Genomic DNA, 57,671 nt, shown 5'->3' on the forward strand with positions numbered 1-57,671 from the left:
GGGCTGGCGTATTTGCAGGACCAACATTTTTTAGAATTTCCGATGATGGGGATTAGTCGACGGTATTGGCGATTCATCTAATTCTCCACCTAAAAGTTTGACGACTTGTTCCAAACCTTTTCCGGACTCACATTAAGGTTTGCCAAAATTCGGGCCGCAATTCCCTCCCCTTCCATAATTAATCCCAGGAGCAAATGTTCCGTCCCAATATAGTTGACATCTTGTCGATGTGCTTCCTCATTAGCCAACTCCAAGACCCTTTTTACTCGTGGAGTAAGTGCAACCTCACCGTTAGAGGGCTGACCCACTCCGGCAATTTGTTCCACCTGACTGCGAATTTTTTCAAGATCCAAGCCCATTCCTTTTAAAGCCTGAGCTGCAATTCCTTCCCCTTCTTGAATCAGCCCCAGCAAAATGTGTTCAGTCCCCACAACTTGATGTCCCATCCTCTTGGCTTCATCATGGGCTATCGTTAAAACTTTCTCTGCACGTTCCGTAAAACGTCCCTTCATAATTTCTTCATCCTTTCCGTTTATGCGTAATTCGTAGTTCGTGGTTGGAAGTTCAATGTTGAATGAAAGCAAAGCTTTCACGACAAGCAATAATGGCATTTCTTTGAAGAAAGGTGCAAATCGTACATCGCATCTCGAACTTCTAGTTTATCCCAACGCAGTCCGTTCTCGTATCAGTCTGGCCCTCTCCTCATCACGCTGACTTGGGTCGAGTTCCCGATCCAGGATATATTGCAAACATCCAGGACGAGTGTCTACAATCAAGGTAGCAAAACCATCGTTGATCTTAGGCAGTAAACCCATATCAGATCCTAACCGATCATGGGATAATAAATGCATAGCATCTTCTGACGAGATTATTCGGGCATTTTGCAAAGTCCCTCGAGCCCGCCAGACCCAATCTTCCAGTTGCAACGGCATTTGCCTTTTCAGGAGTTCCCGCGCCTGAAGTTCATGTTCGATAATTTGACCTGTCATCGCTTGCAAATGAGTTAAAATATCTTCTTCACTTTTCCCGAGTGTAATCTGATTGGAGACTTGAAAAATATGCCCAAAGGCTTGAGATCCTTCGCCATATAGCCCCCGTACAGCTATCCCCAAGGGTGCCAGAGCCCCAAGAACCTGTTGCACCTGCTTCATCATCACCAAACCCGGCAGATGAACCATGACCGAGGCTCGGAGCCCCGTTCCCACATTAGTTGGGCAAGCTGTAAGATACCCTTGGTTTTCCCGGTAGGCAAAATCAAGCTTTGCTTCTATGGCATCATCTAACTCTGTCGCCAAACGATGTGTCTCCAGAAGCTGATTTCCGGGTAAAAGCACTTGGACTCTGATATGATCTTCTTCATTAACCATGACCGCATAGCGGTGATCATCAGCCAACGCCACGCCACGAGCACCAGTTGACCCTCCTAAACTCGGACTGATTAAGTGTTTTTCAATCAGTACTTGATGTTCAATGTTGTTGAGTTCTGTTAAAGATATATAATGCAATTGCTCTTCTTTGATTTTTATATCCGTCAGAACTTGGGAAACCTTTTGTTCCACCTGAGCGGCCCCTTCTGGACTTAGAACATGTGGGAACGGAAAATCCTCAAGGTTGCGCGCTAAGCGCACTCGACTGCTAATTACAACAGGAGAATCAGTCTCCGTCATCCAAGCACTGTGTTTTAAGAGGAGTTCCTTACTCATCATGAATCCCCCCTCCCTGCGCTTGATCAATTTGGCGAAGCTGGTCTCTAACTACGGCAGCCTCCTCAAACGCTTCTTGCTGGATCAAACTTTGGAGTTTCTCCTTCAGTTTTCTTTGTTCCATGCGACCTTTTATGGCCCCCCCCAGTCTAGCAGGAACTTTACCCACATTCTGCCCTCCGCCATGTATGCGACGAAGTAATGGTTCCAACTGTGCTTCAAAGGTTTCGTAACACGTACTGCATCCCAACTTGCCCGCCTGAGTTATGCGAGAAAAGCTTATTCCACATTTAGGACAGGTCATCTCGGACGGCTGTTCTATGGACGCTGGATTAAACCCGAAAAGAGCCTGTAAAAATTCCGGTACAATGGCAGGATGAAAAACGAAACTGACTTCCTGAGTTTTTTCAGCACATGACTTGCAAAGATAAACCCCACGGGTCTGTTCGTTCTCAGTAATAGTCAAATGCACTATTGCCTCCCGCTGATGACAATGTTGACAGAGCATGTTAAATCCCCCTTTATAACAAATCATCCCGACTTAGCGTTGTCAAAATGGTTTTCATGAGACGGGCGCGTAAAACGTCCCACTCCCTAAATTCTCCTCCTAAAGCATCAGCCGAAAGGACACTCTTAATCATCGCCGCTTCTCGTACTGTCACTAGTTCCTCATCGACTAGCCGTTCTACTAAGGCATTGGCTCGGTCACAAGAAAGCTGTTTCCCAATCAATTGCCTCATAACCTGTTGGTATTGCCCCTCTATACCCCACCCTAAACGGATAATGCGCAGATACCCTCCACCCCCTCGGCGGCTTTCGACTAAGTAGCCTCGTTCAATCGTAAACCGAGTGTCCAGTACATAGTTGATTTGAGATGGAACACAGGAAAACTCCCCAGCAAGCTCGCTACGCTGTAATACGATACATCCTTCTGAAGCTTGTTCTAAAATTCGTTTTAAATATTCCTCAATGCGATCCGCAAGGTTTCCCATTGTTGATTTACTCCTTTATAATCTTCCTAAACTATCCTTCGAATAATCATTGACCTTTCCTGACCTTCTATTTATATGATACCCATTTTTCAGGATTTTGCAAAGGATTTATGAAAAAATTTTATTTAAAAAGGACCAGTCTTGTCGACTCGCCCCCAAATACTCTATTAACTAAAATCATCACAACCCTAATTTGCAAATATGACAAAATAAAACCAAGAGGACAGGGTTAAAAGCCCAACACTTCCGAGCAACCAAATCACCGGTTTTCCCTTAAGCGGCTTGGAATGTTCACTTTTTTCCATAGCTGGAGACCCAATAGGCTCAGTTTGCTTGGGTGCCAATTCCTTTTCCAAGACGGCATCCCCCAACTTACGGATCCCAGTTTTAGATGTCGTTATACGAGGGGCCACATCAAGCCATTGCAATGAGCCTTGCAGCATATGTTGAATTTCTTCAGGACTCAGCCAAAGATTATTCTCTTTCATGGTCGCCTCCACGACATAATTTTCGTTGTACAGGTAAACTATCCTCTTTATGATATTCGTGACTCATGAAAAAAATCCCTGCCACTAGTGCAGGGACATTAGTCCTAAAATGTCAACAAAATTCGTTCATTGCTGCTATGGATCTCTCTAAGTTCATAAATAATCCACGCTCATGACACATTGTACTACTTGATGATCAGCACGGGGCAAGTCGCACGCTGCAACACCCGTTGACTTACACTTCCTAGGACCGAACCTGTAATGGCTCCGTAACCGTGACTTCCCATGACAACTAAGTCGATATTTTCCTTCTTAATCTGTTCTAAAATAACGGTTACGGGATGCCCAGATTCCACTCTTCTATTTAGAACAACCTGTGAAGTATCCATTCCCATCAGGGTCGCCTCTAAAGCCAATTCTCCGTTCTGTTCAAGTTGTTCTTGCGTCACGGTGATACCATAAGAAACCGTATATCCCCAGTAGGCCTGCGGCGTATAACTAACATGGAGAAGTAACACGTCAGCGTGAATCGTTTGGGCTAGTTCTAAAGCCTTTTTTAAGGCGCGTCGCGAGTGTTCCGATGCGTCTGTAGGGACAAGAATCTTCTTAAACAATCCTATCACTCCCTTTGCTTTTCGTGAGTTTCCTTTGTGCTTGATCGATGAACTAATAATATCCTATTCAGATGATATCTTCAACGTCTCCTCTGCCCCCCTTAAAGAACGGTCAATTCTCGCGGGATCTCCGATAAATACCTCGCGCCCTTTTCCGTTTCGATGACAACAGTATCCTCAATCCCGACTACCCCAACACCCGGGAAAACCAATTTTGGTTCGATGGCTACCACCATCCCATATTTTAACACTTCTTTGGCTCCTTTGCTAATAGTTGGGAGTTCATCGAGGTCCAGTCCCACCCCATGTCCGACAAAACGAACCCGGCTTGCCCCGAAACCCATGAAATTTTCCTCATAAGGTGTATTCTCACGAACCCAAGCAAGAATTTCCTCATACACTTCGCCAGCTACCCTCCCTGGAATTAAGGCACAGCGAATCTTCTCTTCGACCTGCCTCGCTACCTCGTAAGCTTTTGTCAGCTCCTCCGATAATGGCCCGAGACTTAAAATTCGGGTTTGGTCAATCTGATAGCCATTTACCACTGTCACCATATCAACAACAATAGGTTCCCCTTTTTGAATCTGATCCATAGTTGCACCACACGGATGAGCAATAGAAATGCCTTGTCCTACGACTGGCCCATCAAAACAGCTAGCTACGTCAGCTCGTGCCCCTGAAGTGATTGCGCCGACATGAAATTCGGAGCCAAAACCGCGCATCCGAACATGACCACCGTGTCCGAGCGCCCGAGCTTTGCCTTCTAATAAACCCTCTAACTCTACCTCAGTCATTCCCACATGAAGGACATCCTTGGCAAATTCTAGAACCTTGGGGTAAATTAGGGCACTTTCTTCCAGACGAGCAATTTCCCAAGCCGACTTCACTGCGCGCTGCAAACGGATCTCGTTGGATACATCCACCCACAAAACGTCCGGAAATAGTTTGCGATAGCGTTCAAATTGATTAACCGGAAGAACATCGAGTTCTAGCCCCAGAATTTTCGGCAAAGGGAGTCCTGCTTCCTGAATGTATTCAGGAAGCTTGGACATGCCCTTGAGGGGAATAACCTCCCAAGAGCTTTCTTGCTTAGCCCTAGCAAAGTCGCGATAGGCAAGAACAATGGGCCTTCCTTCCCTGGGAATATAGGCATGAACATTTTGTGCTGTTCCTGTATAATACAAGGTATCCGCTCGTTGGACCAACAACGCTCCTTCAATTCCATTTTTCTGCAAACTCTCTTGGAAATTCAAAACTCGTTCTTGTAATTCTGTCCCCGGTACTCTCATCAGCTCTCCTCCGTTTTATGTAATATTCTGAATTTTACCCCTATAATTATTATGTTCATATTTCCTCTGCTTTGCAAGTCTTTTATCTAAATCAAATTTGATTTAAGGAGCATTCTGCAAGTCGGGTGCAAGTCGGGGACGGTTCTTGCACTTGCATATGCAAGCTAAGAACCGTCCCCGAACTTGCATTTTTGGAATTATAAAAGCCGAGTAGGATCTCTACTCGGCTTTTAGTCTTAATATTTTTCAGGCAGCTCTTCGAAGTAACCCTGTTCATGCGCGCAAGCCGGGCAGTTTTCAGGGGCTTCGGGGCCTTCATGGATGTAACCGCAGTTGGTACATTTCCATTTGGTCGGAGTATCCTTTTTGAAGATAGTCCCATTTTCAATCCCATCGGCATAGTGTTCGAAACGGTTCATATGGTGCTTTTCTACTTCGGCAATCGTCTTAAAGGCTTTGGCAATATCAGAGAATCCTTCTTTTTCGGCGGTATCGCCGAATTTTGAATAGAGTACAGACCATTCTTCTTTTTCCCCAGCTGCAGCCGCTCTTAGATTGGTCAGAGTGTCTTTATAAACTAACGGATAATCGGCATCAACATGAATAACGTTAGTTTCTTCCTGAGTGTGTGCAATCAGTAGTTTATAGAAGACTTGGGCGTGTTCCCTTTCATTCGCGGCTGTTTCCTCAAACACAGCTTGAATATGTTGATACCCTTCTTTCTTAGCAACCCCCCCAAAGAAAGAGTAACGATTTCGTGCCTGAGACTCCCCCGCAAAGGCTTTACTTAGATTTTTAAATGTTTCTGTCTCTTGAAATTTCATAATACACTCTCCTTTGTTTATAGCATTTTCTTTAGGCATATTATTTATGCTTTCGCGGACATTCTAAATATTCCTGCTTATTTAGTTCTAAAAAACTAGTTTTTCCATCTTTTAGAGGGTTTTTCATACGTATGTCGAACTAATTATGTTTAACACAAATGATATAAGATCTTAAGGTGGTTTTTGGTTTGAAGTTAAAACGCTTAGATATACCACGGGCTGTCATAGTTTTAATCATTGGAGGGTTTATTCAATCGGTCGGCAATTCTTTGATGTGGCCTTTAAATAGTCTCTTCATGCATGGTGTCTTAGGCCGTACGTTAACCGAAGCCGGTACCCTTCTTGCCCTACAGTCTACAGCTTCCCTACTAGGTCAGTTTATGAGCGGGTTTTTGGCCGATCGTTTCGGACCCAAAAAGGTTATGATTCTAGGCCTCGTTGGTGCAGTCCTTACTGTAGGATTTATTGGTGTTTTTCCGGTTTGGAGAGTTTATGCACCAGCATTTATCCTGTTTGGTTTAGCTCAAGCCTTTATCTTCGTTCCCCTTAACGCTTTGCTCCATGCCGTTTGGCCTGAAGGCGGACGGCGAGGGTTTAATTTGCTTTATGTCTCCAATAACGCCGGCGTGGCGATTGGCACAGCGATCGGTGGAATGATTGCTCAAGTTTCTTTCAGTCTCATCTTCTCTCTGAATGCCACTGCCTTCTTCATTTATTTACTGTTAGTGTTCACAGGGGTTTCTGAACAAAAAGTACCCATTCACATGACCCCACCGAAGCAACAAGCGGAGCGACTAACAAAAGACAGCGGCTTCAAGGTACTCTTGGCCTTAGGTGGAGGAATTTTCTTTGTCTGGGGAGCCTACATTCAACTCGTATCAATTTTACCCGTTGTCATGAATCAACTCGGCTTTTCCCTCTTCTCTTACAGTGTGCTTTGGACCTTAAACGGCGTCTTCATCGTCACGCTACAACCCCTCATCAATTGGGTGATTAAAGCTTGGGCAAAATCCTTCAAACGCCAATTTTACCTCGCTGCCATTCTTTTAACCATTGGATTTATTATTATTCTGGGCAAGCTACCGTACATATCCTACATTATTGCGATGCTCATTCTAACCCTAGGAGAAATGCTTATTTTGCCTGCGGTTCCCGCAGCCGCCGCTCAACTCGCCCCGCCTGGAAAAACAGGTGCTTATCAAGGGATGATTGGTGGTGCTTCGTCCGGGGGCCGAATGATTGGTCCCTTGCTCGGTGGCATGATGTATGACTATGGCGGAGGATCTAGTGTATGGGTACTTGCCATCACCTTTATGGGAGCGTCCTTTGTGATGTTTTCTATCTACGGTAAAATCGTTCGGCGATTTAATGTCCTCTCACGAGAATGATCATCCAATTACCAAAGAAAGGAAATGACAAGTATGTCTTACAAAGCCACTCCCTATAATTTTTGCCCCGTCTGTGGTTACCCTCTCCAAACATCAATCATTGACACCCTCCCTCGACGCACATGCCCGGAGTGTTCTTATGTCCACTGGGGAGATTTCTCTCTCGGTGTTGGGGGGCTTCTTTGGCACGACGGCAAAGTCCTTCTTGTACAACGCGGGCATAATCCCGGTAAGGGAATGTGGACCATACCCGGGGGATATGTGGATCAGGGAGAATCGATTGGGACTGCTATCGTCCGTGAAATTCAAGAAGAAACCGGAATTACAGCCAGGCCGCTCTCAATCATTGCCCTGCGCGATCGACCTACGGAAAAACATGACACCTATGTTATTTTCCTGATGGAATTCATGGGTGGGAACCTTCAAGCTCAACCTGAGGAAGTCAGCGATTTGGGCTTCTTTACCTTAGAAGAGTGCCACACCCTTCCCATCCCTGCACTAACTTTAAGTGCACTCCAAGCGTCTCACTCTGCATCCCAAGGGCTCGTATTAAATCCAGACGTTGACCTTATTGGCCCGTTGTCTACGCTCTACCAAATGCCCTAGGTTATTCCGAGATTTCTGCCCGGGCCTCCGGATCAAAGGGATTGGTTCTAGCGGCGAAGGAAAACAGAAAGGGATAATCTTCCTTAAGATGAATCATATACGTCAACCATTCCAAAATCAATAAACTATACGCACGTTTGATATCTCCCGAAAAGTGATAATAATCAGCCTCACTAAGATGGCTTAAATCTGCTCGACTAGCCAACTCCTCCGACAAATGGAAGACTGCCCATAAGAGTTCTGTAAAGGTTTCATGTTCGAGCAAATTAGGATTCTCTAGCATTCTTAGCAAGAAATCCCTCTTCTTCAAGAGAAGCATCTTTAACCCTTCGAGTTCACCAACCCGACTGTTAATTTGAAACCCATCTTTCCCTACCCATTTTTTCATCCTCTCGGACTTATGAGGCCAATCATCTCGTAAGATTATCCTAATCGTTTCTTCACTTGTCTTATCGAATTTAGAGAGCGCTTGAAGCAGTTCAAGCCCAGTCTCGCTGAAAAAAGCTCCAATCACCATATTCAATTTTCTTACTCTCTGCCCCTTCTCCCTTCGACTTAAAAGGCTATCGATCACGATGGTGGATAAAAAAATATAAATTGGTAGAAAAGCAATCTGTAACAAGAGGTCGCTTAAAATTATCTGTGCATCATGAAAAATAAGATCCTGAATAATATATATCGCGAGCGAGAATACACCCAATACTAGTCCCAAAACCATCTCCCACTTCTTCTGTTTCATAGCTTCCTCCCTAAATCTACTACTTTTGACAACCGCTCAGACAAATTCCAATATCTTCCATTCCTCTCGCAGACTTCATCAATGTTCAAATAACCCGAGAGATGATTTTTATCCCCCGGCTGAAAGGAAACGAAAGCGAAAAGCCCTAAGCATTTCCGGCCAGTCCTCCTCTTTAACCCGAAAGGTCACCAACGTTGCCGGAATTCGTATTGACCCTAAAGTACACGTCCACTCGTCACTCAGCCTAACTTCCCAATTCGGGCCACAATAGTTTCCGTGCCCAACCTGCTTTCCCCCAAGCGCTAGAAAATAATCTTCCAAGTCTCTGTGAGGCATTCCCCTCATTTCAAGGGAATGCTCTATTATTGCCATAATCTCACCCTCTCTTCTTAAATCCCTCCAACAGATGCCTTAACCTTATCATCGGATGGGCTAAAAGCATTTTAGGACCCGCATATCTCATGATTTCTTGAATTCGTTTGCGCATGTCTGGCTTATAACAATGCACTGTACATTTTCCACATGTAGGTTTATTCTCGCCAAATTTGCAATGAGCAAGGCGGTTCATGGCATAATCCGATAATTCTTGGCACTCTGAACACAATCCATCGACAGTGTGATGCTGATCTTTACAATAAAGCCTAAGCATTATTTGTACAGTCGTCTTTTCACGTTCTAACCTCTTGGAAATTTCGGTCCCCTCCATCCGGAAGCACGGAAGCAGAGGGACGGTTCTGTTGCTTCCGTCATCCCTTTGCTTCCTATTCGTTTGGCCCAATGCATCAATGCATATTATTTACTAATCAGAGAATCCTAACTGTAACGCTCTAAAGGAGGAAAATCGCACATGGCCAAAAAGACGAACAACAAGTCGCGCAAGCCAGATAACACAGAGAAGATTCCTTATCCTTTTGACGCTGATAAAATTGGGAAAGACGCATCAAAAGACCGGGTATAAACCCGGTTTTTTCAGTGGCACTATGGGGAAGCAAGAGAACTGTCCTTTTGCTTCCCCTTTGCCTCCGTTAAATTAAAGGAGCCTCCATACCGAACTGACTCCAATCTTCGCGCGCCGGCCCGTAAATTCCTGGTACTTTCAGACCTGCCTGCCTCATTAAGACGGTTATTTGCCCCCGGTGATGGATCTGGTGATCGACCAAAGCACTTAAGGCCGTACCAATTGCCCATGTCTCACCATACATTTCCCGCTCTTCTAGGAGAGTTTGATCCTTCCAGTGGTCCTTAATTCCCGCTTCCATGGTCTTGCTCACTTCTCCGAAATAATGCACGATCTCTTTAGCTGAATTCGGAACTGGAGCATCCTCACGAAACCCTTCAAAAACTAACCCAGTTCTGGACATCATCTCAGGAATTGTTGTCGCTAAGTGCCAGGCTATTCGACCCAAGGTACGATCGTCTTCTGTGATTTTTTGGTTGAGGGAATCGTCGGTTAAGGCATTTAGAATTCGCAAGGTTGATTCTGCTTCTTTCTCCCATGTCTTCAGGAATTCAGTGATCGAAGTGAACATACATAGTCCCTCCATACAACTTTAATTTTACCCATCTTACCAGTTACCCCGTACAAGGTCAATGAAGTGTCTTTCCTATTTCGACACATCCTATCTTCAAACCTAACCACCTGCATGAATTTTTCGGCAATACCAAAACGGGATGCATACTTACTTTCCAGCATGCATCCCGCTTATATCCTGATATCCGATTTTGCTAAAAAACTAAGTTCTAAATGGTTGCGGTCCAGCAGGAAGCAAGAGAACCGTCCCCGTGCTTCCCCCCCTAGCTGAACAAATTCAAAAACTCCTTAGGAATATCTGTCTCATAACGTACTTCCTCACCCGTCACCGGATGCCGAAATGCAAGAACCCTGGCATGAAGACCTAAGCGAGCAAGAGGGTGCTTAGTCGCCCCATACTTCTTATCCCCTATTACACTGTGTCCAATATCCTTCATGTGAACCCGAATCTGGTTCTTTCTCCCAGTTTCTAGTTTCACTTCCAAGAGAGAGTAGTGTTTATTCTTTTTTAGAACCTTATAGTGAGTCACTGCTTTTTGACCGTCGTTAGGGGTACGACTAGAGTACATCATAAAAGTCTTACTCTCCGTTAACCACGAGGTGATCGTCCCCTGCTCCTTAGTGACAGGTCCTTCCACAACCACGACATAGGTCCGTTCCAAAACTGCTTCCTTCCAAGAATTTTGCAGTAATTTCTTAATTTTCTCACTCTTAGCGAACATCATAACTCCGGACGTTTCCCTGTCCAGACGATGTAACACAAAGATTTTGTTCTTAGGGTCTCGATTCTTCACGTGCTCACTTAAAATACTATAGGCTGTCTGTTCTCTTTCTGTCGCCGTAGCAATGGAGAGCAGCCCGGCCTGTTTCTCAATGATGATAATATAGGGGTCTTCAAACACAATCTTTACCCCTTGAGGTTGTTTTTCCACCAGAACTTTAGACCAATTAACAACGACCTGTTGCCCGGTCTCTAATGAATAATTAAACCGAGTAATAACCTCCTGGTCTACTGAGATTTGATGATGTTCCAGCAGGGACTTAAGATCGTTGCGGCTTTTACTAGGGATCTCGGCCTGTAAAAACTTCAATAATTCGGAGGGCTCAGTCACCTCAAGGCAAGTTTGTTTACCCTTCCCTGTCTGAACTCTTAATTTACTGCTCGGTATCTGCATTTTATACCTCTTATCATTATTCAAAATATTTTTGTCTGCATTGCCTTCAATCGCGTAATCTATTAAGCATCTGCGTGGGATACTAATTCTTTGGCCATCTTAGATATTTCACTCAGTGACAATGTCAGATTCCCTATGTCCATTGCTTGATTCTCACTGACGATGGCTAACTGCCTGATGTCCTCAATTAAGTTGCTTACCGTGTCGTTGACTTCTACTATATCCTTGGAAATAGCTACCGCAGATTGTTTGGCTCCCTCAGATAGTTTTCTAACCTCTTCGGCAACCACAGCAAACCCTCTACCCTTATCCCCAGCCCTAGCAGCTTCAATCGATGCATTCAGCCCCAAGATACTAGTCTGTGCTGATATCCTACCAATATCTTGTGATATCCCATTTATTTTTTCAAGTCCGACTTTAGTAACAGAAGTGCTGCCCTCCATATTTCTAGCCGTGGCCGCCAGCTCCTCGCTCGAAGCAGAAAGTTCCTCAGACGCGGCATGACTACTTTTTACTAGTTCAGATAAATTTATACCAACCTTCCTCAAAGCGTCATACCGTTTGTCCGATATAATCACAGATATTGCGCCTTCCACCTCGCCATTATTCCACAGCGGATTAGCGATGGCTACATAGGACATGCCAAACTGAGATTTCTCGACTGGGACCCGCACCACGAGTCTCTTCTTCTCAAGGAAACTTCGCATCGTAACCGTTTTTTCATACTTTGACGAAGGCTCACCCTTCTGCACGTTCAAATTCAGATTTTTGTGGTTAATTCCTACCTCTACGATATCAGCACTGCAAACATAAACAGAAACATCTTCATCATAGAAATCTTTAATGAATGGAGCAATAGCGACTGCTTGTTCTAAATTCACTGGATAGCCCCTCCTCAAGTCAAAGCATTTTCTGCTGCTTCTTATTACTCTTCTAAACTTGTTTATCGTAATCTTTGATGTCTAAAACCAGGATTAAGACTTCACGGTTGTATGGGCTTAGGATTCTTAATAATTCCAATACTACCAGTTACCCCGAAGCAGGTCAATAAAACTTCTCGTCTTTCCCCGGGCTAGTCCCCTAAATCCAGCTCACTGTTCTTTCTCGTGGTTTTAACCATTCTTCAGTATTCTCCATGTTCATAGTTAAATGCCAAGAGTAATAACTAAGTTTATACTCTCGGCATCTTTATGTTGTATCGTTCTACGCCATCTCCAGCTTGACCTTACTCCCTGCTCCACCGGACTCGGCGGGAGTAACGACTAAACGGCGGGCGAGGCGATTTTTCAGTTCCGGTACGTGACTAATAATTCCGATCGTTAAGTTTTGAAGATGAAGTTTCTCCAGCGTGTTCATCACGGTTTCGAGAAGATGGGCATCTAGGGTTCCGAACCCTTCGTCCAAGAAGAAGAACTCCAGCGGGGATTCGCCCCGCAGCTGAATTTGGGTGGACAAGGCCAAGGCGAGGGCCAGTGCGGTGAGGAAGGTTTCTCCTCCGGATAAACTGTTGACGGGTCGGCGCACTCCCCCGTTGGCATCGTCACGCACGATAAACCCGCCCTCTGCATCCACTTCTAAAGCATACCGCTGGTTTGTCAACTGTTTCAATCGTTCGGAGGCATCTAGGGATACATTGGTTAACTGTTCTTGAGCAATAAACTCCACGAAAGCATTCCCTTTAAAGACGGTTTGCAAGGTTTTAAGTAAGCTTCGGCGATGACTTAACGTCTGTCTTTCACGTTCCAACCGCATCCACTCTTCGTGCTCCTCCTTCAGTTTTTCCACCCTTTGTTGAGCGGCACCACGGTGTTCAATCGCTTCATTATTGGAGTTTTCCATCTCCTTGAGTCGAACCGGCCAAGCAAGCCATTCCTCTGGACGAAGTCTTCGTCCCTTAAGCCGCTCTTCAACCTCTTCCCGTTTTTGCTTAATCATCAGAACATTTTGCCGAAAGGCCAAGATATCTTGGTCCATTTTCAGTTGTTCAGTAGGGTCACACAACGCACTCTTGGCCTCTACCACCATCAGAAATTGTGCTGTTTTAAGGCCCTGATCCAGTTTTTGCTGGGCAGTCTCATATCCCTCTCTGGCTAATTCCAGTGTTTTATGGTTCACAGCCTGGAGCTGTTCAGCCTGGTTCCATCCCTCTTTAGCCAGCTCATACCCTTTCTTCAGTTTTTCTTCCTGCCCTGTTACCAGCGCTAATTCCTGTTTTACCTGCTCAATTCGCTCTAAGGCTGGTTTACCTTCCGTTAAAGCATCATATTTGTTCTTGAGTTCTTCCTGAGAGCGAGCAGCTTCAGTTCCGACGGTCTTGAGATTCTGAAGTTCCAGCTCACATTCCGTCTTTTCAATAGTAAGGCGCTGCTGGTCCTCTTCCGCTTTCCGCACCTCTTCTTCAAGCCTGGATAACTCCTGATTGATAGTCCTTATCGTCTGATCCCAAGTTGAGTATTGTTTCTGTAGCAACGAAATTTCTGCCGGATCAATCTCGGCGCGTAAAGTGTCCAAGCGATCTTTGCGCTGAATCTGTTCTTGAAGGAGTTGGCTTAAGCGGTTGCGGATTTCCTTCCCTACGCCCTCAACGGAAGCAATTTGAGCTTCCGTGTGATGCTGCTTTTTTTCTTCTTCTGCCAGCTTTTGCTGAGCAATTTCTAACTGTCGGGTCAGCTGCTCTAGGTCTGTTTTCCATTGATTCAAGAATAGGCGGTTTTGCGCCAGATTGGATTCTCTCTCAACTCTCTGAGCATCTAAAGCCTGTATACCCTTATTACGATCTTGTTCCGGTAACTCACTGCGATAACTAGTGATGGCAAGTTCCTTGGTTTGGAAGAGGTAGGACTGGTTTTGTTCAAGTTCTTGTTGAGAAACTAACTGGGCCTTGGCCACGGCCAGAGTAGTTGTGCCGTCTCTCTGTTTACCTTCTAACTTCTGGAGTTCAATAGATGCCTGCTCCAGTTCTTTTCTCGCCTTATCTAAAATCTCATCATCCCAACTCGAAGCGGGTTGAGGGTGATGGGAAGAGCCACAGACCGGGCATGGTTCCCCCTCCACCAGATTTTCAACCAGTACCCCGGCAAGATTGCTTTGTTCCAATCTCTTGACCTCAGCCATTTTTTGATCCACTAAAGTCTTGGTCTCCTGAAATGCCAAGGAAATTCTGCTCTGTTCCTGCTCCCCTTTTTTCACGATGTCTTGTGATTTCTGGCGGTCCAGCGAGATGATTTGCAGGCGTTTTCGTTCGTTGCCCCCCTCACTCTCCGCCCGTTCAATATTGGCGATCCTATGTCGATAACGCTCCAGTTCTTGAGCCTGTTCACTCAGTAGCTCCTCACGCAGCGGTGGATCTTGTTGCTTCTCAACTAAGGTCTCTTTCAATTGTTCCACGATTATTTGAGAGGTTCGAATCTCATCTGATGATGTCTGCAGGGTTAATTGCCACTCTTTCAGTATGGACGCATTCTTCTCAAGATCTTTTTGCAAACCGTCCACTTGTTGAGAGACAATTTCGTAGGCCTCCAACGCTTGAGCCGAGGAGTTAACCCGAGCCCGTTGGGCAGGGTCTACCGTGATTTGAGTCAGTTGGGTTTTCAGATCCTGCTGTTGTTTTTGGATTTCTGCTTTTCGAACGACACCGACTTGGATCGTTTGCTCCAAGTCCTTGCGGGTTCGATCAAACTCGCCGTATTTAAAGCGCGCCTTGCCTAGCCGTTCTTGGTGCGCTTGGATTTCAGATTCTAATCCTTTGGCCTGTTCCAGTTGCTCCAACCGCCTCAGACAGCGAGGTTCAACCTCTAGTCGTTTCTGATTTTCCTCAGTCCATTTTTCTTCTGCGCTTTCCTTGGCTAGCCTAGCCGCTTTAAGCCGAGTGTTAGCATCTTCTACTTGAACTTTGGCTTCCTTAAATCGTGCTTCGGAGATGCTGATTTCTTCCAGAAGCGAGCGAATCGATTCTGCACGTTTCGCGAGACTCAAGCGCTCTACCATTCTATCTATCTGGGGCTGTTCGGCTGTCAGCTGCGCCTCTTTTTCTTGCAACCGATGTAGCTGTTCTTGCCAACCCCATAGTTCCTTGGCTTCATCATACTGTTGTTTTATGTTCTTAAGTTCCTTAGCAAGACTCGCAGACTTGGCGAGCGCAACCTTCAGGTCTGTTTCAGCTGCCTGAACCCGTTCGTGCGAAGCATCCCCTAAACCCTGTTGTCGTTGCTCCACACCGTTTAGGTTGAATTCAGCACTTCCCAGCTGCTCTGTCAGTCGAGCGGAAAGTTCTCTGCCATAGGCTTCCAGGGAAAACAACCGCTCCAGCATCAATCGCCGATCCTTAGGTTTAATAGTTAAAAACTCCGCGAATTTCCCTTGAGGAAGAACCACCGCTCGAGTAAAGTCTTCGACTGTAAGACCTAAAACTTCCTCTATTTTCTTCGTCATCTCATCGGCTTTGGAGGCTAAAACGGTTTCCACTCCATTCGCTATTTCTACAAAACGGCAAGTTGAAGCTTTGACTGTCCGCTCCCCCGTCCGTCGATACGCTCGTTCCGCACGGAAAGTTATCCGGCCACTTCCTGCTGCCAGCGAAAACGTATATTCCACTGTGAGCTGGTCTTCTGCATGGTTAAGAATCCCCTGCGTATTTATTGCAGCCCGTTCGACCGTCCCATAGAGAGCGAGCGTAATGGCATCGAGAATAGTAGATTTACCACTTCCAGTAGCCCCAAAAATCCCAAACACGCCTATTTCACACAGCTTCGAGAAATCAATATCCTGAACCTCACGGAAGCTGTTTAAGCCTGCTATTCTTAAGCGAATCGGTTTCATGCCGTCTCGACCTCCTCATCCCGAACCGTTTGACGTTGGAATTTCGAGTCAGGATATCCTAGTTCGACAGCGTCATCTTCTTCAGAATTCCCGCCTGCTTTATCCGGGTCAATTAAGGACAAAAACAAAGCGACTAATTCCTGTTCCGGCTCGGCTCCATTGGTTCTGTCCTGGTAAAATTTGCGGAAGAGCTCATCGATCGGCAACTTGGAGCGGCCCTCTGCAACGATCTGTTCCGTTTCTGGAAAAACTGGGCGAATGTTGATAAGGCGTTCCCGCTGGCGGCGCAAAGAGTGGATGTCTTGGGAATGAAGCGCGTTGGTTACATAGACTTCTAAATCGATCCAAGCGTGGAGGTCCTTCCCTTCATCAATCCAGTGCTGTACTTGAGCCAATCCCTCTTTGGCCTGCCATTTCACAAGGGGGTAACCGGCACTCAGGAAGATTTCCCGAGTCGTTACCGGTTGACCGGGAAACCCCTCGACCAAGATTACGGATTTGGCCTGCCCTGTCTCGGAAAAGCTATAAGCGAGCGGTGAACCGGAGTACCGTGTCGGAACAGGCGCCCCTTTGACAACCTGAGCACGGTGTAAATGTCCCAGGGCGACATATTGGGCGCCAGACGGCATCGCTTCAACTTCCACCGTCGGTGCGCTTCCCAGTTGGATTGGACGTTCAGACTCGGATTCCACCCCTCCGCGTACGAAAAGATGGCTTATCCCTAGGTTAACCGCATCCGGTCGAAAATGCTGGCCCAATGAGGAAAACAGTTCTTTAACGCGCTTGGAGTATTCCTGACGTAGGATCTCCTCATCTAAACTCTCGCTTAGTACCTCATTGAGTCGAGACTCAGATGGGTAAGGAAGCATGGCCACGATCGCCGGATCCGGGCAACTGGGAATATGTAACTCCACCCACCCCTGGCCAGCCGCAACCCTAACGACCCTTCCTTGATTCGGCTGCACCAAGGAACTAGGCACTAAAACTTCTTTAGGAAGACCATACAACGTAATTCCGTGCCTGACTGCCAGAGGACTTGACGCACAAAGCCGCTCGGGGTTATCGTGATTCCCTGCAATGGCCACGATCGCTCGCTTCCCTCCCACGGATAGGCGATTTAGAGCATCATAAAACAGTTCCTCTGCGATAGCGGGAGGATTTACTGTATCAAAAACGTCTCCCGCAATTAAAACCAGATCCACCGCTTCCTCTTCCACTATCGAGCAAAGTTCATCGATAAACCTCACTTGTTCCTCAATTCGGCTTCGCCCCTCGAGCATACGCCCGAGGTGCCAATCCGAGGTATGTAAGATCCGCATGGATAACACCGTCCCTTTCTAAACTTGACTCTTAAGTTACATCATATTATAAAACATGTCCTAGACAAAAAGTTGTGGGGAATTTTTAGGGTCAACTGGTCTTTAAGGTTTAGATGTTGAAATAATTCCCTATAAACTATAGAATGTCTAATTAAATAGATATCGCACATAATATGAACAATAATTAAGGAAAGAAGGCTTTTCGATGAGTGATTGGTTAGTGCCGTATCTTGCATTTAACGGGAATTGTGAAGAAGCAGTAAAATTCTATCAAACGGTTTTAGGCGGAGAGAGTCAAATATTACGTTTTGGCGATGCACCACCAAATCCAGCCTTTCCGGTCCCCGAAAATGTTAAACGTCTTGTTATGCATGCAGAATTGAGAAAGGATGGCCATGTCATTCGTTTTTCAGATACATTCCCTAATACACCCTATAATGCTGGCGATAACATTTCTTTTTCATTAGAATTTGAGACGAAAGAAGAAACTAAAGCAATCTTTGTAGCATTATCTGAAGGTGGTAACATTCAGATGGAACTGCAAGAAACCTTTTTTAGCCCCTTATTCAGTAAATTTACTGATAAATTCGGTGTAGTATGGATGGTTTCATGTAAGGCAAAATAAACCAGTGTTATTGATCGGGTAGGAGGCTACCCATTATTTGAGTAACCGACCTCCCACACCACCGTGCATACCGTTCGGTACACGGCGGTTCCTCAGTTCACGCTGTAACTTGTCGATAATACTCTGAAAAGAATAGGAACCCAAATCCGCTGATAACATTGTTCGTTAGGGATTTAGATAGTATAGGGCTATTGGATGTTCTCCAGTAGCTCTTTCTTGTGTTTGCGTATTCCCATGCTTTCTGCTCGCGGATGCCCAGTGATTTAAGCATTTTCAGCTTCGTTCTCACTCGTTTCCACTGTTTCCAGTAGATCATGCGAATACGCCTTCTCATCCATTCATCGGTTCCTGAAAGCAACGTCTTAATGTCAGCAATCTTGAAGTAGTTTACCCACCCCATGATATAGCGTCTAAGTTTTGTTGCCCTAAGCTCATTGCCCATTCCATTACTTCTGGCCGTAAGCTCTTTCACTTTGCACCGCATCTTTGCAACCGATTTTGGATGTATTCTAACCCTCGTTTTGCCTTTAGCTCGGTAAAACGAGAATCCAAGAAATTTCACCTTTCCTACGTAGTCGACCACTGTTTTCTCCTTATTCACTTTGAGCAATAGCTTCTTCTCAATGAAAGGGAGGATGTTGTTTAGTACACGTTGGGCGCTTCTTCTGCTTTTGCAGAAGATCATTAGGTCGTCCGCATAGCGGACGAACCTGTGCCCCCTTTTCTCAAGCTCCTTGTCCAGTTCATTTAACATAATGTTACTAAGAATCGGACTAAGGGGGCCACCTTGCGGTACGCCGACTTCTGTTTCTTCGAAGCTATTTCTGACGATCACGCCTGCTCTCAAGTATTTGTGGATGAGCGATATGACTCGACCATCTTTAATTGTTCTTGCTAGTACTTCGACCAATTTACTTTGATTCACGGTATCGAAATACTTCTCAAGGTCCATGTCTACAACATATTTATATCCTTCTTCTATGTTGTTCTGACATTTCCTGATGGCATCATGAGCGCTTCGTCCGGGCCTAAACCCATAGCTATTGTCCGAAAACTGCTTCTCAAAAATCGGCGTGAGCACTTGACCTATTGCCTGTTGTACCACTCGGTCAACTACGGTAGGAATTCCTAATTTTCTTGTCTTCTTTCCGTCTTCCTTGGGTATTTCCACCCTTCTGACGGGATTAGGACGGTGTTTACCGTCCAAAATTGACTGCCTGAGTTGGCCTCCGTTTTCTTTGAGATATTGCAGAAGTTCATCTACTTTCATCCCATCGACTCCATGAGCCCCTTTGTTGGATTTAACTCTCTTATATGCGTAGTTCATATTGTCTCTGTCCACAATTCTCTCAAGCAGTCTATCCTTCGACTTGTCTGCGTCGATGATGTTGTTTTCAGTTATCCTCCCAGAACTGTGCACTCCTGCATATCCTTCGTGTTCCGCACTATTCTTCTGCAGTGAGCCTTCCTTATGACTGCTGTCTGATGGAAGTTGGCTGCACTTCACTTCCGTTTTGGTAACATTCATTTACTACCACCTCCTAAGGTTCAGCCCTTCCCCGATGACGTCGACTTCCTCGGGTACAGTACTATGGCATCTGCTGACTTCTCATGGCAAATCTTGTTTCAACCGTGATTCAAACTTATCTCCTCACGTCCATGAGACCTCCCACGGTAAGACGATTCACTTTCATTCCATGTACCCACATCATCTACATTGGTATGTCTGTGTAGTTAATTGGACTTCGTTTTGTATAGCAAACTCGTCCCATATCCTATGCCTAATGATGTTCGTGTTCCTTGGGTCGGAATTTTGCCTCCAGCTTCCTTCAGATTCCACCTCACGGTGGACACCCTTGCTCTTGGCTAATGGTTGGCAACTACAGGCCCCCATAGTGGACTTTCACCACCTAGTTAATCGCCATGCGTGGCGCACTATGACTAGGCGCCCCTCAAGAAGGGGCGCCTACTTGGTGTTGAACCAGTTAAACAACATGTCATTGGACATGAATGCCAGCCGCGCAAGCATCAATAGATAACCGGATGCTAAAGCACTGCCCTATCTTTTCTCTGAGTTTGAAAAAGGCGGGCAAACTGAATTAAAGGTGCAGATTATGGAGAGATCATCTACAAAGGATGCGGCGCAAAATAGTTTAGAATGGATGCAACAAAACTATCCAAAAGGATCGCTGATATTATCTAATCATTCCATTTTTTTAGATGAGAACTAATAAATTCGATAATGAATTCATTTTCCTCTTTTCCCGAACCATCAACGGATAATGGTTCACCAAAGGCCATCTGAATTGGTTTACTGCGATTGATTGGTCCTAAATCCTTCAAGTATTTGTCATTTCCCCAAAAATCGGTCTTTATTGCAACAGGGATAACCTGAACCTTAGCGTTTCTTGCCAACTTTACTCCTAAAGAGTTGAATTCCTTCGGTATAAATTCAACTGTCCTTGTACTTTGAGGAAATATAATAATAGATGTTCCATCTGATAATAATTTATGTCCCATTTTCATAACTTTTTGAAAATCTTCTCTAGAATTTGATCTACTTACAACAATCGGATTTCGAGAACGCATTATCGGACCAAAGAACGGATGTTCAACAAGACTATCTTTAACAACAAAGGTTACCTTCATGAGTGGAGCGATGATACAAGGAAATACCATGGTCTCAAGGGTACTCATATGGTTACTAACAAATACTACAGGTCCTTGGCACTTATGTAAATTCTCAAGCCCCGTAATGTGAAACCTCCCCCCGCATCCCTCAATTAACTTGAAGACATTATACGAAGATAATGCCCAAGCCTCCGCTTCATATTGACCCTTCAGGGCTGCACTACGAGATTTAAGTACGATAGAACAGTATTTACTCATAAAATATAAACGCGTATTGAACACTAATCTATCTAAAAACAAACGGGGGGTATTTTCCTTAGTATGATATGAGTCTGTTGTAAAAAAGCCCTTCTTCAAAGGTCATTTCCTCCCTGCCTATTTAAAATATCCCGATTTAATCTTAGATCAATTATGGATAATTCTTTAGTTCGGCAAATTTATAGGATATCCTCCCCTCGAGACCAACATATTGCATCACTGCTATACTCATTAAGTTACAAGTAAAATTCCCATTTTATAAAAAATTTGGCGTTTTTTATTAAGATCTCTGAAATACTGAGCCAAAGAACGCCCTTAAACTCTAAGATATCCTTAGACATACACCAAAATTTGTGACAATATTAATTAACATAGAAGGTAGAGGAAAGGAGTTCTAACCCGTGGCAGTTCAAGCTGATTGGAAAAGACTACTTGATGACGAAATAAAAAAAGACTATTATATCAAATTACTAGAATGGGTCAAAAATGAATACAGACACAAACACATCTTCCCCAAAAGGGAAGATGTGTTTAACGCTCTAGTATTTACCTCCTACGAAAATACTAAGACCGTCATTTTAGGGCAAGATCCATATCCTAATATCGGACAAGGAATGGGGCTTAGTTTTTCAGTAAATGTTGGAGTACCCTTGCCAAAATCCCTCCAAAATATATTTAAAGAGCTCCAATCCGACCTAGGCTGTAAGATACCTAAACATGGTTCTCTTCGAAAATGGGCCGAACAAGGAGTTTTACTCCTCAATACGTCACTCACCGTTGAAGAAAGGAAGCCCAATTCTCATCAAAACAAGGGTTGGGAGATATTTACGGATAAGATTATTTCTTTAGTTAACGAGAAAACCGACCCCGTGGTCTTTATATTATGGGGTAATAATGCTCGTTCCAAGAAGAGACTCATTACCAATCCCCATCATTTGATCATCGAATCCGCTCACCCAAGTCCCTTATCCGCAAGTAGAGGGTTCTTTGGCAGTCAACCGTTTTCGCGAACCAATGCTTTCTTGATTTCCAAGAATAGGAAGCCGATTGACTGGCAAATCGAATAAGAACTTGTTAGATTTTCTTTAACCTTTGAGTCTCATCCACCAAAGCCTGCAATAGTTGGGTAATTGCATTACGACTATAGTCATCCGTCAACTTCCCATCTTGGTCAAACTTCGTGCTTGCATTCATTATGAAGACCTCGGGTTTGTTAAGTGGCAAGAGATTGAGCACAACACATACCTGGCGCAAGTGATACTGTGCTCGCGCTCCTCCAAACATTCCGATAGACGCACTCATGATCGCTAAGGGCTTGCCGTTCAATGGTTTTTCAGTACCCCGAGAAGCCCAATCCAAGGCATTTTTCAATACTGGAGGTATGGAATAATTGTACTCAGGAGTCGCTATTAGTATCGCATCGGCCGAGGCAATCTTCTCTTTGAAATCTGCTACCACTTGAGGAATCCCTTCGGCCTCCAAATCCTCATTAAAAAATGGAATAAGGGACAGATCCACAATATCAAGGCTTGCACCCTCAGGCAACAATTCACTCGCTGCGCGCAGAGCAGCCTTATTGTATGAATTATGGCGCAGGCTTCCGGTAAAACCAAGAATCTTAATATTTGTACCCATCAAAAATCACCCTTTCGCAAACTACTTTACAACATTCTTGCAATAACTTACCTCTTTTACCCGCTTATATGAATAATCCGGAGCGAATTTAGCCACTGCTCCGGATGGTGAGAGCCACAGCTCCGGAATTTCAGAGCCACGCTTCCGGATAGAGAGCCACTCTGGGGTCGACTTGACATGGGACCCTACGTCGGATGCTTCAATGGGTCGAGGGCTGTGGCTCATAAGGATGTATTCCTCTGGGGTAAGCCCCATCCCTTGATCTAGGGTAGCATCCGCCGCACCCATGTAAAGTCTTACTATGGGGTCAACGGAGGTTGACTGTCTGTTACTGAGACGGTCTTGTCCATGGGTGTAAACGAGTAGGTGACTCAAGCCTCCGGAGGGATGGCTCACTTTTACCGGAGAGGTGGCTCACCCACCTCCGGAACGCTGGCTCTGTCGAACCGTAATATTCACTTATAATACTCCTCATTAGCTCCAAACACCAAGCCATAATTCCGCATACTATTGTAACGAAATTAAGTTGTTAACTCTCATCTGCTAATCCTGCGGTTTGCAATTTTTACAAAAATTTATAAAGTTGTGAACTGGTTTTTTCTATTAAAAATTCCATAGAAAAAAGTTGTGAACTTTATTAGCTTGTGCAGTTTTTGAAAAATCATTTTCTGCTTCACCTTTATTTTGCAGTGCATGTTTTATCGCTTTCTATGGAAAGTGAGTTGAAAATTATTTTACTCATTAACACCAGAACATTATGGTTTAACAGAGACACCGGTAATGGTTGAGCCATCTCCAGTGAAAAATGAGACACCCTTACGGAGGGAGAGGTACAGAAGTTAAATTTGGTATTATATGGATAAATGCGAAGTTCAAAGAGTACTAATATCTTTAACTTCCTGAAACAGCATTTCTTCAATAGCGCTTTGTATTTTGTTCTTAATAGTTCGAGCGTTTTCGCCAGTTGCTTGAATAACTAGACTCACTCTTTTATACACATCAATCGCATTAATCTTCTCATTACACTCTTTAACATGTGATTCTATTTCACTCATAGTAATATCGTAGATGGTTTTTTCAGAGAAATCTTTAAAATGTATGAATTTATCAATTCGATAAAAAATGGGAAGTCCTAGACGATCTTTCATTTCATTCATATTGTTATAATTCGAGGTCAAAACAATTAATAAGCCAAATATATCCAATTCATAAGTTGCATCACTAAAAATCGCATTATCAAATAACGTATAAAAGGCTGAGTAAAAGTATTCGGGACATTTATCAAGTTCGTCAAGAAAAATAAGATTAGATTCTCTTTCCAAAAGATCAAATCCTAGACTTCTTCGGTTTGGACGATCTCCAAAAAAGTAATGGGAATATGCATCGTTTTTGAACATGGATAAATGTTTTTCAACAAATTTACCATTAAAGAATTTATCTGCAATTTCACGTACTAATTCTGACTTACCTAAACTACTTCCACCATAAAGCATAATAACATAAGGTTTCTTCCGGTTTGCAGTTGTTAGATACCACATACTTTTACTAATTTCAACTATAGCTTCGTCTTGTCCAAAAATGTTATGAGCGATTCTTTTCATGTTGCCCGAGAAGTTTTCGGGCTGTCGATTTATGCTATATTCTTCTTTATCGCGAGACAAATGAATTAATCCACGATAATGTAAACCTTCAAGATACGCTTCTAAAATTATTGGCGGATTATGAATATAAATGATAGCGTCATCTGTTGTTAATTCTTCAATAAGAGAACCTAATCTATCATGGGCTGATTCTACAATTCCATGATAATTATCATTCTTCAAAATCATTATAGAAGCTTTATCTTCGTCTAAAAAAGGATAACCTCTTTGCTTCCGTTCATCAGATAATCTAACTAGCTCCAAAAAAATTTTAATAACATTCTCTTCATATTCTTCATCTTGTTTTTCTTCAAGCTTTTTGACTTGAGCATCGAAAAAAGCCTTCGAGCCGATAACTATATGGTATGTTCTTTTATCAACCATTTGTGCCTCCTGCCGTAACACAAGCGTAAACTACATCGTATAATTGTATTTTTGGGGGCCTGTTATCGTCAGATGTCATTACGCTTCTTGCAGTATCTTCGGCATTAGATTGTCTTGTTGGATACGCTTCAGCAAGTGATTTGTGTTGATTTACACCTGAAAGTAGGGTTTCCATTTTAAATAGTTGCTTCATGAAGTCAAACTTTTCTTTATCAAACTCTCCGACGGAAATACAATATAATGTCATTTTGGTTGCTAATAAATCATTGCGCTTATAGTTGCTGACAAACGCTGAATTATTGAATCGCACATAACGGTGAGAATCTACTTTATATGTATCATAACCGTCGTAACCATCCATTACAGCCTTAAACTCACTTGTGTCAACACCTTCAACGCCGCCCTTTACAATACGCAAGTAGCCACCAGCTACCCTAAAAAAAGTCGAAGAATTTTCAATGTCATATATTAGGGTATCTTTAATTTCTGTAAGGTGCGTTTTCAATTCTTCAAACTCGGAAATTTCTGTTGAAGTAATAGTTGTTGAACTATCTCTCTTAATCATAAACGATGCGTTTATTTTTCCAGAAAATAAAAAAGAAAGCCTGTCCCAAAAAGGCACACTCAAATTGACCTTTGCTTCAACTCCAACTTCTATAGCAACTCCAGTTGAGGAAACAAAATCTGTTTGTGTTGTTTTTGACCCCTTGTTTTGTTCTTGCAAAATATTCCTTATTGTCTCTTTATCAAAATAAATTGTTTTATTAATACTTTTTATATTGCTCAATAAAATAACCCTCCCTGGTTTAAAAACAATTCAACACGGTTTCTAATTATCCAAAATCATCATAACTTCTTTAACACTTCCCATTATTAGGCTATTGTGAGTTACTCAACTTCGCAGACAAAATGGCTACAACCCAAATAGAGATTAGCGCAACTCGGTTTGGCAATCAGTTACGTTTTGTAAACCAAAACTGAAGATATGAAACAACTACAATTCTTTAGTGTCGAAATGCTTTCAACGTTCCAGATAATCTTACCTCTACATCTTCCACATTCTTCCTCGTTTTCCTCCTAAGATCGTGTAAGTATTCCAAGAAAAAACAAAAAGGGCAAGTCGTCTACAAATGACGACTGTCCTTTCTCATCAAAAACCTCTTCAATTACCAGTTACCCATCATATACTCCTATGACCCAGTTTGCTATGTTTTACCCCAGCGCGTGCTCGATCCTCGAAGCCAGTGACCCCGACGGTAGTATGTAATAGTTATATGGATGCGAAGCTCAATATTGCTTGCATATCCGCTGCACAGGATTTTAAGATTGTTAAAAATTTTTCAAACAGGTCAATCCCACCACTTTAATGTGAGAAGATAATTGAGGTCATGTCGTACAGGACGCTAAAAGTTGTGTTTTTGACGGTGACAAGAGCGGCAGTGTGATTGAACCACCGACCCGAATAAGAGAGCCGTTAAAATCTTTGGTTCATGGTATTGATATACTTTATATTTATTCGATTCTGTATCGACAGACATATTTAACTGAATTTCCCCAATCCCTTTGTGCTTAGAGAAATCTTTTTTTTGACTTCGTCGATAGCAATTATCTCTGCCGGACAAATTTCTCCGACTTCAAATTCGGCATATATATCTCCAACGTATCGATAGGCAATCTCAGAAATGTGTATCAGGCCCTGTATGGATTCATCAATGCCAGCAATGGCACCATAAGGCATGATATGAAGTATTTCTACATTGATGATGTCACCAACAAAGTGCCGACCGCTATTGCTCAGAAAACTGTCGATATCCTCGTCAGCATCTTCCGGTTCGGATATGGCTTCAGGCTGAAAAATGTCAAGCTCACTAATGTCTTTTGCGGGTTGTCGATCTTTTAAGGCTTTTTCAAGCTCATCCTGCCTTCGGTTTACTTGCGATACAAAAGGATCTTTTAACCCAGAGTTTCTTAACCACGCGCATATTTCCAATCCATATTCAACTTTATCCGATGATTTTTCGTATTTGCTTAAGTTATAACATAATTTTAACGTTTGTACCAAAGCAACCCTGACATTGTGGAAAAGGGCCGCTTTCCCTTTCAAGAAAGGGGTGCGTTTTTTATGAAGTCGAACAGTTCTTTCCCATATTCATTAAATGTCATGCGATATTGCTGCTTTCTGAGTTTTTCTTCTTCATATTTCCTATACAGAATATCGAAGTTGATACAGTAACCGGTACCGAGAGCAAAAAAAGTAAGATAATCGTTAGATGTTTTTTTATGGCTGCCTTTTGCGAAAAATTCCCTGATTGTATTTACAGCTTTTTCTTTTTCCAGCACCTCTTGAGACCATAACAAATAAACATAGAGAGTATAAATGTCGGAATCGTGAATAAAGAAATGTATATATTCTTCTATGACACTAATTGCAGCAACAGGATTTAGCCTTGAGTTTGATAGGTAATCAGATAATCGCTTGAGTGCGCTTTTACGAAGATTGTACGAACACTTAGAGTTATTTAAGACACGACGATATTTCTCGACAGTCTCTTTTTCGTTGCTAAACGCACGGCTTTTGTCAGCCTGAGTGAGCATGGCCTCTAATATATCACCCTCAATATCTTTCCCTCCGATGCTATTCAATAAATTTCTGACCGTATCCCGGAAATCTTGAGGATATTCGTTATATCTGGCCGTCATCATCTGGAGTAACTCTGCCGAGTAAACACGACCATAAACATCGTTGTTTCGTTCGATTACCTTTTGGTTGATGACTTCGTCAATGCTTGCCTCGAACTGATCTTTTTCCGGTATGACTTTTCCAAGAACATATTCCAATACGTCAAAATTGAACCGCAAATCGTTGTCTACCAGAATAGATATGGTTGCAAACAGATATTGTGCATTTGGACTTAGATAATTGAATATTCGCCCATATAAAAATTCCCGAGCGTCCTCGCTTGTTCTTATTCCTTCGATGAGGTCTTTTAAGAAATCCAATATAGAGCGTTTCTTCGCCGATTCGAATGTATAGTTAGCCTTCTGCTCAATCATCTTACGCTGCCTTGGTTTAACCATTAGTTCCTCGAAAACATGGTCGGGGGTTACGTTATAAAGGTAGCTCTCTAATATTATTGCGGCTACTCGCCAACCAATGGATACAACCGTTTTTTGTTCTTGTTTATTTCCTTCGGATTCTGATCCTGTTTGGGAATAAATCATGCCACAGCTAGGACAAGTAAACTCTCCAAAAAAATATTGAGTTTTTTTGTTAAAACTACTTTTATACCCTGTATAACAAATCTATTATAGTCAGGGCAGTAAGTATTTTTACACGACCAAGGACCCGCACCGAAAGGTGAGGTAGTAAATTCACTAGATATAAAACCTTTGACGGATTGGGATAGATACTCCATGCCCAAAATATGTAATAGTTGATTTTTTGGACGCCCATTGAAATTCAGCACTTTTAAAGCAGTCCTATTTGACAGATAAATGGAATCAAGGCCTACAGTCTGTAACATTTCCTCGCTAAATAAACCTAAAAATCCTTTTGAAAACTTTGTATTTATGAACATCCCTTGGGATGCCAGGTACCCTTTATGTGAATATAATCTGAGCATTTTTTCTTTAAATATTTCAACGTTTAATTTGTCCACATTGTCAATAACAAATTTAACATCCCTTGCCAGTTGCTCGTTAAACAATTGAATCTGCGTGGGCGATTCTACTTCTACTCTGCGACCATCTCCTAGATAGTGCCCACATGAACAAGTAGGTTCCATCAAAATAAATCGTCCAAAGCTATCTGACAATGGTGCACCACATTTGGGACAATGGGTTACTAGGTTAAAGCGATGAACTGGGCAAACAGTTACAAAATTGTACTGATGAACCCTATGTATATAACATTCCCTAAATCTTTCAAAGTCTTCTATTAAACAAGTTGGACAATAACGAACAAGGGTGGAGACTATTGGCGACAACAATCGAGTACCAATCTCCGATCTATCACTTGCACACCTAAATTCTACTAGGATCTTTTCGCGTTCATCGAGTGAAAGAAACGGAAGAAACAGCGCTAATAACGTGTGATTCGCTATGAAATAATCCGTAGTAAGAAAGAGTTTCTCAGGCAGCCTCTCAGCCAAATAATCTAAATTACGAGGGAAATGCGCTAATCTATGGGTCTTAATATTAAAAAGTTCCTCAATTGTTTTTGTAATATTTAAGTTACCCGAACGAATGTGGTAACGATACGTCAAACTCCTGAAGTCTTCATCTTCATAAGGGGTAGGGAAAAAACCTAGTTCATTTTTCATATTTATAGATTACCCATAATGATTTAGAACAATTCAGAGGGATTGGGAAATTCTAGTGGACACCCATCCATCAACATTCCCTCAAAGCCGCCGGGTTGTGCCAGTAATTAAACCTATACCTTTCAATTGATTACAATATGGAGAACAATCGGGTAAAGGAAGTAAGTCAGACCACCTTATACCTAATCAATAAAAAACATTGTTTGAAAGGGAACCTCGTAAACAACCCTCTTCCCTTCCATTCGGTATACATAAACACGTTCTCTAATCGTACGATAGTCCTGTTCAATCAAATCCTTAGTTAGCTCATCTTCATTAGTTGTTAAAATGACATATCTACTGACTCCCTCAGTATCTTCGCTTATAAAATCAATCAAACCATAGGCATCCATCATCTTTTGATAAAGCCTTCCATGGTGATCCTCATAATCCTTGATGATGCTTTCATAATCGTTTGGAATTAGACGACTATAGAGCGAATCCTCAGGAACTTGTACCTTAAATTGAGCCACTTTTTTCACGGGTCGTAATTGTATGCTGCGCTCTCGTTCGATTTCTTCAAGCCTTTCATTGCGACGCTCTTCGAGTTCTTCAACCTGACTGATTGTTTGGTTAATTAAAGCACTATTCCTATGATCGACATCCTCCGCTTGATATTTTTGCAAACGCTCGTAAAGTGTTGTCATCTGGGTATCAAAAGAACGTCTTAGGAATTGACTTTTCCGATTCAGTAACTCTTCTCGACCAAGACGCATCGAGATCAACTGTAGACGCGCTTGTTTAATAACTTCCCCCTTAAATGTTCCATCTTCCAAACCAACTATCTCTGCGCCCCCCATCGTATCACTAAACAACCAATAGGGAGACAAACGGATATAGTCACCATTGGCTCGTTTCGCTAGCAAGAGCAAGCTGCGTTCCAATTCTCGGCCTTGACCATTAACAAAACTAATTTCATTCAACTCTACAATAAGAGATTCGCTCGCTTTAAACCGTATACTACAGGCCGGAATCGATGTTCGCTGTACATCCTGCTCGGCATAGGCTAGGGCGAGCTTATAGAGAGGATGATCGTTTTGCAAAAGCAACAAATCTTTTGACTCTTTATCTTCCTTGACCGTAAACCGATAAGCTCCTTCGTCGTTAAAAATAATCTTATTTTTTCTTCCGAATTCTCGGACAGATTTTGGGATGCGATCCGTACGAATGATGGACCTATCCGCTGATATATTCAACTTCAGACGTGTGGACTGTAATTGTTCTAAGGCAAACTGTCCGTAAACACGTGCAGGCATACTTTCCAGGGATAACTCATTGTATGAACGCCTCACACCGGGGAAATCAAAACTTTGATCATCGAGCCGCTCTTCTCGAGCTTGTTCCAGTAGACGTCGATGCTCTTCTGATAAACGTTTTTCCATCTGAGCGATCAGATCATCCAGATTTTCACGACCTGAAATGGCCCCTTCCATGAGGCTTGCCAGATCAATTTCCTCTTCTTCCAGAACTTCGCCTATGAAATCATAGACAAGCTCCTGACCTAGATCCACGCGCATCTGCTCAAGCTTCTCGAGTAAGCATCTCATGACTTCCCCTTCGCGAGTGTTCACCGCTACAAGGTTAAAGACAAAGACTTCATTCCTTTGACCAATCCGATGAATACGCCCCATTCGTTGTTCAAGTCTGTTTGGATTCCAAGGGACATCATAATTAATCATCTGATTACAAAATTGCAGGTTGATTGATTCTCCACCAGCATCGGTTGCTAGCATGATCTGAACATCATTGCGGAACTTTTCAATCTCTTCTCGACGTCGATCCATAGAAAAGTCTCCGATAATTTTCGCCACCGTTGGTACCCGTTCAAGTAAGCGCTGTTCTAGATAATTCAGGGTATCTTTGGACTCCGAGAAAATGAGAATTTTTTCCCCTTTGGCCAAAAGGGCCTTTGGTCCAAACAAAGTGGATTCTAGCTCTAAATATTTTCGTTCGACTTCCAGTATCCGGACCCCATTGGCCTTCCGAATTAAACGCGTCAATTCATCAATTTCCAACTGCAATTCATGGAGGTCAAGTGCATCAGTTTGACCCTCTGCTGCGCCCTCCAGTTCATCTTGTTCTTCGGCTGTGGCATTTTCATAATCCTCGATGGAGAACGCCTGAACTTGCATTAATTCTTTTCCCAATGCCTCTTCGAGCCGTTCTTTCCTTCGTACTAAGGATAAGTAAATCGCCTCAATTGAAGAGCAAAGCCTGCGTTGCAAGAGCATCATCGCAAATACCGTACTATGATTGTTATTCTTTTTGGCCCGGTTAAAATGTTCACTGACATAAGCCGTGACATCGTTATATAACTCTAATTCATCCTTGGACAAATTAAAGGCTAAGGTTTGGGTGGTCCGTTTAGGAAATAAGGGGGTACCCTCAAAGGTGACCATGGACTCCTTCAATCGTCGGATGATAAAGGGATTGCTTTTCTCATATAATGAGTCGCTAGTGTTGAGGTTGGAAAAAAGGTCATGGTCTATGAGGTTCATTAAGTGGCGAAAGTTCTCCTTATCACCCTTGTGCGGGGTAGCCGTCAACAGCAAACAATGTTCTATATCTCGCAACAGCACTTCCCCTAGCTGATACATCTTGGTTCGTTGTATTTTCCTCCTTTTTACCCCATGGGTGTAGGCCGCCATCTTATGCGCTTCATCTACAATGATCAGGTCAAACTTAGAACGGATCAGATAGTTCTTGACATCCTCACGCATTGCCCAGTAAAGGGAGGCCAGACATTTATCGTGTTGATCAAACGGATTCAGCACTCCGGATTCACGCAGTGTTGTGCGAGAAATAATCTTGAACTCCTCGCCAAACTTCTCCTTTAACTCTTCTTGCCATTGAGGGAGCACCAGCGGTGGCACAAGAATCAGGATTCGCTCGACACTTTGCCTGGCCAATAATTCTCGAAGAAGCATCCCCGCCATAATTGTTTTCCCTGCGCCTGGATCATCCGCCAGCAAGAATCTCACTTGTGGGGTTTGCAACATGCGGCTATATACCGCTTCAATTTGATGGGGCAAGGGGATAATCCGTTGGTTCCCTCGCACCCTTGACTTAGAATAGCGTTCATCCACCTTGAGGACATGGTAGCGCAAGTAATGCACAATTCGATCCATGCTAAAAACACTATTAACGTTTTGTTGTAATGGCTCCAAGGACTCAATCTGTTGTAACTCCAAATAGGTTTCATAATACTCTCTCGTCTGGCGACCAATGGCTTCTACTAAAAAGAGGGTCTGATCTATGGATTCACATTTCTTGATTTCTACGATCTCCGCCCAGTAGGGGCCTTGGATGATATCTCCAACTTTAATCAACGATCCTTCCCCCTAGTCACCACTGCAATTAGATTAAACTGCACCCTATTATCACCCCGAAACTCAAAGAATGCATAATGTGCAACGAGCATCATAGCCTTCTTTTCACAAACGAATCTTTCATCCAGAGAGGATTATGCATTATCTGCCTTCATACTGGCAGTGTAATAGTTATGGCGGCGATGGCTTTCAATATTTTTAACAAAAACATTACAATTTAGCCAAGACAATTTCTTTTTAATTTTTTCACGCAAATTGGTCAAAATTGCCTTTTGAGGCCTTGTGTTTGATGCAAAATCTCCCTCTAAAAACAAAACAACTTTGATTTTGTTTGTTCCCAAAGATATATTATTCGTCATGATAAAATCAGAATACTTCTTCAATACCCCACTATGAGTTTGTAATTGTGGCTGAGAATGTGCACCACACAAACATGCCAATGTCATCGCGACTTTTTTAGGAATTTCAATATCGAGGCTATCTCTGTCCTCAGTATCAACCATTGTGGCGGTTCTATCACGTTTACTGTTGTCCGTTGAAATGCGCCATAGATTTTCACCTTCGTGTCCAGCACAATTTTTGACTTCTATTAGCATAAGAGTATCCTCCGATTTCAGAATGAAATCTACTCCCTTGCCGCCTGGCAAATTTTTAAAGTATTTTTTGTAATATCCAGTATCATCAAATTTATCTACGGTGAGATGATCGTCAAATTCAAAGACGATGCCGCTTTCATCAAACCTCATAGAATAACCTCTGTTCTCTATCATAAAGATGATCAAATTCTTGCATAATAGCATTATGTTCTAAATCCAACAATGTAGGACCGGATTCGAAAAGGATATTATCATTTTCCTTATAAAATGAAATGAATTTTACATCAATATTTTCTAGCATGGGCTGGTTTGGCTTATACTCAGAAATCATGGAAAAGCACTGCTGTAGGAAGTAATCATGAGTCGCAATAAAAACTTGAACGCCCATGTTTGCCAGTACTACTAAAGCTTGTACTATTGGTTCTATCATTTTGGGGTTCATATTTGTCTCAGGTTCATCCCAAAAAAGAACTGAGTTTTTGTTTAAACTTCCGGAGAGGATCAAATATATAATAGTTGATAGCTTACGATATCCTTCGGAAACTAACCCCATTTCAAACTCGCCTTGACCATCTACTCTAAGGTAAAATTTCTTGCCTTTTTGAATTATCGATCCATTGATTATATTATTAAAGCTCTCCAATACTTTGTTTTGCTCAGCCGTATTGGGTCCCCTCTTTAAAGGCCTATCAAGTAGAAGAGCCAAATCATAATAAGTTTCTTCAAAAGCAATACGGTATTCGTAGTATAGAGCAGTGAAATTCTCTGTAGCCGAGATTATTTCTTTAGGCGGAAGATATATTGGCTCAACAGATTTCACAAATCCTCTTAAGAGTTGATTGATATCCAGATGCTTTTCTTGATTTGAACTAAAACCAAACTCAAGTTTCGTATTTTCGTTGACTGTTATTGCTATATTAGTGCTTTTGCTTCCCTGAATGCGTCTTACTAAACGTCCAATTTTATCATCATCCGGTCTAAAAACACCTTGAAGCTTTGAAACTAGAAGCTCTTCATTCTGTTCCTTTGTTAACTCTGACTTAGCTTTGTTGGCATTGCTAATTGACTTAGTTGCCGAATACAACAGTTTTAACATGGCCGTCTTACCAGTGCTGTTTTCACCGCTAATAATATTAATATTCTTAGAAAAATCGATATTAAGGGAATTGAAAAGCATGAAATCATTAAGAACTAATTTGCTAATATACATTTCCCACACCTCTTCCTTATTCATAGATTATTCCCTAATTTTTCAGATTTGATAATGGAGCAAACATCCTGCATGAATTTCACCTTAACAGCACGCAGATATTACCATTATTATACAGATCATATTACAACCCTGCAATCGAATCTGATGAAAATCAAAATTTTACGGAGGACCTTCTTTATATTGAAAGCCAATATGCTTTCGCTTTCATTTAATTCAGATCTACAATCCGTCCCCCTATCCACTTTTAATATAGAGTTTGGTACATCCGCAGTGTGAACACTTCATCCCGATAAAGTTCCACCTTACCCGCCCGCATCGTCTCAATCCTCAAGTGGCATGTTTCCCCCAGTGCATAGTGGCTTTCCGCTAAGGTAAATACAACCGATACATTCCGTTCCATCGCCTCACCCGTCAAATCAAACGTATAAATCACTTCATTAGAAATTCTCTCGTCATCCTTATAGAAAGCCATCTTAACCTGACGAGGTAATACATCGCTGGTAATCCTTTGTTCTTGGTAGAAAGTTACTTGTTGCCGGTAGTTAGTAATAATCTTATCAGGAGTTGCTAGGTTAACGTTGACTAGTTCGGCATCGGCTGTGCGACGATAATCGATCAAGGGAATCACCACTTCCTGGGGCATGGCTCCACCATGAATGAATTGCAACCCGCCTGCTCCGATAAAACGATTTAGCCCTTTAGCGATCACTGCCTCACAATTAAGGGATACTGCTTCTACCGGAAGGCGAATGGCTCCTTCCGGAACGGTTAAGCCCTTTCCTAAAGCAAAACGCCGGTTTTTATCATAGATTTCGCCTGTGACCGCCTTGACCTTGGCGTCCGCTTCGACCTTGTTATATTGAAATAGGAAGCCGTGATCAGAGGTGATAAAGATTCGCTTAGCCTGAAGGCGTGAAAGTTTGTCGACGGCATCTTTTAAGACCACAATCGTTCGTTCGACCGCATCATAGGTCTCCCGTTCGGTTTTAGTTGTATCTCCCGTTGCGTCAATCACGTCATGGTACAAATAAACCAAGCGTTTTCGCTTGAACTTCTCATCGGCCACGCTGGTGGACCAATCCATGAAATCCCCCAAACGATAGCTTACCGACTCCGGACAATGCGCTTGCAAAACCATCTCGCGATTGGCCAAACCACGGGTGGACTTGCCATCGACATAGACCGTTCCACCTTCATCAATGCGCATTTCACGGTGGGGCAAGAGGCACGCCATACCCAATTGGGTATAACTTGGTAAACTAACCTGCATGGGTTGAATCGTTGCCTCGCCATTGATGCGTTGATTGAGCTGTTCTCTTAAATCTTGCCCCACTTCATACCGCAAGGCATCGGAGATGATCACGAAAATCTTCGTCTGTTCCTTATTTATAATAGGGCGGATTTGTTCGGTGTAAAATCGTTCTTGTTTCAATATTTTACCCTTATGTTCAATAGTCCCCTCACTTAACCAATCATTGGTTTGATTCGCCAGATGGAGAAGATAAACGTTTTCATACCAATTGGTCAGTTGTTCTATTAAAGGGTGCAACAACTCTCTTTGTTCTAGGTGCCAGTAGTTTTGCATCAAGTGTCGGTAAGCTTGGTCAATTTTGTACCATTCACTGGCGTAGAGGCTTAAGAAATTCCCCCACGATGCCGAATTAGAAGCATATTTTTTGAGCAGTGTTTTTAGCTCAGTAAGTTTTACTACGTCACTCAGCACATTATAATAACCGGCGAGTTTCTCTTTTTTTCCCCAGTGGGACTGCCTGTGATAATTAATCCGCTCACTCCAAGCACTTAGATCAGCCGTTTGATGCATGATCTGTTCGATCATTTGCTCGATCAGTAACCCCTCTATCGAGGGAAACGTCGTGGTGAGATCATACCCCTCGAGCGACTTTGCTCTGAGTTGCTCAGGGATCCTAAACTTGGATTCAAAATCTCTAATATATCCCTCTAACTGCTCTACCTTCTGCTTTTCTTCCCGAAACCAGTCGTCAATAAAGAGTGCACAGGTATTCGGTAAGATCGATTTCAAGCTTTCCATTAAAGGGGGATCAATGCGCGCTGCGCTGGCGAAATGTTGATAAATCAAGCTTTCCATCAATTCTAGTAAAGGACTACTATCCCCCTCGATCACAATTCCAAAGTGCGGTAGGATCAACTCCCACATGCGCTTTAAGGAGAAGAACTTGGCAACCTTTTTTAGGCCCTCATTGTAAGCAGAATCAAGCCCTAAATGTAAGAGCTGTTTGGTTAAGTCAGGAATGGTCATCGAGGGGGAGCCGCTAAGTACCGCGAGCATAGCGATTTCGACCGTCTTCTGATCTGAATGGGCCGGTAACATGCGTTTTAACTTGTGCTTACGTTCTTTACCTTTAAAGAAGGCCGCATAACGTTCAACCAGGGGGCGGATTTCCTGATCGTCTACCTGCAGTTCCGCGACTACCATGGCCACTTCATCCGACTTAAACTCTGCTCCGTAAAGCAGGATATCCAACAAGTAATTCTTTTCATCATGGGGTCGCGGAAAAGAGGCATAGAGAACAAACGAAGTTTGAGGATGTTTAATTTCGATGTCGTATTTCAGCCGAAAGAAATTATTTTGGGTTATGCGACGCACTTCAATTTCTTCTGGCGCAAATTCTTGTTCTAACTCAGTAAAGTCCATCTGTTCACTGGCATCATACCAGAATAGTATAGCCCGTTGTTTAGAGTCTTTCTCTTGGGTAATTTTTTCGCGCAAAGACTGTAGCAAATCCATTTTTCTCAACCCTTTCCCGAGTTCAACCTCTGTGCCAACTTAGATTCTGGCAAGTACCTTCTGCAGCTTCGCATAATTTACTTTCACCCCATCGTCTAACTCTAAAGCAATCTGAGCATTGGCATACTCCGCTAGGACCTTATCAAATTCCATTAGCTCCTCGATTCGCTTGCGAAAGAGTTCTTTCTTCTTCTCAAAGCCCCGCTTCTCTAGGGCACTTAAGGATGGGTTAGCTAAACGCATTTCCAAAGTATCAATCTCATTGCGATACTTAGCTTGGATTTCTTGCAATTGTTCGAAACGAATCGTGGCCAGGGTATCCGGTTGATAGCGGTGAAGGTAGATAAGCGTGCGTAAACCTTTCGCATTGCCGGAATCAACCAGCCAGTAAATGGGACGCTTCTGGTAGATTTGAGTATGGTCTCTAAAGAACTCGTCCAAGAAATAGCGTCGAATTCTCTCCTCAGGTGATTCATTATTTCTCTGGGTAAGTGATTCAGCGATCCAAGCCAGATTTTCCTCGACGGTGTCTTCACTGAAAGTGACAGAGAGAAATGTTTTTAGGCGGGAGATAATATCATTTTCAAAATAGGCGTCATCTGTTAAGAGGATCAGACCATACCTATTCGGAGTGAATTTGTGATAGTTTGACGCGTCCCATTCCCCGCCAACATAGGCCAGACCCTCGAGATCGAGTGAGTATCTACCCATGACGCAGCCGACAAAGTAGGATAAGAACGATTTAGTGTCACGCAGGCGATCAGCTTTGCGAACAGTTACTTCTTCGTCTAGGACTTCAGGGGTGAGTTCGTCTTGGAGACCGTATAGGTCGATGAAGATGCGGTTTAGGGATTCTTCGTTGGATTTGAGTTGGGAGAATCTGTTTTCTGCTTCGTTAACCCATTCCGAATAAGCATCCGAGAGTGTGGAAATTTTCTCTTGATAGCACAACCACGGATGATTTATAAAATCCCATGATGTTTCTGAGGAATTCCAATCATCACCAGAGATACTTATGGATGAAAGAGATAGTTTATTAATATCTTCTTTTTCTAGCGGATTTATAATAGGTATGGATGCTATATTACCCACTTGAAAGTTCAATGTTGGGTTAACCATAGACAAAAAATAATAAGATAATTTACTTGTGAGAAGAGCAAGATAAAATGGAAACTCACCATTCTGAAGGAAAATACTTGATCCTCCTACGTCGAATAAAAAGCCCATGGGCGAATAACGCACACCGAAATTAGAAGAACTTACAAAAGACCACGTAATACATTCTCTAAAATAAAACGAAATATTTTTTATTGTTCTGGTTGGGCTTTTGTAAAGCTTCGTTGCATATTTCATTACTTCCTGCCCATCATTTTCCCAATTTACAATGTACTCCTGATTTCCATACCATTTTCTAAATGACCCGCCCTTATTATAAGGGAACCACTTTCTCTCACTTCTAAGTGCCTCATTAGAATCTGAGAAGCCAAATCCTACTTTTCTTATATCTACTTCAAACCACAATCGCAAAAATCGCCCATTGTCAGACGTGGCCATTCCTTGTCTTGGCTTTGCAATTTCATCTAATTTCGGATTTTCTACAAATATTCTCCGTACTTTTTTAGATGCCCAATAAGCAATGGGTGAACCAGGAATGTCATGAAATTCCTTTTGTGTTGTTACATACTCATGTTTTCTTGCTATAAAAGCCTCTTCTTTGTCTTGGGCATTTGTATATTCTAGTAATCTAGAATACCTCGTTTCGGCTTCTCCTAAAACCACGCTGCGCAATACAAAGGTCGTACTCTGTACCACTTCACCACCAATTTCCTCAAATGCCCGCGGACCAAGGTGAATCATTGACAATATCGTTTCTTCTTTTAATATCTTTAAACGCAAATTCTCGTAACTACTTAAAAACATCCAAGAATGCTGATTAATCGCTGCATGAAATCCGTTTTGTTTCGTGAACTCAAGGCAGCGTTCCATAAATACAGCGAATAAATCAGCCTTGCTATCTTTATAATTCTCTTGCAGAAACTCTGACAACTTTGAGTTCATTCCTTTAGTACCCATATAGGGCGGGTTAGTAATGACAATTTCGTATTGGTCTTCAAGCGCCTTCGCTTGCCTTAATAGTTGTTCAAGTCTCAACAATAGCTTTCTATCGTCGCTCATAAATAAGCTCTGGTCAATCTGGGTCTTTAACCACTCCACTTTACCGAAATACTTATTGAAATCCATCTGACTGGGTCTCAAAATACTACCATAATTTTTGGCATCAATAAATACCCGTAATAACATCTTTAATTGCTCTGCTTCTACATCATTTTCCGCAATAAGAGAAACAACTTCCTTCGTTGATAAGCCATTCGATTCTTGAATCGAAATAATATTCATCATTGGAGGATTGCGGAAAATTCGTCTTGATTTCGCTCTCGCTTTCATGAAGAGCGCAAAAGATGCAAGTTGTGCCGCACGATCATCAATATCAATTCCGAATAAGTTCTTTTCCAAAATAAGAGTTGGGATATCACTCACGACATAGCCCCGCTCTTCATATATGGCATAGAGCAAATCAAATGCGTAAACAAGAATATGTCCTGATCCACAGGCAGGGTCTAGCAAGCGAATATTTTCAGGTGATAGGTTAGGATTTCTCAGCTCTTCTAGCTGTTTATTCACTCCTTCTGATTGTTCAACTGGTTCCACATAATAGCGCATTCCCGACTTTAGCGACGATCCAGGATGTGATTCTAACCAAAGGGTCCCCAGAGAATTCTCGACCATATAGCGTACAATCCAGTTGGGTGTGAAGAGTTGTGTTGCTGCAGGGATTTCTTCTTTTCTGATTTTGATGTTTTTCTTTAATCTGGCGAAAACATCATCCTTCTTCTCAGAAATATAGTACTGATACAACCACCCAATCACTTCGACTTCCCGAAAACTGGCAGTCAGCTCCTCATCCTTCACCAGCTTATTAATCACAGACTCACTGTCTAACAAGAAATCAGGCAAGAGCAATTCCGTAAAGTCGTCTATCCTCTCGAACATAAACGGTAAAATAGGTTGCAGAGCATTACATTGGGCAATAAATAACTTGCGATAAGCTTCTTCATGTTTACCCGCTTCAAGCAATTGGCTGATGGCGATTTTATCAACCTCTAACTCCATACCGGCATAGTGGAGTACAATGTCAGGCTCTACTTTCCCCGTACTGCTAGAGAGCACATTCACCCGCTCCGGGAGATACTCATGAATCTCCATATACCGGATGGCAATAATACGATTAAACCAAATATAGGCTGCTTCTTCTAGCAATTGTTCATATCCTTTTTGGGTATATTGATCCCGCAACACGTCGAATGTTCCTTCCACAGTGAGGGGATAAGCAAGCTTATTAACCATAAGTTTCTCACCTTGGCGCTCTGATTTCAAATTATTTTCGGCATCAATCCCGAAGAGCTGTGCTCTTAAAGACACTTTATGAATTAACTCTTTGCGCGCCGATACGGCAAACGATTTGAGTGCTGCTTTATTCATCACTTGTATTCCCTCCAAGCTCTCTACCTAATCACTCTTCTTAAGATTACTCACTTTCAATTGTTCCATTAAACTAGTGCGCAGGTGTTTAATAGCATCGTCTAGTTCATCTAACGTCGTGATCTGCTGTCTCGAATTAAAAAAGAGATTATAGAGGTCTTTCTCTCGCAAGGCCCTGGTGGGCTTTTCATAGACGCCTGTTGGCTGATAAGGGGCCTTTTCTTTAATCTCTAATTTCTGGAGAGCTTCCATCTTACTAGCCTTCTTAGCAAAATGTTTCACTTGTTCATTGCACTCCAGTTGAAGAGATCGGATGGTTAACATGCTTGTTTCCTTGACAATACGCTCTTTGAGTTGTTCTAGGGTCCTTTGTCCTTCACTGAGCATCACTAGAATCGGTTCATTGTCTACATAATAATCAATCAATTCCTGATTTTGAGCTAAGGTGCCCTCCACCTGCTCCCCAATTCTTTGGCGGGCGGTTTCCACATGCTCCGAGAGCTTAGTTTTGAGCTGTTCTTGAAGCAGCGGCAAATTTGGAATCTGTTGGTAAGGTTTAGGGCTCGTTAGAATTGTATCGATTTGCAGTTTTAGATAATTAATATCCCGATCATTAATCAGCGAGATATCCTGCTCGAATTTCTTAAGCAGTTCGACCGAACTATCAAAATATTCGATGGGCTTGCGCTCATAAAAGGAGTTTAGGGTATTAAGTTCCTCAAGCCACTCATCCACTTGGTCCTCTGCTTGGATAAATTGACTCACAAGGTCTTCATCATCACTAAGGCTCAGTAAAGGATTTGTCCCCATTTTTATGCGACTAATTTCCCCTTCACCTGGGTAGGCATACCCCGTGGCGCTCTTTCTACGTTCTTCAATTTTGCCCAGCGGTTTTATGAACTTATCGTTTAAGGCCTCTTTGATAGCACTGCCCATTTCCTCGTAAGAATCTCCAATGGCATCGTTACCAAAATACTCGCGGAAAATTGCAAAGAGTTTTCTACGCGCTTCTGAACCAGGCACTTTTACAGCGCTCACCAAGATGCGGTCCCGTTCCTGTTGCTTACTTAATCGATCATAAAAGTTGGGATGGGTTGGTGTGAATGAGTCACCTGCATACGTTAACTTGACTTTGACATCATGATACAAGGCCAAGACTAGGGCAATCGTGTCATATTCGTTCCAGCCAAATGGAACGGCACTGAATTTATCGATGATGCCTTTTAAGGCGACCTTTTCGTGAGAATGTCCCTTCCCTTCCATGTACAGTTTTACTTCTTCATAAGCATTTCCATTTTCCATGCCTTCAATCGTGGCCTGTAATCCGCCGGTTACCATGGAAATCCAGGCCTGCTTATAATCTTTATAGGTAATCGACTGATCAAGATAAGTCAGCTTTGTGTACGTGTTACGCACTAACATGTCCAAAGCACCCGTCAGCTTGTTCTCAAAGGTGCCGTTAAAATTCCGTTCTTGGCTTTGGATAAAAAACCGAGATTTCTCGCAAGCTCGTCCCATCAGGTGCTCTGCTTTCTTCTCAAACCCCTCAATTTGATTGATCTTGGCATCATAAATTCGTTGCTGACTGGGAGTGGTACTTGAGGATTTTTTGCGTGTTGTATAGCTAAGGATCTGTTTGACATATTTTAGGGCACCCTCAGCTTCGGCAATCCGCTCAGGATCCAAACAAACGGCTAAGACCCCTTCATTAGATTTTAAAGCCGCTTCACTATCACTGATCTGCCCACCATAAACCTGTACAGTTAGAGAATGGGTCATTGTAGTACGCACATAATTATCAAATCGTTTATTATAGTCAAATTCCTTTTTGTCATAGCTAATCTTCACCTTGGTATAGATCTTATCGAAAAACATCTTCCCTAGGAGCTCTTTGAGCATCCCGGGATCGACGGGTTCATTATGTATCTCACGATTGATTTCCTGCTCTTCATCGGATAGGAAGGAGTAAGTCTGATCAGCATGTTGCTCAATATACCTCGTCTGTTCTAAGCGAGACAACGCTTCCTTGACCCCGTTTTCCAGAGGTAAACGTTCGTAGTGAAGGTTGGGCATCAGCAGAGTTGCTACATTGTTCGCCGTTGCTTTGATATCCTCAATACCCTTGATCATATAAAGAACGATTAACACTTCCACATCAAAATCCTGCAAACCTTCGTGATTGTGCGCCAGATCCTCGGCTCGAACAATCGTACTAGTAATGGAGGAATCTAAGAAATTGCGGATTGATGGATAGAAATCGGCCATCGTGACTAAGTGCGTGGTATCTTGCTCGGCCTTCAGGAGGCAGGCTTCTTGGAAGGCTTTGAGCAGGGAACGTTCCCCATGCGCAAGATGCGCCCCACCTTCTCCTTGGGTTCGAATCTTATGAAAGACCTCTTTGAGCAACTCTACCTGATAGGGAACGAAAGGATAGAGTTCCACGAACTCCAGATTCGTTCGATAAGCCATCCGCAATTGAGTGGTACCCGGCTCAAAGGATAAGCGATTGCGGATCATTTGCTCTTCTTGGTCATAGCGAAGGGTCAAACTTGCGGCAGCCGTTTCAGTTTTTTCAAGCAAGCGGCGTTTAAGAACCTCATCCGTATTGGCACTCGATAAATTGATACGCGTGACAAAGCGTCCCTGAATCTTGGAAAAATCATCCGTACTTTTTAAATTAATGGCAGATTCAATTTTTTCTTGGGAGGTGACGATCACCCAAGCTTGTCCCATGGTCGCATTGCCAATTCTTTCGACCACAGTTTGTAAGTTAAGCATTAAGTCCGAATCTGTTCCGATATACTGACCAACTTCATCTGCTAGGAAGACCAGACGGTAATCGGGACCCCGATTTTGACAATAGTTTGCTATTAAATCCGCCAGCTTATCTGCTGTCATCTCCAAGGAATCCTTAGCTGACGTAAGAAATTGTTTCGCTGATTCTTCGTCAACTCCCAGATTGACTAAGGCCCGGATAATTTCTTTTCGTTTAAGGCGGATTTTTAAGCGAATCTCTTCCCAAGGGGATCCTGTGACCCGAAAGATTTCGTCTTCAAAGGACGAATAAATTCCTTCACTCTCTAGTTGACGTTCGATATCAGCGACCCAGATCGTATCCGAGTAGCCCAGGTGGATATTAAAAACTCGCAGGAACACTTCAACGATCCGTTCTTTATTACTGGCGCTGGAAGACGATTTGGCATCGATGTTAAAGAGCACAGCATCACTCGGTTTGCCGGCCACTTTTTGCATCATGTCCAGTAATTCATGATCGTCGGTCTTGTCTAGAAAATAATCAACCGGTCTCTTTCCAGCCACTTCTTGGTTATCTAGGAGGTAAGAGAGGATTTTTAAAAAATGGGATTTACCAGAACCAAAGAAACCCGAAATCCAGACACCCATATCTGTGCTGGGTCGCTGATAGAGCGCGAGATAATATTTATAGAAGGCTTTGATGTAACGTGTGCCTTCATCAGTCATGACGTATTCTTCAAGTTCTATTTTCATGGTTTCCAGGTCTACTTGCCCTGCTTGCACAACGCCGTTAATATTGCGCTTAATGTTTTTCTTAAAGATCTGTTCGATGAGCAACGTTTCCATGAATTCATCTCCAGTTTTAGTTAGATTCTCGATAATTGGTATTGGTCTTCGTTATTGAGTTTATGAAATAAGCACAGATTAAGGCCCGTAAATTGCCCTGGGTAAAATAAAATGATCGTCCTTCGATAGGCGTAGGTTGATAATATCTTCAACAGTTTACTCGATCGCATCAAGGGGAAAGCATTCCCCACTCCAGTGATCAAGATGAGCTCAGCATCCCCCGCAGCCTTGATAAAGGATTCGACTAACGTCTGTTCATTAACTAAGACCGTTTCCGTGGACTCGACTAAGCCCGTAAGTCCCTCTTCATCACTAATCTCTAGGAGATCCTCTATGTCCCCCTCAAAGAGATTCAGAAAGAACTCAAAGAGATTAATAGTCTGAATCTTCATCGGCGATTGCTCAACAAGCACTTTTAAATATGTACGTACTTTAAGCTCATCCTCAGCAGGGTAATCAAATACATAATGGGGAATTTCGCTTCCTATTCCCTTGGGGGTGGTAAAACCCTGCTCGTGTATTCGAATTTTAACGTGGTTTAAGCGTTCATAAGTATCCGCAATCAATTCATGCACCTACCTTAATGTCGTTAACAAGGCCAAGAGTGGAAAGTGAACGTGAGCGTATTCTTTTAACTGCTGGTTGATATGTAATGGAGTAATCCGGTAGACCTCTTTCTCCACCTTGGTCAGCAAGCCGCACTCACGAAAAAACATCAGCATAGAACTTATTAACCGCTGTTTTGTCCTTGGACTCCAGCGTGCAATCTCCTCAACTTCAGATTCTTTTCTTTCGAAAAATAAATCTAATTCGACCTTGCGCAAAAGCCCTTGATGATGGAGATAGTCATAAAGAACGATCTCCCTGAAGAACTCATATGGCAGACGATACGAATGAAGATAACTATATAAGATCAACGCATTCTCCTCAAAACGAGTCCCTTCTATATAAGACTCCAGGAGGGTTTCGTCAAAGCTATTGATTCTTTGGAAAACCTTTTGTAGTTTGTCTCGGATTCCAGCTTCACTTCTCATCTGAAACAAATTATGGTCTAATACTGCCTGTTCTATCTCTTTTCTCGATAAGCCTTTTTTTCTGAGGCGAAGTACCTCACGGATTTCTTGTTTGAATAGTCCCGCACTGGTAAACCCAGCAGAATAATTTTTCATAATGAACCATCCTCTATGAGATATGTACTATAAATCGGCCACTTTACCTATGGACTATTTACACTCATACTTATGGCTACGCACCCTTCCTTCTAGAACGAAGTATAACAAATACTACAGACATAAGTTTGTGCTATACTGTACTATTTACGTTAAATCTCCCATTATACAAGTTTGCAGAAAATCAATTGTTATTGACTAAACTTATAAAATGTTCAAATCCCCCAGGCAATCACTTCTAAATACTTTCAACAGTATTTCTACATTTCCTCCTAAGATCAGTAAAAATAATCCAAGATAAAACAAAAAGGCCAGACCGTCAATAATAACGTTCCGGCTATCACCTATGCACGCCAAAATCGTGTTACATTTCGCGTGCAGTCATACCCGCGCGATGCTGCTCATCTAACGACACATCCGCTAAGACATGTAAATAACGGATTGGGCTATTACCCTGTGAAGTTGTGTGCTCTGACTCGAAGTGAGGAATAATACCCACATATGGAACAAGATTCAATGTTTCAGCTGAGCGGATAGTAACAAGAGGTAATGCGCCATCATTCCAATCGTTCATATTCCGAACCATGGTCGTATAGTCGTTCCAGACTGTTTTCCAGTTGGAAGCCCCACACCAAATCAGTTGAAAGTACAGAAGACAATCCGTTGGATCATACCCGCGCACTTTCAGGATATGGGATTTGGTGTATTGACGATTAATACCTTCCAATCGAATAGCTTCACACACTGCTAAACGACGACTATTCTCGGATATGACAACATCAGGCTCGCCATGTCCTCTCTCACCTTTTCTCTGGACTCCTCCGGTCACGCCTAAATAAGATTGAAATTCCGTATTCCACCCAAGTCCACCGCAAAACAACTTAGTATATGAGAATCCTCATTTGCAATTTGGTCATTACGGATCAAATATGGAGCATATTCTCGCACCTGTTGACACGATTTGAGCACAAGAATCTGAATCAGCCTTTCATACGTAAAATCCTCCGAACGGAAATAAGCTCGAGCTTTTGCATTAGGATCTGGAAGTGTCGCCAACCGTGCAAGTGCATCAGCGATATCCTGCCACATCCACGGGGAATGCGTCACTTCCCCCGGTAACACATCGGAGTTGGTATGTTCTTCAATTTGCATTTGGTACCTTACAAGTTCCGGATTACTCTCGTGCCGAACCTGGAATTCTTCTATCAAATGTATCGCTTCTTGCCAATGCTGTTTACGAAACAAGACCTCTAATCGAGTTAGACTCACCGAGAATTGTTGTTGTAATAGCTCTGGCAAGCTACGGAATGTGGACCAATATTCCTCCCAGTTCTTGAGCACAATGAAAAGATACAGAACGTTAACCGTGGCAAGAATATTATGAGGCGTAACCGCTTCGGTGACACGACCTATTAATTTAGTTGCAAAGGATTTTGCTTCTAATATACTTTGGCTCTCTATAACTTCAGATTCATCGAACTGGCCAAAATACCGTACATAGGCGGCAACCAGGTTAATGAGATAACTATATTCACCGGGATAATGACTGTGTAGATGACGAAAATCATTAATTGCCTGCGTTAACTCGTGACGCCCGCCCCGTTCGAAATGGACCAACGCCTTATAAAACTGTCTCGTAACCTCGAAATTCTCACGGCTACTGATTCTGTCTGGGGGAAGAGTTTGTTCGACAGTGTCAAAATTTCTCTCCGCAAACGCGAGGTGAAGACGAATGCGATAAGACCATTCAACCCACCCAGGTATACAACGCTCCCTACCTACTGGCTCATAATGATTATAGAGGCTGCTTGCTCTCTCCACAAAGGCAGGTACGCGAGTAGCCAGTAGCTCAGAAATTGTACTTTGCACCTCTGACAGACTATGATGCGAGGATGACTCGTCGGATGTCACACGCAATAATCGATGCTGTATAGTCTCTCTGTCAATCGGATTAGCCAAATGATTAAAAATCACAGCTAAACGTCTGGCATCAGTTGTAGATTCAGCAAAAGCTTCGAGTGTGCGACTTCGTTCATCTGCGGGGAGTCGGTTGATTGCGTCGGTAAGTACCACTAATAAAGGCTCTACATCTGTAGGAACACTCTGAAAAGCATTCGCTTCAATCATCCATGAGAAGGCGTCAACGGTGGACTCCTCCAAGAAGTCATCCTGTTGAAATGCTCGGAAACACTGCACCAGGGCATCCGAAACATCACGTAACACTACGGGGTCTGAAATATTGCGCGCCATATAGGCTAGCCAACGTAAGTGGATTCGAATTTTTTGCCTCCTGACATAAACCGACGACGGATCATCTATAAGTGTTCCGTTAGCAATGGATAGTGTGCTCGCCCATTCGGACACGTGACGATCTCGCATGTATAGCCCAGCTGCAATCCACCCTTCATGCGCAACGTATGATTCGGTATCTGAAGAGAGGTGTGCCAGTTCAGTTCGAATGACGTTACGATAAGCGGCAAAGAGGTACCTATAAAGTCTGTCTGAAATAGCAGGATATTCGTATGTAACCTTTGAACATAACCATAGAATAATGTCCCAGTAAGGGGATTCAAGCTTTGACTCAATAGGATCTAACGCTAACTTAACCATATCAAAAATGGATGGAAAGACTGCGCTGATAAACGATTCCTGTGTGTTACTGTATCGTTGCATCACTTGTAGTAGTTCGCAAAAGCTCTGATATTGCATTGTCTGTCTTTGAAGTTGGACTCCAGATCTCGTTACGCGATGTGTGAATGTTCGATGCTGTTTTACGAGCCACCCGATAACATCAACAATGAACCTGCTCTCCTCATTAACATCATTCATGCCCTTGAGAATTACTCCGATGAATGCCAGACCTTCGTTCCATAGAATTTCCATTGAATCGATTGATTCAGATAGAGTGAACTTGGAAAGCAACAATGTGCCGATCAAGGCTGTTTGGGTTCTGGATAAAAGATGAGCGATGAGCTCAGGTATAGACTCTCTGCACGCCATAGACAGTGCTCGATAAATAAATGGACGCTCTGGCATCCCCTGCATCAATTTCCAAAAACATTCCCGTTTTAAACTATCTCCGGAACCAATACCTTCACCAACAAATAGACACAATATCAGAAAATGATAAGAACCCCGTGCATCGTCCACAAACATGGATGGGTCCAATCGAGGATTTTCGTATTGGTACAGACGTTCTTCTTCTGAATTCAAATTTGGCAGCCAGGACATGACCTCTTCGTCCAACAAAAGTCGTCCGTTCATTGTCGCTAACTCCGCGCCAAACTTACGTTTTTCCCATTCCCAATCCTGTAAATCCCTTTCGTCAAGTATTTGAATAAGGCAAGCATCAAGAAAATTCGATCGGGGAAAGGCAGACATATAATTGAGGAAGTCGAAGGAAGGTCTCAAAAACTCCGTACGATCATACCACCATGAAAGTCTATCCATTTTTTCTGATGGACCTGCATTGTAATCCTCCCAAAGCTGAGAGCAAAGGCGTGAAGCGTACATTTGGAGATGTTTAGAGTGGCGATTCAGGGTAAACACCGATCTCCCAGCGATATGAACACTGTCAACAAGTGCGTTACGAATGAACCAGTCTTCGTTTGGGGCACTGGGATACCGTAAACGATGGCTATTCAGAATATCTTTGAAACTCGAAATTTCAAATTTGCGTTCATCTGGATAGGGAGTATTTTTCATCATCTGTAGAAATCCACGCATAGAGTCGTTCCCTTAAAATTCCCTATGAGGAGACAGCGTAAGTGGTGAGGAAAGTACCACTGATTCCAAACAATCCGGATCAAGCCGTCTCGAACCATTTCATCAAAATTGATATTAGCACCGTCGTACTTGGCATTGTACACCTGCAATGCGTCCACAAAATTTTGAGCAGAACGAGGATCTGGAGAAGGGTTTAGCTTTTGGAGAAATGTTAAAAGTAATACATCCAAGCCCCAACCGACTATCTCAGATCCATCTAATTCATCGAAGAGGTTGGCGCTATGCATCGGCTGTGAATATCTTCTGAGCCGCACGGCAAACTCGCCGACCGCCTGGTTGCGGGAGAGTGAGATGTGTTGAATTTTATGTTCCAAATCGTAGCGATTCAAGAGTTCCACCCCATTCCAATCTACTTACAGCCCAAATTTTATATAATCTGGAGGGAGATTCACTAAATCCATCAATACCGTCCTATCACCGGCCGCAGGGAAAGGCGATGGTGAGATCAACTATCCATAATTATATAACACAAGTAGAACTGTGTGATCCAGCTATTTCCGGTAGACATGCTATTTCACATAATTGGGGCACGGCAAAGAAAGCAGCTTACGGCTGTTTGAAGCCTGTTACAACAAACCGATTTCGAAGAGCCTACCGTCATCTCGGGTACAGCATCGTGCTCACCGAGCACATTCTGGCACAAGTCACCCATACGCCGGAGGGTAGCTTTCGTGCATATCTTCCTATAGCATTATAATTATGACAATTACTCTATTATGTGTCCCCCATCTAATTTGAACAACGTCTGTAATATTCCCTTAATCTCTGCTTGCACCAATATCTACTCCCGAGCCATTTGAAAAGCTATCTTTTTAGTATCACGGACCTCATGATACGCTTTAACTCCGTGTATTCCGCCAATTATAGCCCGATCTTTTGAATTATCAAGTGCCATTTTTGGGTCTGAGAATACTCTTCTAAATTAAATTACGCGATATTATATAAACCATGATACGGAGAAAACGGGGATGCCTCTTCTTCAAAAAATATTTTAATCGAAGAGATAGTATCACGTGCATATTCACTCCCCATGCCCCTTAACGAACTCATTTCCTCAATTGAATCTAAGGCAAACTTACCGTTCGCGACAGTCGGATTGTAGCGAAATATATTTTCTTTACCAATAAGTAATTGAGCTGTCCCTAGGGAATGGGAAGATTGGGCTGACATAAAGACATCGCTAATTTTCTTAGCCCAATACAATTGCCCTAATGCGAAGTGACGGCCGAATCTAACATTTAGTGCTTCTGATGTACAACCTAAGCTAAACACTTTTATATCCGTAGCCATCCATCCTAAGATCCCTATAGCTTCTACAACTGATAATCCCACAGGATTATTTGCCCATAATCCACCGTCAACGAGGGGGACTCCAGAGGTTGCTCTGAATGCAGGGAAATAGGTAGGTGCCGCACTTGTAGCTAACGCTACGTCAACGACCTTTTCTTTGTAGTCTGTAACTAGCTTTGGGTGATGTGATGTTTTGTAGACATGGACCTGACCGGTTTCTAAATTAAGACTCGGTATAACGACACGTGTTAAACATTCTCCCAATAGCTTGTTACCAAATTTCTGTTCTAAAGCATTCCTTAGCGGTTCTTGCTTGTATCTTGTTGCAGCCAAACCAGAGATAAAATTGATGACAGGCAGCCGCCAAACCCAACGGGAACGGAAGATTGTCGCCCCATATTCCTCATAAAATGCCAATAGTTCTTTGGCGGTAAATCCTAGACCTAGACCTAGCGCCAGAATTCCGCCAGTTGAAGTTCCGACAATGAGATCAAAGTATTTGCCGATACGGTCCCCCACAATATCCTCGATGGAGGCAAGGAAGGCGGCGGGGAAGACCCCTTTGATCCCCCCACCATCAATTGTTAATATCTTTTTCATAATTAATCCTCTTCCGATCGCAAGATTGGGTGAATACCTCCGCCAAGCCATTCTCCTGTTGTTTGCCATATCTCGTAGTGGTAAAGCCAGACGGAGGTCCATGGAATAATCGTACGAGCAATATATTTTTCTGCGGTCCATTCACCAGTACGTGGCTGCCACAAACAAAGGTTACGATCACGGTAAATATGTGGAGGCCGGGTTCCACCGGCATTATCCTCAATTGGGGGAGAAACTACCCATACCTTAGGGGTTGAGTTAAAAGAATAAGTTATTTTTATTTTATAGCTTTTACAAGCAGGAGTAGGCTGAATTACCCCTTCCCAAGTTGCAACTACTTTATCTATATTTCCTTGGAACGAAGGGAACAGGCTTTTTATTGCAACGTCCTGTTGTACCAATGATAGCTTTTTAGGACGAAAATACTGCTTAGTCCTCGCCATAAAACGTATTCCGCCTAACCGGAGTGGAGCTTGTTTTTAAAACAGTTAAACTTCCCAGGCTCCAAGAACTCCTTAACCTACTGCTTTTCCTAGCCTCTTCGATCGCCATTGCTTGTTCCATTAATACTGCGTTAGTAACCTTCTCTCCGAAAAGTGACTTAATTAGGGCATTAAGTTCAGTACCTCGTGCATATTTTAACTGTTGCCACTGTTTCAAGAAGTCTTCGATATAACGTTTAAACATACCGTACAGTAACGGTTCACTGTCCCATCGTTCACTTAGATCTTCCTTCTTATTGGTTGGATTAAGGACTATTAACCGCCCGCGACCAGGAATCAGACTGATTATTCCAGAAAGAACCGATTCAATAGTTTGATAGACCGAATCTTGCTTATTGTAAATCGTCCCTGCCAAAGTCGTGAGTACTATGCTTATCGGGGCATTGTTAGGGTAATCCAAAAAACATATATCCCTATGCCGCTTTATAAGTTGAACGGCTCTTTTTAAAGGCGGTTTGAACTCCACAGGTTCCTCGTCCGGTAGTGGATGGATCGAAGCCCTTTTCTCTAGAAAAGTTTCATATTGCTTCGCCCTATCGTCGAGCCACTTCGCATATCCACTGGGATTACTGTCCTTCCAATCTTTAGCTTCACGATCAGGCACTTTAAGGCACCCCGAATCGTTACTATCGCTGGGACAAGCCGGTAAAAGGTCCATGTGAAATTCATTGGCGTAATTCAACCGAATACACCGATTCTTTCTCTGTACCATCGGAGCGTAGGTTTTGTGCAGTCGTAGTCTTTGCTCCATTGCATTAAGCAACTCAAGAGGATTTTTGCCTTGCCAGGACCGATTGATCTCGCACACTAGATCTAGGTCAAATTCTTGATGTGCTAACGGTTTAACTGTAGTACCAATTCTGAGTGAACCTTGTGGGTAAATATCGAGATCTTTACCCCAAAAGGTACTTTCGTCTGCAGCAAGCCATTCAGTAACAGATTTATACCTTGATTCGGCCAACTCTCTCTGGGTAGCGGTTATCTGTAGTCTTACGCATAAACGGTGAAGCATGTCCTCTAAGTGATTATCAAAGGATTGTAGAAACTCCATAAACATTATCTCCTTCTAATCGAAAATCCCAAGCAGTGTGTAACGCCAAAGATAATATTCTTTGGCTAAAGGCCCGGTCAGGGAGGAATTTTCCCTTTCACCTCGAATAGAAGATAATAGAAAGGTAAGCCTAGTATCTGGTGTGGTACCCAGAATAGGCGTTCCATCTGACTGCGTGTTTAAGGGATCAGCTTAAACCCGCTATGCAAATTTAAAATGAGTCTTGAGAAAAAGGAACTTGCCGTGCAAAGGTTTTAGTTCCTTTTTTCTTTGTATGTAAAACCACAGCCTCACCTCCAACTATTAATACCAAGCTATTCATATCCAGAATCCTCCTCACCCTCTTTGGGAGGCAAGTGGCTGTGTTTTTCTGGGAACACATTAGGGCGGTAATATCTTTGATGTGGTAGGCATTATAGTCAGACTATTTAGTGAGGAACGAACTTTCCGCTAACCTGCATTGTTCTTTCCGCTCTTGATGCTGTTGACGCAGTACAACTGCCTATACTGTATATTTCTTTGCCTAGGTATTTTTTTGCTAGTGCCCTCATCTGGAAAAGTTTAAAGTAGTAAAGACACAGCAAAGCATACCCCCAACATGATGAAGTATGCCTTGCTGCTCTGGGGCCCAAATTAACGGAAATTCAGGCGGGTACTTTATAGGATTAATAATGGAATGTCAATATTGAAGTGAAAAAGGATAAAATCCTTATAATCTTTAGATACCAAATTCCTTCTATGAATAAAATATCAAAGATACGAGGTTGCTGAGGAAACAATAACGTTGTTCCTTAGTGACTCACTTTATTATCAAGTGGCTGACTTTATTGTTCAGTAACAGACTTTATTATCGAGTGGCAGACTCTATTATCAGTAAACATCTACATTAACATCAGTTCAGAACTTTATTAGCCAGTTCACAACTTTATCAACGAGTTCACAACTTAATTTCTTTTGAACATTTCTTTATCCACACTTCGAGTAGCCACAATGTGTACAAACAACACAACCACTTTCATGGTTAATCGGCATGCCACACTCTGGGCAAGCATTCGCTGGTGCAAGGCCCGTGCGGGCTTTCTTGCCTGCAACCTTTTCTATAGAGGGCTCCCCTCGCCCGACTACGTTTGACCGTTCAGCCGTAGGAGCGGTTTCCTGCGTGCCGAATTGAACCTTAGAAACATTAATCCCGACCTCATTATATTTCTTAATTACTCGGGCAATCGCATCCGGACAGGATGTAACGCTGACTCCTTCACGACGCATACAAGCCGGACAGCGAATTCCTTTGACTTGCTCAGTGATTGCATCGACGGACAAACCAGAACGCAGCGCGATAGAAATCAAACGGGCAGTGGCCTCAGATTGGGAGGAACATCCTCCAGCCCGACCGGTATTCGTAAAGACTTCACAAATTCCTTTTTCATCCGCATTGACACTGACATAAAGGTTGCCGCAACCGATCTTAATCTTTTCTGTAACCCCGATGGTAGTCGTCGGTCTTGGACGAGGAACGACGGTGTTCACTTCTGGAATAAACGGCATTTTGGGAACTATCACCTGATCGGATGCCAGTTGGCCATTAACTTCAACTCGCTTTTCAGCCAGACTTTGTGCCATCGAAGTTCCTGTAGAAAGCACCTGCTCTTCCCGGCTGCCATCACGATAAACTGTCAAGCCTTTACAATTCAGTTCATCCGCCAACCGATATGCTTCCGCTATTTCTTCGCGTGTCGCAGTATTGGCAAAGTTGATTGTCTTAGATACTGCATTATCCGTATAGTTCTGAAAGGCTGCCTGAATCCGAATATGCCATTCTGGTGCAATCTCTTGGGCTGTGGTAAAAACCTCCTGTACCCAATTAGGTACTTCCTGTAACCCCAAGACAGTCCCCTGTTCAGCAATTTTTTGTATAAGTTCTGGGGAATAAAATCCATATTCGTTGGAAAACGCTTCGAACAGTGGATTGACTTCAACTAAAGCTGTTCCGTCCATCACGGTTTTAGTATAGGCAACTGCAAAGAGTGGTTCTACCCCACTCGACGCGCCGCAAATCATAGATATGGTTCCGGTCGGAGCAATCGTCGTCAGGGTGGCATTGCGCAGTTTCATGACTCCGTCATAAATAGAGCCTTCATAATTTGGGAAGGTTCCCCGTTCTTCTGCTAAGCGCTGAGACTCGATACGGGCTTCCGTCTGGATGAATTTCATGATTTTTTCCGCGTACTCAACCGCCTCTACCGTAGCATAAGAGGTTTGCAGCAAAATAAGCATATCCGCAAAGCCCATCACACCAAGACCAATTTTACGATTCCCTTTAACCACCTCGTCAATAACCTGAAGCGGATACTGATTCGCATCAATCACGTTGTCCAGGAAACGCACGGACAACCGGGTCACATAACTCAAGCGTTCCCAGTTAATTACCATTTTCCCCTCTTTTTCGGTCACCATCAGTTTGAGATTAATGGAGCCTAAGTTGCACGCTTCATTAGGTAGCAAGGGTTGCTCACCACAATTATGCACATAGATCCCGTTAGCATCAAAGGCATTTACCCCAGGAACTTGAGCATCATACACCTCATATTCCCCTGCAGGAAGGCATTCGGTCACACTGGCCAGAAAGCGTTCTCTATTTAAAGAACGTTGATACCCCCCAAACAGATCTTTAAGGATTTGCGTTTTTTTCTGGTTACCAAATCCAATAACGTCTGCATAAATCGCCAAATTATCTTGGGATATCGCAAGCTCATGTCCAGCCTGAACTTTGTAGTCCTGATAACCGCCCTTGCCATCAGGCATGGACTTATAACCTGAAGCTTTACGATCCCTATAAATAGTAGACGCTACTCCCAAACGGTGTAACATCCGCTGAACACATTGAAGCCCAATGAGATCTTTTTGCCATAACCTTACAGTTACACCCTTCTCCTGAGATCCCCCAACCGTTCCATCCGTATCAAAGAGACCTCTCAGCAGTCCTCTGTGAAATTCTGAGCTTGTCCCTTCCAGTTCCTCCGTTAGCCGTTTCTCCTTTGGGAAAATACCATACTCGGCGGCTAAATCTCGTAAGGTAGCTAACTTCATACGATGTTCATTTCTCTCACTAATAATCTTCTGGAAACCTTGAAAATCACTGCGGTGTCGCAGGGAAGAGGCAGCCTTTTCTGCGGCTTCAATCATGGACTGAGCTTCTTCGTTGTCTCCCCAAACGGAGATGATCCCACCGTCTTCTTTTAACGTTCCATCCCCTAAAAGCAGTCCTAAAAGATATCCTTCGTCGAAGCTCCCCTTGCCAGACCAGTTCAGACCCCGATTATTTGAAAGGATAAGTTGGTCGCCAGGTTTCAGCTCACCGGCCGGTTTCCACGTCTCAGTAATCTGCTCTCGAGTCACCTTCTCTGCAACGCGGACAAGGTGATCACTGGTCACTTTAAGCTCATATCCCCGTTCTGTCTTAATGGTCAAGACTGGCTTGGTCCCTGTTGAAAAGAACCCTTCTGAGCTTGTGCGATGATACTCACCATTTAAAACCAACTCTAGCCCCTGACCTAAAACCGCTTTGACTTGTGCCGGGCCATGGTCTGTTAGAATCCAAGTATCTCCGGTGACACACGGATTCGTCGCTTCGATCTCACCCTGCAGAGGCGTGGGATTACCTTGATTTAAGCGGTCAAGAAAAACGATTCCCGGCTCCCCATTCTGCCAGGCATGCTCTACAATTTTATTAAAAACTTCCGGCGCAGATAATTGACCGGCTGGGGAGCTCGTATGTGGGTCAATGAGATCATAGTTACGCCCCTCACGGACGGCCAGCATAAACTCCTCTGTAACCCCGACGGAAATATTAAAGTTCGTAATCTCCTTGTTATCCTCTTTGCACTGAATGAAATCTAAAATATCCGGATGGTCCACCCGAAGAATTCCCATATTCGCGCCACGACGTGTTCCGCCTTGCTTCACCGCTTCTGTGGCGGAATTAAACACCTTCATAAAAGAAATTGGGCCGGATGCCACTCCACCCGTTGAACGAACCATGCTGTTTTTTGGGCGCAAGCGAGAAAAGCTGAAGCCCGTCCCTCCACCCGATTTATGAATAATCGCCGCGTTTTTAATTGCGTCAAAAATTTCTTCCATGCTATCTTCAATGGGCAAGACAAAACAAGCACTCAATTGTCCAAGATCTCGACCAGCATTCATTAACGTCGGTGAGTTAGGCATAAACTCAAGGTTGGCCATTATAGTATAGAATTCTTTGGCCAGTGCTTGAGTTTCCCTTTTACCCTTGCCGTAACGTTCCTCTTCTACCTCCGCAATCACACTGGCTACGCGATACATCATGTCTTCCGCAGATTCTGCCACTTGCCCATTTTCTTGTTTTAAATATCGTTTTTCCAAAACCACACGCGCATTAGGCGTCAGATTAGCCTTAGACCAGGTCTTTGGTGCTTGTCCCTCGAAACTCAACTCGAATCCCCAACTTTCCTTCATACTATTCCAATTTGAATTTATTCTTTCATACTTCCACGCTTTTCAATAAGCCCCTGTAATTCTTCCATAAAACGCTGTATGTCCCCAAATTGACGATAAACCGACGCAAACCGTATGTAGGCTACTTCGTCTAAATCAAACAGTTGTTCTAAGACCGCTTCTCCCACTTCGGAACTGGACACCTCACGTTCAAGCCTGTTGCGCAGCCTCTTTTCAATCGCATAAGCTGCTTCTTCGATTTCTTCCGAGGAAATTGGCCGCTTTTCGCAAGCCCTGAGCATACCGGCCATCATTTTAGAACGGGAAAATTCCTCGCGTCGCCCTTCTTTTTTCACAACAATGAGCGGCGAATCTTCGAACTTCTCAAACGTGGTAAACCGCCGCAAACAACGATCGCATTCTCTTCTTCTACGGACCGCTGTACCTTCTTCAACCTGGCGTGAATCAAGAACTTTCGTGTCCACATTTCCGCAGAATGGACAGCGCACAACTTCACCCCCCACATGTAGTGTATTTTAAATTTAATCATACTATATGTTGTGTGTCAACTCACCCTTTGACCCTAATTCGGCTCATCCTTCTATTCCTCGTCTGTTTTCTGTTCACTATCTCCTACTTACTTATTTTTTGCTAAAAGTATGAGAAAATCCAACTTATCCCTCAAAGTAAAAGCTATAGTAGTATACCTCTGGCAAAAAGGGCAAAATAACCTTTGT

The 57,671-nt window shown here is 43.1% G+C and carries 45 protein-coding genes and 1 pseudogene; 5 read left to right on the forward strand and 41 right to left on the reverse strand.

Annotation, left to right across the window (positions count from 1 at the left end; all coding sequences use genetic code 11):
• From DSOL_RS14845 to rbr, 8 genes and pseudogenes are all read right to left on the reverse strand, one after another.
• Positions 1-512: pseudogene (locus DSOL_RS14845) on the reverse strand (Clp protease N-terminal domain-containing protein); the annotation flags it as partial.
• A 147-nt stretch (positions 513-659) separates the two neighbouring features.
• Complete coding sequence (locus tag DSOL_RS14850) at positions 660-1,706, reverse strand: protein arginine kinase (protein ID WP_075365613.1); 1,047 nt, start codon at positions 1,704-1,706, stop codon at positions 660-662.
• The gene (locus DSOL_RS14855; RefSeq protein WP_075365614.1) at positions 1,696-2,211 is read right to left on the reverse strand and encodes a UvrB/UvrC motif-containing protein; all 516 of its coding nucleotides are present in this window, start codon (positions 2,209-2,211) and stop codon (positions 1,696-1,698) included. The genes DSOL_RS14850 and DSOL_RS14855 overlap by 11 nt, the downstream gene beginning before the upstream one ends.
• Before the next feature lie 13 nt (positions 2,212-2,224).
• Positions 2,225-2,695, reverse strand: a complete 471-nt coding sequence (locus DSOL_RS14860; RefSeq protein WP_075365615.1) for a CtsR family transcriptional regulator — start codon at positions 2,693-2,695, stop codon at positions 2,225-2,227.
• A 188-nt stretch (positions 2,696-2,883) separates the two neighbouring features.
• Positions 2,884-3,183, reverse strand: coding sequence for a hypothetical protein (locus DSOL_RS14865; protein WP_075365616.1), 300 nt, complete (start codon positions 3,181-3,183; stop codon positions 2,884-2,886).
• A gap of 185 nt (positions 3,184-3,368) precedes the next feature.
• On the reverse strand, positions 3,369-3,797 hold the full coding sequence (locus DSOL_RS14870; RefSeq protein ID WP_075365617.1) for a universal stress protein: 429 nt from the start codon (positions 3,795-3,797) through the stop codon (positions 3,369-3,371).
• 101 nt (positions 3,798-3,898) lie between these two features.
• Positions 3,899-5,086, reverse strand: a complete 1,188-nt coding sequence (locus tag DSOL_RS14875) for a M24 family metallopeptidase (protein ID WP_075365618.1) — start codon at positions 5,084-5,086, stop codon at positions 3,899-3,901.
• Positions 5,087-5,322: 236 nt separating this feature from the next.
• Positions 5,323-5,910 carry a rubrerythrin gene (gene rbr / locus DSOL_RS14880; RefSeq protein ID WP_075365619.1) on the reverse strand — a complete coding sequence of 196 codons (588 nt, stop codon included), beginning with the start codon at positions 5,908-5,910 and terminating at the stop codon, positions 5,323-5,325.
• Positions 5,911-6,098: 188 nt separating this feature from the next.
• Here rbr and DSOL_RS14885 point away from each other — a divergent pair, with 188 nt between their 5' ends.
• Positions 6,099-7,298: an MFS transporter gene (locus tag DSOL_RS14885; protein ID WP_075365620.1), complete on the forward strand. Its 1,200-nt coding sequence runs from the start codon at positions 6,099-6,101 to the stop codon at positions 7,296-7,298.
• A gap of 33 nt (positions 7,299-7,331) precedes the next feature.
• On the forward strand, positions 7,332-7,904 hold the full coding sequence (locus tag DSOL_RS14890) for an NUDIX hydrolase (RefSeq protein ID WP_075365621.1): 573 nt from the start codon (positions 7,332-7,334) through the stop codon (positions 7,902-7,904).
• A 1-nt stretch (position 7,905) separates the two neighbouring features.
• On the opposite strand, the gene DSOL_RS14895 is transcribed toward DSOL_RS14890, so the two are convergent.
• The 8 genes from DSOL_RS14895 to DSOL_RS14930 all read right to left on the reverse strand — a co-directional run bounded on the left by DSOL_RS14895 (position 7,906) and on the right by DSOL_RS14930 (position 17,486).
• Entirely contained in the window at positions 7,906-8,643 is a 738-nt protein-coding gene (locus DSOL_RS14895; RefSeq protein WP_075365622.1) for a hypothetical protein, read from the reverse strand.
• 108 nt (positions 8,644-8,751) lie between these two features.
• Positions 8,752-9,015 (reverse strand): MoaD-like domain-containing protein, encoded by a 264-nt coding sequence (locus tag DSOL_RS14900; RefSeq protein ID WP_075365623.1) that lies wholly within the window; start codon positions 9,013-9,015, stop codon positions 8,752-8,754.
• Positions 9,016-9,019: 4 nt separating this feature from the next.
• On the reverse strand, positions 9,020-9,349 hold the full coding sequence (locus tag DSOL_RS14905; RefSeq protein ID WP_075365624.1) for a nitrous oxide-stimulated promoter family protein: 330 nt from the start codon (positions 9,347-9,349) through the stop codon (positions 9,020-9,022).
• Positions 9,350-9,668: 319 nt separating this feature from the next.
• Positions 9,669-10,172, reverse strand: a complete 504-nt coding sequence (locus DSOL_RS14910; protein ID WP_075365625.1) for a DinB family protein — start codon at positions 10,170-10,172, stop codon at positions 9,669-9,671.
• Between the two features lie 265 nt (positions 10,173-10,437).
• Positions 10,438-11,349 (reverse strand): RluA family pseudouridine synthase, encoded by a 912-nt coding sequence (locus tag DSOL_RS14915; protein ID WP_075365626.1) that lies wholly within the window; start codon positions 11,347-11,349, stop codon positions 10,438-10,440.
• Between the two features lie 62 nt (positions 11,350-11,411).
• Positions 11,412-12,230: a methyl-accepting chemotaxis protein gene (locus tag DSOL_RS14920; RefSeq protein ID WP_075365627.1), complete on the reverse strand. Its 819-nt coding sequence runs from the start codon at positions 12,228-12,230 to the stop codon at positions 11,412-11,414.
• A 322-nt stretch (positions 12,231-12,552) separates the two neighbouring features.
• Complete coding sequence (locus DSOL_RS14925; protein WP_075365628.1) at positions 12,553-16,167, reverse strand: AAA family ATPase; 3,615 nt, start codon at positions 16,165-16,167, stop codon at positions 12,553-12,555.
• Complete coding sequence (locus DSOL_RS14930) at positions 16,164-17,486, reverse strand: metallophosphoesterase family protein (RefSeq protein WP_075365629.1); 1,323 nt, start codon at positions 17,484-17,486, stop codon at positions 16,164-16,166. The genes DSOL_RS14925 and DSOL_RS14930 overlap by 4 nt, the downstream gene beginning before the upstream one ends.
• Positions 17,487-17,691: 205 nt before the next feature.
• Between DSOL_RS14930 and DSOL_RS14935 the strand changes: the two genes are divergently transcribed.
• Entirely contained in the window at positions 17,692-18,111 is a 420-nt protein-coding gene (locus DSOL_RS14935) for a VOC family protein (protein WP_075365630.1), read from the forward strand.
• Positions 18,112-18,208: 97 nt separating this feature from the next.
• On the opposite strand, the gene ltrA is transcribed toward DSOL_RS14935, so the two are convergent.
• Positions 18,209-19,639, reverse strand: coding sequence for a group II intron reverse transcriptase/maturase (ltrA, locus tag DSOL_RS14940; protein ID WP_075365631.1), 1,431 nt, complete (start codon positions 19,637-19,639; stop codon positions 18,209-18,211).
• A 671-nt stretch (positions 19,640-20,310) separates the two neighbouring features.
• The gene (locus DSOL_RS14950; protein ID WP_075365632.1) at positions 20,311-21,099 is read right to left on the reverse strand and encodes a lysophospholipid acyltransferase family protein; all 789 of its coding nucleotides are present in this window, start codon (positions 21,097-21,099) and stop codon (positions 20,311-20,313) included.
• A gap of 302 nt (positions 21,100-21,401) precedes the next feature.
• Here DSOL_RS14950 and DSOL_RS14955 point away from each other — a divergent pair, with 302 nt between their 5' ends.
• The gene (locus tag DSOL_RS14955) at positions 21,402-22,067 is read left to right on the forward strand and encodes a uracil-DNA glycosylase (protein WP_075365633.1); all 666 of its coding nucleotides are present in this window, start codon (positions 21,402-21,404) and stop codon (positions 22,065-22,067) included.
• A gap of 7 nt (positions 22,068-22,074) precedes the next feature.
• Here the strand turns inward: DSOL_RS14955 and DSOL_RS14960 are convergent, their stop codons facing one another.
• From DSOL_RS14960 to DSOL_RS15045, 18 genes are all read right to left on the reverse strand, one after another.
• On the reverse strand, positions 22,075-22,635 hold the full coding sequence (locus DSOL_RS14960; RefSeq protein ID WP_075365634.1) for an NADPH-dependent FMN reductase: 561 nt from the start codon (positions 22,633-22,635) through the stop codon (positions 22,075-22,077).
• Between the two features lie 21 nt (positions 22,636-22,656).
• On the reverse strand, positions 22,657-23,010 hold the full coding sequence (locus DSOL_RS14965; protein ID WP_075365635.1) for a hypothetical protein: 354 nt from the start codon (positions 23,008-23,010) through the stop codon (positions 22,657-22,659).
• 497 nt (positions 23,011-23,507) lie between these two features.
• Positions 23,508-24,659: an AAA family ATPase gene (locus tag DSOL_RS14970; protein ID WP_075365636.1), complete on the reverse strand. Its 1,152-nt coding sequence runs from the start codon at positions 24,657-24,659 to the stop codon at positions 23,508-23,510.
• Positions 24,652-25,446, reverse strand: coding sequence for a DUF6414 family protein (locus tag DSOL_RS14975; protein WP_207649634.1), 795 nt, complete (start codon positions 25,444-25,446; stop codon positions 24,652-24,654). Before DSOL_RS14975 ends, DSOL_RS14970 begins: the two co-directional genes overlap by 8 nt.
• A gap of 753 nt (positions 25,447-26,199) precedes the next feature.
• Positions 26,200-26,721: a S1 RNA-binding domain-containing protein gene (locus tag DSOL_RS14980; RefSeq protein WP_170871519.1), complete on the reverse strand. Its 522-nt coding sequence runs from the start codon at positions 26,719-26,721 to the stop codon at positions 26,200-26,202.
• Between the two features lie 38 nt (positions 26,722-26,759).
• Positions 26,760-27,881 (reverse strand): hypothetical protein, encoded by a 1,122-nt coding sequence (locus DSOL_RS14985; RefSeq protein WP_075365638.1) that lies wholly within the window; start codon positions 27,879-27,881, stop codon positions 26,760-26,762.
• A complete protein-coding gene (locus tag DSOL_RS14990; RefSeq protein ID WP_075365639.1) occupies positions 27,878-28,981 on the reverse strand; it encodes a TnsD family Tn7-like transposition protein in 1,104 nt (367 codons plus the stop codon). Before DSOL_RS14990 ends, DSOL_RS14985 begins: the two co-directional genes overlap by 4 nt.
• A 182-nt stretch (positions 28,982-29,163) precedes the next feature.
• Positions 29,164-32,349: a DEAD/DEAH box helicase gene (locus DSOL_RS14995; RefSeq protein ID WP_075365640.1), complete on the reverse strand. Its 3,186-nt coding sequence runs from the start codon at positions 32,347-32,349 to the stop codon at positions 29,164-29,166.
• Positions 32,350-32,483: 134 nt separating this feature from the next.
• Positions 32,484-33,095 carry a DUF6661 family protein gene (locus tag DSOL_RS15000; RefSeq protein WP_075365641.1) on the reverse strand — a complete coding sequence of 204 codons (612 nt, stop codon included), beginning with the start codon at positions 33,093-33,095 and terminating at the stop codon, positions 32,484-32,486.
• Positions 33,085-34,179 (reverse strand): AAA family ATPase, encoded by a 1,095-nt coding sequence (locus DSOL_RS15005; RefSeq protein WP_235838841.1) that lies wholly within the window; start codon positions 34,177-34,179, stop codon positions 33,085-33,087. The genes DSOL_RS15000 and DSOL_RS15005 overlap by 11 nt, the downstream gene beginning before the upstream one ends.
• 223 nt (positions 34,180-34,402) lie before the next feature.
• Positions 34,403-36,925 (reverse strand): BREX-1 system phosphatase PglZ type A, encoded by a 2,523-nt coding sequence (gene pglZ / locus DSOL_RS15010; RefSeq protein ID WP_075365643.1) that lies wholly within the window; start codon positions 36,923-36,925, stop codon positions 34,403-34,405.
• A 39-nt stretch (positions 36,926-36,964) separates the two neighbouring features.
• Positions 36,965-40,465: a BREX-1 system adenine-specific DNA-methyltransferase PglX gene (gene pglX, locus DSOL_RS15015; protein WP_075365644.1), complete on the reverse strand. Its 3,501-nt coding sequence runs from the start codon at positions 40,463-40,465 to the stop codon at positions 36,965-36,967.
• A gap of 27 nt (positions 40,466-40,492) precedes the next feature.
• Positions 40,493-44,065 carry a BREX system P-loop protein BrxC gene (gene brxC / locus DSOL_RS15020; protein WP_207649636.1) on the reverse strand — a complete coding sequence of 1,191 codons (3,573 nt, stop codon included), beginning with the start codon at positions 44,063-44,065 and terminating at the stop codon, positions 40,493-40,495.
• A 20-nt stretch (positions 44,066-44,085) separates the two neighbouring features.
• Positions 44,086-44,631, reverse strand: a complete 546-nt coding sequence (locus DSOL_RS15025; protein WP_207649637.1) for a BREX protein BrxB domain-containing protein — start codon at positions 44,629-44,631, stop codon at positions 44,086-44,088.
• A 9-nt stretch (positions 44,632-44,640) separates the two neighbouring features.
• Complete coding sequence (locus DSOL_RS15030; RefSeq protein ID WP_075365645.1) at positions 44,641-45,234, reverse strand: DUF1819 family protein; 594 nt, start codon at positions 45,232-45,234, stop codon at positions 44,641-44,643.
• Between the two features lie 364 nt (positions 45,235-45,598).
• A complete protein-coding gene (locus tag DSOL_RS15035) occupies positions 45,599-46,114 on the reverse strand; it encodes a hypothetical protein (protein WP_139314490.1) in 516 nt (171 codons plus the stop codon).
• Positions 46,066-48,960 carry a tetratricopeptide repeat protein gene (locus DSOL_RS15040; protein WP_075365647.1) on the reverse strand — a complete coding sequence of 965 codons (2,895 nt, stop codon included), beginning with the start codon at positions 48,958-48,960 and terminating at the stop codon, positions 46,066-46,068. The genes DSOL_RS15035 and DSOL_RS15040 overlap by 49 nt, the downstream gene beginning before the upstream one ends.
• Positions 48,939-49,349 carry a hypothetical protein gene (locus DSOL_RS15045; RefSeq protein WP_075365648.1) on the reverse strand — a complete coding sequence of 137 codons (411 nt, stop codon included), beginning with the start codon at positions 49,347-49,349 and terminating at the stop codon, positions 48,939-48,941. Before DSOL_RS15045 ends, DSOL_RS15040 begins: the two co-directional genes overlap by 22 nt.
• 107 nt (positions 49,350-49,456) lie before the next feature.
• On the opposite strand from DSOL_RS15045, the gene DSOL_RS27990 reads away from it, so the two are divergent.
• Positions 49,457-49,717 carry a hypothetical protein gene (locus tag DSOL_RS27990; protein ID WP_170871520.1) on the forward strand — a complete coding sequence of 87 codons (261 nt, stop codon included), beginning with the start codon at positions 49,457-49,459 and terminating at the stop codon, positions 49,715-49,717.
• Between the two features lie 230 nt (positions 49,718-49,947).
• Here DSOL_RS27990 and DSOL_RS15050 read toward each other — a convergent pair whose 3' ends face one another.
• The 5 genes from DSOL_RS15050 to nrdR form a co-directional block, all read right to left on the reverse strand.
• The gene (locus DSOL_RS15050; protein ID WP_170871521.1) at positions 49,948-50,910 is read right to left on the reverse strand and encodes a CBASS cGAMP-activated phospholipase; all 963 of its coding nucleotides are present in this window, start codon (positions 50,908-50,910) and stop codon (positions 49,948-49,950) included.
• Between the two features lie 2 nt (positions 50,911-50,912).
• Positions 50,913-51,353, reverse strand: a complete 441-nt coding sequence (locus tag DSOL_RS27995; protein ID WP_075365650.1) for a type II CBASS E2 protein — start codon at positions 51,351-51,353, stop codon at positions 50,913-50,915.
• Positions 51,340-52,464 carry a nucleotidyltransferase domain-containing protein gene (locus tag DSOL_RS15060; protein WP_083642621.1) on the reverse strand — a complete coding sequence of 375 codons (1,125 nt, stop codon included), beginning with the start codon at positions 52,462-52,464 and terminating at the stop codon, positions 51,340-51,342. The genes DSOL_RS27995 and DSOL_RS15060 overlap by 14 nt, the downstream gene beginning before the upstream one ends.
• 966 nt (positions 52,465-53,430) lie before the next feature.
• Positions 53,431-56,931, reverse strand: coding sequence for a TSCPD domain-containing protein (locus DSOL_RS15065; protein WP_075365656.1), 3,501 nt, complete (start codon positions 56,929-56,931; stop codon positions 53,431-53,433).
• 41 nt (positions 56,932-56,972) lie between these two features.
• Entirely contained in the window at positions 56,973-57,443 is a 471-nt protein-coding gene (gene nrdR, locus DSOL_RS15070; protein ID WP_075365652.1) for a transcriptional regulator NrdR, read from the reverse strand.
• Positions 57,444-57,671 lie beyond the last annotated feature (228 nt).

Source organism: Desulfosporosinus metallidurans, assembly GCF_001936615.1.
GTDB lineage: Bacteria > Bacillota > Desulfitobacteriia > Desulfitobacteriales > Desulfitobacteriaceae > Desulfosporosinus > Desulfosporosinus metallidurans.

What these genes read in the sequence shown, in the direction of transcription:
- DSOL_RS14990 (WP_075365639.1), bottom strand. Translation starts at nt 28,981, where the DNA reads ATGAAAAATGAACTAGGTTTTTTCCCTACCCCTTATGAAGATGAAGAC.
- DSOL_RS15000 (WP_075365641.1), bottom strand. Translation starts at nt 33,095, where the DNA reads ATGAGGTTTGATGAAAGCGGCATCGTCTTTGAATTTGACGATCATCTC.
- pglZ (WP_075365643.1), bottom strand. Translation starts at nt 36,925, where the DNA reads ATGGATTTGCTACAGTCTTTGCGCGAAAAAATTACCCAAGAGAAAGAC.
- DSOL_RS14890 (WP_075365621.1), top strand. Translation starts at nt 7,332, where the DNA reads ATGTCTTACAAAGCCACTCCCTATAATTTTTGCCCCGTCTGTGGTTAC.
- DSOL_RS14865 (WP_075365616.1), bottom strand. Translation starts at nt 3,183, where the DNA reads ATGAAAGAGAATAATCTTTGGCTGAGTCCTGAAGAAATTCAACATATG.
- DSOL_RS27990 (WP_170871520.1), top strand. Translation starts at nt 49,457, where the DNA reads ATGGTGAGATCAACTATCCATAATTATATAACACAAGTAGAACTGTGT.
- DSOL_RS14935 (WP_075365630.1), top strand. Translation starts at nt 17,692, where the DNA reads ATGAGTGATTGGTTAGTGCCGTATCTTGCATTTAACGGGAATTGTGAA.
- DSOL_RS14910 (WP_075365625.1), bottom strand. Translation starts at nt 10,172, where the DNA reads ATGTTCACTTCGATCACTGAATTCCTGAAGACATGGGAGAAAGAAGCA.
- DSOL_RS14960 (WP_075365634.1), bottom strand. Translation starts at nt 22,635, where the DNA reads ATGGGTACAAATATTAAGATTCTTGGTTTTACCGGAAGCCTGCGCCAT.
- pglX (WP_075365644.1), bottom strand. Translation starts at nt 40,465, where the DNA reads ATGAATAAAGCAGCACTCAAATCGTTTGCCGTATCGGCGCGCAAAGAG.
- DSOL_RS14875 (WP_075365618.1), bottom strand. Translation starts at nt 5,086, where the DNA reads ATGAGAGTACCGGGGACAGAATTACAAGAACGAGTTTTGAATTTCCAA.
- ltrA (WP_075365631.1), bottom strand. Translation starts at nt 19,639, where the DNA reads ATGAATGTTACCAAAACGGAAGTGAAGTGCAGCCAACTTCCATCAGAC.
- DSOL_RS14855 (WP_075365614.1), bottom strand. Translation starts at nt 2,211, where the DNA reads ATGCTCTGTCAACATTGTCATCAGCGGGAGGCAATAGTGCATTTGACT.
- DSOL_RS15005 (WP_235838841.1), bottom strand. Translation starts at nt 34,179, where the DNA reads ATGAATAAGGAAGAGGTGTGGGAAATGTATATTAGCAAATTAGTTCTT.
- DSOL_RS15060 (WP_083642621.1), bottom strand. Translation starts at nt 52,464, where the DNA reads ATGGAGTTTCTACAATCCTTTGATAATCACTTAGAGGACATGCTTCAC.
- DSOL_RS14970 (WP_075365636.1), bottom strand. Translation starts at nt 24,659, where the DNA reads ATGGTTGATAAAAGAACATACCATATAGTTATCGGCTCGAAGGCTTTT.
- DSOL_RS14860 (WP_075365615.1), bottom strand. Translation starts at nt 2,695, where the DNA reads ATGGGAAACCTTGCGGATCGCATTGAGGAATATTTAAAACGAATTTTA.
- DSOL_RS14915 (WP_075365626.1), bottom strand. Translation starts at nt 11,349, where the DNA reads ATGCAGATACCGAGCAGTAAATTAAGAGTTCAGACAGGGAAGGGTAAA.
- DSOL_RS14930 (WP_075365629.1), bottom strand. Translation starts at nt 17,486, where the DNA reads ATGCGGATCTTACATACCTCGGATTGGCACCTCGGGCGTATGCTCGAG.
- DSOL_RS14900 (WP_075365623.1), bottom strand. Translation starts at nt 9,015, where the DNA reads ATGGCAATAATAGAGCATTCCCTTGAAATGAGGGGAATGCCTCACAGA.
- DSOL_RS27995 (WP_075365650.1), bottom strand. Translation starts at nt 51,353, where the DNA reads ATGGCGAGGACTAAGCAGTATTTTCGTCCTAAAAAGCTATCATTGGTA.
- rbr (WP_075365619.1), bottom strand. Translation starts at nt 5,910, where the DNA reads ATGAAATTTCAAGAGACAGAAACATTTAAAAATCTAAGTAAAGCCTTT.
- DSOL_RS14925 (WP_075365628.1), bottom strand. Translation starts at nt 16,167, where the DNA reads ATGAAACCGATTCGCTTAAGAATAGCAGGCTTAAACAGCTTCCGTGAG.
- DSOL_RS14985 (WP_075365638.1), bottom strand. Translation starts at nt 27,881, where the DNA reads ATGATTTATTCCCAAACAGGATCAGAATCCGAAGGAAATAAACAAGAA.
- DSOL_RS14850 (WP_075365613.1), bottom strand. Translation starts at nt 1,706, where the DNA reads ATGATGAGTAAGGAACTCCTCTTAAAACACAGTGCTTGGATGACGGAG.
- DSOL_RS15050 (WP_170871521.1), bottom strand. Translation starts at nt 50,910, where the DNA reads ATGAAAAAGATATTAACAATTGATGGTGGGGGGATCAAAGGGGTCTTC.
- DSOL_RS15040 (WP_075365647.1), bottom strand. Translation starts at nt 48,960, where the DNA reads ATGCGTGGATTTCTACAGATGATGAAAAATACTCCCTATCCAGATGAA.
- DSOL_RS14905 (WP_075365624.1), bottom strand. Translation starts at nt 9,349, where the DNA reads ATGGAGGGGACCGAAATTTCCAAGAGGTTAGAACGTGAAAAGACGACT.
- DSOL_RS15030 (WP_075365645.1), bottom strand. Translation starts at nt 45,234, where the DNA reads ATGAAAAATTATTCTGCTGGGTTTACCAGTGCGGGACTATTCAAACAA.
- DSOL_RS14895 (WP_075365622.1), bottom strand. Translation starts at nt 8,643, where the DNA reads ATGAAACAGAAGAAGTGGGAGATGGTTTTGGGACTAGTATTGGGTGTA.
- brxC (WP_207649636.1), bottom strand. Translation starts at nt 44,065, where the DNA reads ATGGAAACGTTGCTCATCGAACAGATCTTTAAGAAAAACATTAAGCGC.